The sequence below is a fragment of the Paracoccus shandongensis genome (assembly GCF_017315735.1).
GTDB classification, from domain to species: domain Bacteria; phylum Pseudomonadota; class Alphaproteobacteria; order Rhodobacterales; family Rhodobacteraceae; genus Paracoccus; species Paracoccus shandongensis.
Window position 1 is genome coordinate 452,028 of sequence record NZ_JAFLRK010000001.1, and the last position, 48,605, is coordinate 500,632.

A 48,605-nucleotide genomic window follows, 5' to 3' on the forward strand; every position below is an offset into this window, starting at 1 on the left:
ACATGCCGTTGCGGGTCGCCAGAACCTTGTCGCCGGGCGACAGGGTGTTGGTGATGGCGGTCTCCCACCCGCCGGTCCCGGTCGAGGGGAACACGAAAACCTGGCCCTGCGTGGTCTTCAGCACCTTCCTGACCCCCTCCAGCGCCGGATGCAGGATGCGCCCGAAAACCGGGCTGCGGTGGTCGATCGTGGGCATGTCCACGGCCTTGCGCAGCACCTCGGGGATATTGGTCGGGCCGGGAATGAACACGGGATTCTGGCTGGTCATGGTTCCTCCTCCTCTGATAGTGCCATGATACGTCCCGCGACCAGATGTCACAATTTTTCTGGAAATGTTTTCCATTTTGGCGCTAAAAGCCGAAATAACGCGCGAGGCCATGGGCTTGCCATTTTTCAGGCGCCCCGATGGATTTTCGCGCATTCGGCAATGTATTCTTTAGAAAAGGGCGAAAATGTCTGAACCCACCCGCCGCCGGGGCCGCCCCCGCAGCGCCAAGGACCAGGGCGGAACCGTGCAGGTGCTGGACCGCGCGCTGGACATGCTGGACCTGCTGGCCGCCCATCCGGGGCTGACCCTGTCCGAGGTCGCGGACCGCATCGGCCAGCCGCCCTCGACCGTGCACCGCCTGCTGCATTCGCTGGCCGCGCGCGGCATGGTGGAAAGCGATCCGGCGACCCAGGCCTGGAACATCGGCCCCGCGACCTTTCGCCTTGGGTCCGCTTTCATGCGGCGGTCGGGCATCGTGGAACGCGCCCGGCCCATCCTGCAGGCCTTGATGAAGCACACCGGGGAAACGGCGAACCTGGGGATCCTCAACGGCGATGCGGTGCTGTTCGTCAGCCAGGCCGAGACGCACGAGACGATCCGCGCCTTTTTCCCGCCCGGCACGCGTTCGCCCCTGCACGCGTCCGGGATCGGCAAGGCGCTTCTGGCCTTCAGCCGGGCCGAGGTGCTGCAGGCCTATCTGGACGGCTCCGGCCTGACGCGTTTCACTGACAAGACGCTGGTCACGGCGGAGGCTCTGGCCGAGGACATGGGCCGCATCCGCGCCCGCGGCTTTTCCTTCGACGACGAGGAACGGACGCGGGGGATGCGCTGCATCGCCGCCCCGGTCTTCGACCTGACCGGAGAGCCGATCGCCGGTGTCAGTGTCAGCGGCCCCACCCACCGGATCGGGCACGAGCATGTCAAGACCCTGGGCGCGGTGGTGGCGGCGGCTGCGGCCGAGTTGTCGGCGGCCATGGGCGGCTAGAGGTGCCGGGGGAAATCCATGCGCTGATGCAGGATGCGCAGGATTTCCACGGTTCCGGCAGGGTCGCGGCGGAAGAAGATGACGTGGCGGTTGCAGGGGATCGAGAGAAGGCCGGGCTTCAGGTCGCCGCAATCCCGTCCCAGTGTCGGCGTTTCCGCCAGAATGTGGAAGGTCTGGTCAAGCTGGGTCAGGTATCTCTCGGCCTGACCCATCCCCCAGGTTTCGCGGGTGTAGAAACCGATCTCATCAAAGTCCGCCTAGGCCTGCTTGGAAAGCCGGAACTTCCGGCTCATCCTTCGGCACGCAGTTTCGCCAAGGATTTTTCCAGCGAATACTCCGCGAACTCTCCCCGTTCCGCCTGTTCCCAGCCAATATCGATCGCATCCCGCAACCGCTGCAACCTCGCCTCGTCGCTTTCCTCGGCGGCGATCTTCAGGCGCAGGGCTTCCCGGATCACCTCGGAGGCGTTGTTGTAAAGGCCCGAGGCGACCTTCTGGCGAACGTAGTCTTCCAGCTTTTCCGTCAGCGATACATGCATGATGCAGGCTCCGTGTTCTGACACGAAGCCTACAGTCCTTGTCAATCCTTGTCCATCAATGCCCGCCGAAGAAGGCGAACTTGATCACGAACAGCGCGGCCACGATCCAGGTCGCGGCATGGACCTGGGACGCCTTTCCGGTCAGCAGCTTGATCACCGCATAGCTGATGAAGCCGAAGGCCAGCCCGTTCGCGATGGAATAGGTGAAGGGCATCGCCAGCGCGGTCAGCACGGCGGGGGCGGCCTCGGTCACGTCCTCCCACGCGATCTCGGACAGCTCGCGCACCATCAGGGTCGCCACATACAGAAGCGCGGGCGCGGTGGCGTATGCGGGGACCGACCCGGCCAAGGGGGCGAAGAACATCGCCAGCAGGAACAGCACGGCCACGACCAGCGCGGTCAGACCCGTGCGCCCGCCCGCCTGCACGCCGGACGCGCTTTCCACATAGGCCGTGGTGGATGACGTGCCCAGCATCGACCCCACCGTGATCGCGGTCGAATCCGCCATCAGCGCGCGCGACAGGCCGGGGTTGGTATGGGCCGGGCCTTCCTTCAGCAGGCCCGCGCGCTTGGCGACCCCGATCAGGGTGCCGGTGGCGTCAAAGACCTCGACCAGGACCATGACCAGGATGACGTGGAAGATGCCGTAATGCAGCGCGCCCATGATATCCAGTTGCAGCAGCGTCGGCGCGACCGAGGGCGGCATGGACATGACGCCGCCGAACTGGCTGACGCCCAGCAGGATCGCGGCCACGGTGACGATCAGGATCCCGATCAGGATCGCGCCCGTGACCCGCAGCGCGTCCAGCGCCACGATGATGAAGAAGCCCGTGATCGCCAGCAGGGCGCCGGGCGCGGTCAGGTCGCCCAGGGCGACCAGTGTGGCCTCGTTGCCCACCACGATGCCGGATGATTTCAGCGCGATGATGCCCAGGAACATGCCGATCCCGGCGGCAACCCCGCTGCGCATCGACAGGGGGATCCCCGCCACCAGCCAGCGCCGGATGCCGGTCGCCGACAGGATCAGGAAGATGATGCCGCTGATGAAGACCGCGCCCAAGGCCTGCTGCCAGGTAAAGCCCATGGCGCCTACGACCGTGAAGGCGAAAAAGGCGTTCAGCCCCATGCCCGGCGCCATGCCGATGGGCCAGTTGGCCCAAAGCCCCATCACCGCCGATCCGATGGCGGCGGCCAGGCAGGTGGCGATGAACACCGCGTCGCGGTCCATGCCGGTCGTGGACAGGATGTCGGGGTTGACGAAGATGATATAGGCCATCGTCAGGAAGGTGGTGATGCCTGCGATCACCTCGGTCCTGACGGTGCTGCCGTGCTGCGACAGCTTGAAATAGCGTTCCATGGGTTCCCTCCCGCGGCACAAAGGGCCGCCCTGCGCGCAGCTTAGGGGGGCCGTGACGGGTGCAACAATCAGCACCAGCCCGCAAGTCTTTCAATGGCCTTTTGAAACCGCCGCCGATCTTTTCCGATTCGTTGATACAGAATTATGCCGCCGCACGCTTGCCCCGCAGGCCCGCACGCGATTTCCTGTGACCACGCTGCCACAGGAAGGATGCCCCATGCGCTATAGCCGCGATCTGCGAGGATATGGAGAAACCACCCCCGACCCGCAATGGCCCGGCGGCGCCCGGATCGCGGTGCAGATCGTCGTGAACTACGAGGAAGGCGGCGAGAACAGCATCGAACACGGCGACGCCGCCAGCGAGGCCTTCCTGTCCGAGATCATCGGCTGCCAGCCCTGGCCGGGGAAGCGGCACTGGAACATGGAGTCCATCTATGATTACGGCGCGCGGTCGGGCTTCTGGCGTCTGCACCGGATGCTGCGCGACATTCCCGTGACCGTCTATGGCGTGGCGACCGCGCTGGAACGCAGCCCCGAACAGGTGGCCGCCATGAAGGCGGCGGGGTGGGAGATCGCGACCCATGGCCTGAAATGGATCGACTATCGCGACATCCCGCGCGAGGTCGAGGCCAACCATATCGCCCAGGCCGTGGCCCTGCACACCCGCGTCACCGGCGAACGCCCGCGCGGCTTCTATCAGGGCCGCTGTTCCATGAACACGGTGGCGCTTGGCTGCGAGGAAGGCGGCTTCGAGTATCTCTCTGACACCATCGCTGACGAGCTGCCCTATTGGCACGTCCACAACGGCAAGCCGCAGCTGATGGTGCCCTATACGATGGACGCCAACGACATGCGGTTTTCCTCGGGCCAAGGGTTCGGGACGGGGACGGATTTCTTCGACTATCTGCGCGACAGCTTCGACGTGCTGTATGCCGAAGGCGCGGCGGGCGCGCCCAAGATGATGAGCATCGGGCTGCATTGCCGCCTTGCCGGGCGTCCGGGCCGGGCCATGGCGATCCAGCGGTTCCTGGACCATGCCCGCGCGCATGAGGGGGTCTGGTTCGCCACGCGGCTGGACATCGCGCGGCATTGGGCAGCGGTGCATCCCTTCCAGCCGCGCCAGCGTCCGTCGCAGATGGACCGCGAGGCTTTCGTGCAAAGGTTCGGCGGCATCTACGAACACTCCCCCTTCATCGCCGAACGTGTCTGGGACGGCGAGATGGGCGCGGTCCACGACAGCCCGGCGGGCCTTGCCGCGCGGATGGCGCAGGTCTTCCGCGCCGCGTCGGACGAGGAACGGCTGGGCGTGCTGCGCGCCCACCCGGATCTGGCGGGCAAGCTGGCGCAGGCGAAACGGCTGACTGCCGACAGCACCGCCGAACAGGCCAGCGCGGGGCTCGACAGCCTGACGGATGACGAACGCGCGACCTTCACCCGGCTGAACGAGGCCTATGTCGCCAAGCACGGCTTTCCCTTCATCATCGCCGTGCGCGACCACGACAAGTCGGGCATCATGCGCGCCATGCAGGCCCGCATCGACAACGACACCCCGACCGAGCGCGCCGAGGCCGAACGCCAGGTGATGCGCATCGGCGAGCTTCGCCTGAAAGAGGCCCTGAAATGACCGATCTGCCGCACACCCCCTATGCCGGACCTGTGGCAGGCCTGCCGCCGCAGACCGGCCTGACCACCGACACGGCGGTCTTCACCGAGGCCTATGCGGTGATCCCCCGCAGCGTGATGCGCGACATCGTGACCAGCTACCTGCCCGGCTGGACGGGGATGCGCATGTGGATGATCGCCCGGCCCCTGTCGGGCTTTGCCGAGACCTTCAGCCAGTACATCGTCGAACTGACCGAGGGCGGCGGGTCCGACAATCCCGACGACGACCCCGAAATCCAGCACGCGCTGTTCGTCACCGGCGGCGAATTGTCCGTGACAATCGGTGGGACCGAACACCTGCTGACGCCCGGCGGCTTTGCCTATGTGCCCCCCGGCACGTCCTGGTCGGTCAGGAACGCCACGCCGGGCAACACCGGGTTCCACTGGTGGCGCAAGCGGTGGCAGCCTTGCAACGGGGTGGACCGCCCCGACCCCATCGTCGCGCAGGAGCAGGACATCGCCCCATCCATGATGCCCGACACGGACGGGGCATGGGGCACCACCCGCTTCATGGACCCCGCCGACCTGCGCCACGACATGCACATCACGGTGGTCACGTTCAAACCCGGCGGATCCATCCCCTTTGCCGAAACCCATGTGATGGAACACGGCCTGTTCGTGCTGGAGGGCAAAGCCGTCTATCGCCTGAACCGCGATTGGGTCGAGGTCGGGCCCGGCGACTACATGTGGCTGCGCGCCTTCTGCCCGCAGGCCTGCTATGCGGGCGGGCCGGGGCCGTTCCGGTATCTGCTGTACAAGGACGTGAACCGCCACGCGCCCTTGTGGCCGAACAGGTCATAACGCCGGCGGGCGGGATCAGAAAACGCACTGCGTTTTCCCCGCCCTTCGCGCGACGTTGCAACCAGAGACGGTTCAGCCCCGCGACCACGAGAGGCCAGCGCCCGGCCCGGTGGGCGTGAAGCGCCCGCCGGGGGCGGGGCGGGCGCTGGCCGGGCCATTTAAGGCCCGGCGGTTCGGGTGACGATGTCGCGACGTGGCGACGGCGATGGCCGTCGCCAGACAGCCGTCAAAGCCCGTAAATCCCGCCGAACTTCGCTTCCAGATAGGCCAGCAGCGGCTCGGGCGACACGCCCCCGCCGGTCGCTTCCTCGATCAGCGCGCGGGGGCGCTTCAACCCGCCGTGGCGCTGCACGTTCTCGCGCAGCCATTCGACGGCGGGCGCGGCGTCCCCCGCCGCCAGCGAGGCGTCCAGATCCGGCACCGCATCGCGCATTGCCCGGTTCAGGCAGCCCGCGAAGACATTGCCCAGGGCATAGGTCGGGAAGTATCCGAACAGCCCCACCGCCCAATGCACGTCCTGCAAGACGCCGTTCGCGGGCCGGTCCACCACCACCCCGAAATCGCGCAGGAAGCGGGCGTTCCACGCCTCGACCAGATCGTCCACGGCCAGGCGCCCGGCGATCAGGTCGCGTTCCAGGTCGAAGCGCATCATGATGTGCAGGTTGTATTGCACCTCGTCCGCCTCGGTGCGGATAAAGCCGGGGGCGACGCGGTTCACGGTGGCATAGAAGGCATCCGGGTCGGCGATGTTCAGCCCGTCGAAGGCGTCCGACATGCGATGGAACAGCCAGCCCGCGAAGGCGCGGCCGCGCCCCATCTGGTTTTCATAGATGCGGCTCTGGCTTTCGTGGACGCCCATCGACACGCCCCGGCCCAGCGGCGTGAAGGCATGGTCAGGGTCGATGCCCAGTTCGTAACTGGAATGGCCGACCTCGTGGATGGTGGAATAGATGCAGTTGAAGGGATCGGTTTCCACCACCCGCGTGGTGATGCGGCTGTCCTGCCAGCGGCCGCTGCTGAAGGGATGGACGGCGATGTCCATCCGCCCGCGCGACCAGTCGTATCCGAAGGCCGTCGCGCAGATCCGGGCCAGGCGGATCTGGGTTTCCTGCGGGAAATGGCCTGCCAGCGGCTGCGGCTGATGGTCGGCGCCCAGCACCGCCTCGCGCAGGGCGACCAGGCGCGGGCGCATGGCGTCGAACAGGGCGGCGATCTCGGCCCCCGTCATGCCCTGCTCGTAATCGTCCAGCAGCGCGTCATATAGGTCGCCGCCATCGGCCAGGGCCGAGGCTTCTTCCCGCTTCAGCATCAGCATCTGGTCCAGCGTCGGCAGGAAATCCTGCGGAGCGTCATTGGCGCGCGCCTCGGCCCAGATGCCTTGCGCCAGGGACGTGGTGCGCGCCAGTTCCTGCGCCAGCCTTGCAGGGATGCGGCTGGTCCGGTTGAAGTCGCGGGCGATCAGTTCGACCGACCGCGCCTCGGCCTCGGTCTGCGGTTCGGCCGCGTCCAGCCATTCGCCGATGCGCGGATCGGTGCGGCGTTCGTGCAGCACGGCTTCGATGGCGGCCATCTCCTCGGCCCGCTGTTCCACCGCGCCGCGCGGCATCACGGTTTCCTGGTCCCAGCCAAGCCGTTCGGCGATGGAGGACAGCGCCTCGGTCTGGCGCTGGAAGGCAAGCAGGTCGTTGATGGCCGTCATCGGATGGTCCCCCTGACCGAAGTTTCATGCGGAAAGCGCGCATGATGCCGCCCCCGGATGATCAGCGAAAACAGCGCGACCGCGCCCAACTGGTGCGCCAGGGCCAGGCCCAGGGGCGAGGCATGGATCACGTTCATGATCCCCAAGGCCACCTGCACCGCGACCGCGACCAGCATGACGGTGAAAGCCCCGCGCGTCACCGGATGGGGCGACCGCCGCGCGCGCAGCCAGACCACCACGGCAAAGACCGCCAGCAGATAGCCCGTCATGCGGTGGACGAACTGCACCAGGGCCGGGTTCTCGAACAGGTTGCGCCAGCCAAGCGCGGGATCCCAGATCAGGGACGGGATCCATTCGCCGCCCATGGTGGGCCAGCCGGTATAGGTGCGGCCCGCGTCGATGCCCGCCACAAGCGCGCCGATCAGGATCTGCACGAAGGCCAGGTGCATCAGCCCGGTAGACATGGAAAAGAGCTTCGGCTCTCCTGCGCGGCGGGCGCGCAGCAGGTCGGCCTCGGTCCGGCCCAGCAGCAGCGCGTACCAGACGATCAGGCCCAGGATCACGAAGGCAATGCCCAGATGCGTCGCCAGGCGATAGGAGGCGACGCGGGTCATCCCCTCGGCCAGGCCGGAACTGACCATCCACCAGCCGATGGCGCCCTGCAGCCCGCCAAGCGCGCCAAGGCCCAGCAGGCGCGGGGTCCAGCCCGTGGGGATGCGTTTCGTCGCCAGGAAGAACAGGAAGCCCGCCGCCCAGACAAGGCCGATCATCCGGCCCAGCAGGCGGTGCGCCCATTCCCACCAGTAGATCTGCTTGAAGCCCGCCAGATCCATGTCGGGGTTGACCTCGACATATTGGGGGATCTGCTTGTAAGCCTCGAATTCCGCTTGCCATTCCGCGTCGGACATGGGCGGGACCGTGCCCGTGACGGGCGCCCATTCGGTGATGGACAGGCCCGATCCGGTCAGGCGCGTAGCCCCGCCAAGCGCGATCATCGCCAGGACCATCACGAACAGTACCATCAGCCAGATGCGGATCGCGCGCCGCGCGCCCCTGGGGGCGGCGTCGATCATGCCGGTTGTCGCAACGGGGCGGCTGGTGGCTGCCGGGTCAAGGACTTCCTCGAAAACGGGGCGCTTGGCCATCGCTTGCTCCTTATCGACGCCTGAACCATGAAATCAGGCGTAAAATGTCTGGCGCTGCGTAGTAACCTATCGCTGCACCGATGAAAACAAACAGCCAAAATCCAGGGATTCCCCCGAATATCCCGCCTACTATACCCGTGCCCGAGCCAACGATAGCACCAACCAAGATACCAAGTAAAAATCCAGAAAGGCGTTCTTTCATAAATACCTCAGTTAGGTAAACGCACTATCATAATTGACGCCGGGTCAACTGCCGCAGCATCCCGTGCAGGATGCGCACGTCGCCGCGGGTCAGCGCCAGGCGCGACCACATGTTGCGCAGGTTCAGCCGCATGGACGCGGCCTTGGTTTCGGGAAAGAAGAAGCCCGCCTCGGTCAGGCGTTCCTCGAAGTGGTCGCCCAGCTTCTCGATCTCCAGACGGTCGGCCAGGGCGATGGCCTCGGGGCGGGCGTGGTGCGGGGACGGCTCGGGCGGCAAGACCTCGCGCCCGTATTCATAGCCCATCAGCAGCACCGCCTGGGCCAGGTTCAGCGACGGGAAATCCGGGTTCACCGGCACCGTCACGATGGCATTGGCGCGGGCCACGTCGTCGTTTTCCAGCCCCGTGCGTTCCGGGCCGAAGATGATCGCGCAGCGGCCTTCATGCGCCCGCGCCATCTCCATCGCCGTCGCCGGGGTATGCACGGGCTTCGACAGTTCGCGCCCCCGGGCGGTGGTGGCGAAGGCGAAGTCGATGCCCTCCATCGCTTGGGCGAGGGTCTGATAGATGCGGGCGCGGTCCAGCACCTGCCCCGCCGCGCCGGATGCCATGGCGATGGCGCGCGGGTTGGGCCAGCCGTCGCGGGGATCGACCAGCCGCATCTCGGTCAGGCCGAAGTTCAGCATGGCGCGGGCGGCGGCGCCGATATTCTCGCCCATCTGCGGGCGGACCAGGATGATGACGGGAAGGCGGGTGCTGTGCATGGGGGGCAGATAGTCCGTCTGGCGGCGGGCGGCAAGCTGCGCTATGGGCGGCATAAAGGAGATCCGCCCATGTCCGACGCACCCGACGCCCCGCAGCTTTACCTGATGACGCCCGCCGGTGCCCAGGCATCCACCCTGGGGCCGCAGCTTTCGGCGGTGATGGACGCCTTTCCGGTCGCCTGCCTGCGCATCCGCGCGGGGGCCGAGGAGGATGAGCTGGGCCGCCTGGCCGATCTGGCGCGCGAAATCGCGCATGCCCGCGACGTGGCGGTGGTGATCGACGACCTGGTGGCGCTGGCGCAGCGGCACGGGCTGGACGGGGTGCATCTGACGGATGGCGCGAAGGCGGTGCGCTATGCCCGCAAGGAACTGGGCGCGGATGCCATCGTGGGCAGCTTCTGCGGATCGTCGCGCCACGACGGCATGAACGCGGGCGAGGCCGGGGCGGATTACGTCAGCTTCGGCCCGGTGGGCGCATCGGCGCTGTATCGGGGCGAGCCGGTGGACCTGGACCTGTTCCAATGGTGGTCCGAAACCATCGAGGTTCCGGTCGTGGCCGAAGGCGCCATTACCCGCACGTTGCTGGAACAACTGTCCCCCGTCAGCGACTTCATCGCCATCGGTCCCGAGATCTGGTCGGCCAGCGATCCGGTGGCGGCGCTGAAGGCGCTGTGGGGCTAAATGTCGAAGCGTTCGCGCTGGCCTGCGGCGAAACGGCGCAGGATCAGCGGGTAAAGCTGGTGTTCCCGTTCCAGAACACGGGCGGCCAGGGTTTCCGGCGTGTCGCCAGGCTGGACCGGAACGCGCGCCTGGCCCAGGATCGGGCCTGAATCCAGATCGCTTGTCACCTCGTGCACGGTGGCCCCGGCTTCAGTGTCCCCCGCTGCAATGGCGCGGGCATGGGTGTGCAGGCCCGGGTATTTGGGCAACAGAGAAGGATGGATGTTGATCATCCGGCCCTCGAAGCGGTCGATGAAGGCGGGGGTCAGGATGCGCATGAAGCCCGCCAGGCAGAGGATGTCGGGGCGCGCGTCCAGCAGCGGTTCCAGCAGGGCGGCCTCGAAGGTGGCGCGGTCGCCGGGGTAGGCGCGGTGATCCACGGCGGCGGTGGGCACGCCCAGGGCTGCGGCCTTGGCAAGGCCCGCCGCCGCCGGGTCGTTCGAGGCGACCAGGACAGGGCGCGCCGGATGGTCGTCCTGCATGTCCTCGACCAGGCGGACCATGTTCGATCCGCCGCCCGAGATCAGGATGGCGACGCGCTTCACGCAAGCGTTCCGCTGTAGCGCACGCCCTGCCCCGCCGTGACGCGGCCCAGGCGGTGGACCGTTTCGCCCTGCGCGGACAGCAGTTCGGTCAAGGCGTCGGCCCGGTCTGCCGCGACCGACAGGATCATGCCGATGCCGCTGTTGAAGGTCTTGAGCATCTCGGCCCCGTCAATGCCGCCCGCCTCGGCCAGCCAGCGGAAGACCGGCGGCAGGGTCCAGGCGGTCAGGTCGATGTCCGCGCCAAGGTCTTTCGGCAGGACGCGCGGCAGGTTCTCGGTGATGCCGCCGCCGGTGATGTGGGCCAGGGCATGAACGCCGCCCGCGCGGATCGCGGCCAGGGCGGGTTTCACATACAGCCGCGTGGGGGTCAGCAGGGCCGCGCCCAGGGGGCCGTCGCTGAACGGCGAGGCCGCGTCCCAGCCAAGCCCCGCGCGTTCCGCGACCTTGCGGACCAGGGAATAGCCGTTGGAATGCACGCCGTCCGAGGCAAGGCCCAGCAGCACGTCGCCTTCCACCACGCCCGCAGGCAGCGCCGTGCCGCGCTGCATGGCGCCGACCGCAAAGCCCGCCAGGTCGAAGTCGCCGTCGTGATACATGCCGGGCATCTCGGCCGTCTCGCCGCCGATCAGGGCGCAGCCGGCGGCCTTGCAGCCGCGCGCGATGCCTTCGACGACGCGGGCGCCCTCATCCACCGACAGCTTGCCGGTGGCGAAATAATCCAGGAAGAACAGTGGCTCCGCCCCCTGGCACACCAGGTCGTTCACGCACATGGCGACCAGATCCTGGCCGATGCCGTCCAGGTGGCCGGTGTCGATGGCGATGCGCAGCTTGGTGCCCACCCCGTCGGTCGCCGCGACCAGGACCGGATCGTCGTATCCCGCCGCGCGGGGGTCGAACAGCGCGCCAAAGCCGCCAAGCGCGTCCATCACGCCGGGGCGCGCGGTCGCGGCGGCGGCGGGCTTGATGCGTTCCACAAGCGCGTTGCCCGCGTCGATATCGACGCCCGCGTCGCGATAGCTGATCCCGTTCGTGGTCATGGCGGCCCCCGGCTGAATGATGCGCCCCCGATAGCGGATGGTGCCCCCCGGGGCAACGGTGATCGGCGCTTGACCGGAATGGCCCGCGCGATTAACCCCGGAAGCAAGGTTGGGCCTGTAGCTCAATGGTCAGAGCAGGGCGCTCATAACGCCTTGGTTGGGGGTTCGAGTCCCTCCGGGCCTACCATCCCAACGCGAAATGCCCGCCGGGGTGAACCGACGGGCATTCGGGCTTCACGGAGCGGAAGCCGTCCGGGTGCCTCAGGCGTCCAGTTTTTCCACCTGGGGCGCGGTTTTCGCGATCTCGATCCGGCGGGGCTTCAGGGCCTCGGGGATTTCGCGGACCAGGTCGATATGCAGCATCCCGTCGGTGTGGCTGGCGCCATCGACGCGGACATGGTCGGCCAGGGTGAACTTGCGCTCGAAGGCGCGGGTGGCGATGCCGCGGTGCAGATAGGTGCGGCCGTCGTCTTCCTCGGCCTTGCGGGCGGACACGATCACGGCGCCGTCGCGAACCTCGACATTCAGGTCGTCGGCGGCAAAGCCCGCCACGGCGATCGAGATGCGATAGGCATTCTCGCCCGTCTTTTCGATGTTGTAGGGGGGATAGGTCGGCGCGGACACGTCGGCCGACAAGGCGCGGTCCATCACGTCGGCCAGGCGGTCAAAGCCGACCGAGGCACGATAAAGGGGCGTCAGGTCAAAGTTGCGCATGGGTCACATCCTTCACAAGCGATGCAGTGGTCTGCCCCCCGGTGGCCGGGCGGGCGTCTTGCCGGCGCCAGTCTGGCCGCCGGTATCGTGAATCTAGGATGGGACAGGCGGCCTTCAAGAGGATGCATTCGCATTTTCGACCGCGCCCGCCGCAGGGTTGCGGCGGGCGGATTCTGCAGGTCAGCCGACGGAATGGGTCGACAGCATCCGGGCGATTTCGTCCTTCAGATGCGCGCGCTTGCGGCGCAGATCCCTTTCCGCCGCCTCGCTGGTGGGCTGGATCAGCGATTCGGCCTGATGCACGGCGTCGTTGACCTGGTCGTATTCATCAAGAAGCCGCGCGAAATGCGCGTCCTTCAGTTTCAGGTCGTGAATGCGCGCGGCATCCTGGGGAAATTCCTCGTGAATGGCATGAGGGGCAGCCATGAAGTCCTCCGATCAGCGCGTTCCTTGGTGGCACCCTAGGCGCGCCCGAGGGGGCTTTCAAGACGGATCGGTCCGTCCTAAACCCGGGCCATGGACATCCAGCTTGCGCTTCCCGACCGTGTTCCCCCCGCCGACCTTGCGGCGGTGGTCCTGCTGTTCGCCGTCTGGTTCGGCATCGGTTGGTTCACCGAACGCCCGCCCGCGGGCAAGCCCTCGGTTTCGGTGCTGATGATGCGGTTCCGGCGCGAATGGATGATGAACTTCATCACCCGCGACCCGCGCATCTTCGACGGCAACATCCTGGCCAGCCTGCGCGAAGGCACGTCCTTCTTCGCATCGGCCTGCATGATCGCCACGGGCGGGATCCTGGCGCTGATCGGCAACACCGACCAGTTGCGCGGCCTGGCCGAGGGACTGGCCCTGGAAGGCGACGGCATCCCGTGGGAGCTGAAGCTGCTGGTGCCGATGTTCTTTGTCGTCAACGCCTTCCTGAAATTCGTCTGGTCGCACCGGCTGTTCGGCTATTGCGCGATCATGATGGCCGCCGTTCCGAACGACCCCGATGACCCGATGACGCACGAACGGGCCATGCAGGCGGCGGATCTGAACATCACCGCCGCGCGCAGCTTCAACGCGGGGCTGCGCAGCGTCTATTTCGCGCTTGGATCGCTGGGCTGGCTGGCGGGGCCGTGGGTCTTGATGACGGGCATCGCCGTGGTGCTGTTCGTGACTTGGCGGCGCGAATTCGCCTCGACCTCGCGCCAGGTGATCATGCGCAGTCTGCCGCCGCCCCGCTTGCCCGATCCTGCCAGACCGCAAGCGTCAGCACCAAGGCTCCCGCACCTGTAAGCGCGATGCCCACCAACCCGCTGGAGGCCCAACCCCATCCCGCCGCCAGCGCCAGCCCGGCCAGGAACGGCCCAAGCGCGTTGGCCGCGTTGAAGGCCGCATGGTTCATCGCGGCGGCCATGTTCTGCGCGCGCCCCGCGACATCCATCAGCCGGGTCTGCAAGGGGATCACCAGCCCCGCCCCCGCCGCAAGCAGAAAGGACGACAGCACCATCATCGGCCAGTTGCCGACCGCAAGGGAGGCAAAGCCCTGCGTGGCGGCCATCGCGGCCAGGCTGACATAGGCCGCGCGGATCTGGCCCACGCGTTCGGTCAGCCGCCCCGCCGCCCAGGTGCCCAGCGTGCCGCCCACGCCAAAGACGCCAAGCGCCAGCGGGATCGCATAGGCGGGCGCCTGCGTCGTGGCGATCATCGCCGCCGTCAGGAAGGCATAAACGGCGAAGAACCCGCCGAAACCGATGGCCCCCACGGCCAGCAGCCACAGCACACGCGGGTTGCGCAGGGCCTGGAGTTCATCCCAGGGCCGCGCGTCGGGATTGCCGCCGACGCGGGGCGCGACCTTCAGGATCAGCCAGGCCGACAAAAGCGCGATGAAGCCCGGCAGCGCAAAGCCCCACCGCCAGCCGATGCTTTGCCCCAGCCATCCGGCCAGCGGCACGCCGACGATATTGGCGACGGTCAGGCCCATGATGACCTGCGCCGCGCCCCGCGCCCGGTGTTCGCGCGGCAGGGCGTCGGCGGCATACAGCATCGCAACCCCCAGGAACCCGCCATGCGGCAGGCCCGCCAGGAAGCGCATCCCGGTCAGGGCTGCCAGCCCCGGCAGGATCGCGGCGGCGATGTTCATCACGCCATAGAACGCCATCAGCGCGGCCAGATACCGCCTGCGCGGCAGCCGCGCCCCCAGGATCGAGGTCAGCGGCGCACCGATCACCACACCCAGGGCATAGGCGCTGATCACATGGCCCGCCTGCGGTTCCGTGATGCCCAGATCGCCCGCGAAATAGGGCAGCAGCCCCATGGCCGCGAATTCCGAGGTGCCGATAGCAAAGGCGCCAAGGGCCAATGCCAGGATGGCATGGCGAAGGGTGCGATTCTCGGTCATGGCGCGTTCCTGTGGGATGATTGCCCTAACATCCCCTGCAATCCAGGAATGGCAAGACGCCCGCGCAGTAAACCCGCCTTGCAGCGGATGCAACCGTCAGAGATGGCCGCGCCGCAGCAGGATCCAGACCACCGCTGCCGCAAGAACCAGCAGGCCCAGGGCGACCGAGGCAGCAAAGCCAAGCGCCCTGCCTTGCCAGCGCGACAGTTCCCCTAAGGGTTGCAGATGGGCGGTCAGGGCCTGATGGGCGCGCGACAGGCGGGCCAGGTCCAGCTGGCGCGCGATCTTGGGCTGCGCGGACATCTGGTCGGCCTGCGCCAGGGCGGCGGCCTGCTGGCGCAGGCGGCGCGGCAGGGCCCCGCCCCGGCGGCGCAGCATCACGTGCAGGGGCGGGCGTTCGCCCCGGCGCGCGCCTCCGAAACGGGCGGCGATCAGGCGCGACACCTCGTCTGCCATGTCGCGGATGTCGTCGGGACCGGATGCGTGGCGTGTCATGGGCGGCAGTCTAGCCGCACTGGCAGCGCCGCGCCAGACGCTCTAGGATCGCGGGCATGAAACTGAATCACGCGACTTTTGGCGATGGTGGCGGCCTGCCGGTCCTGCTGGTCCATGGCCTGTTCGGGCAGGGCCGCAACCTGGGCGCGCTGGCGCGCAGGCTGGCCGAGGGGCGGCGCGTCGTCACGGTGGACATGCGCAACCACGGCGACAGCTTCCACGATCCCGACCACGGCTATCCGGCGCTGGCGGGCGATCTGGCGGACGCGATCGCGGATCTGGGGGGCCAGGCCGATCTGGTCGGGCATTCCATGGGCGGCAAGGCGGCGATGGCGCTGGCGCTGACCCGGCCCGGGATGGTGCGCAAGCTGGCGGTCCTGGACATCGCGCCGGTGGCCTATGGCCATTCGCAGACCGCGCTGATCGACGCGATGGAGGGGCTGGACCTGTCCGCCATCGACCGCCGCAGCGTCGCCGATGCCGCCCTTGCGGAACGGATCGAGGATGCCGGGGTGCGCGCCTTTCTGCTGCAATCGCTGGACCTGAAGGCGCAACCCAAGGCCTGGCGGCTGAACCTGGCCGCCCTGCGCGACCAGATGGACCGGCTGGTCGGCTGGCCCGCCGACCTGCCCCGGGCCAGCTTCGACGGCCCGGTGCTGGAGGTCGCGGGGGAGCGGTCGGACTATGTGACCGCCGAAGGCCAGCAGGCGCTGCGGGATCATTTCCCGCAGGCGCGCATCGTCCGCGTCAAGGGCGCCGGACACTGGCTGCACGCCGACGCGCCCGAGGCCGTGGCGCAGATCCTGGTCAGCTTCCTGGGCGAGGGCTGAGCGCCCCCCAACAATCCAGGTCAAAGGTCGCGACGCCGGTATCGCGCGGCACCTTGGCCGTGGCGCTGTAGGGAATGACCGTGCAGCCCGTCGTATGCGCCGCCGCCTGCTCCATCAGCGGGCGGATCGCCGTGACCGAGGGACGGGCCACAAAGGTCAGCCGCACGACCTCGGCCCGGTCGTCCTTGTGGAAGACCGCGAAATCCATGCCTTGCAGGCGGATGTCGTGGCGCACGGCACCTATCATCCGCAGTGATGGCGTGGCGCAGGCGGCAAGCAGAAGAAGAACAATAAGAACACGCATGACCCCTGTCTGCCACAGGCGCCTTAAGGGCGGGTTAACGGCCGCCCTGTTCTTCCAGCCTGTCGGCCAGGGATTCGGCCCGCGCAGCCAGTTCGGCCATGGCTTCCTTCAGGTCGGACGGGATCACCGGAACCTCGACCCGGGTAGGATTGGCCTGCAGGCGGTGCAGGTGACGTTCGGCCTTTTCGGCCCGTTCCTCCAGTGTGGCGACGCGGTCGGCCAGCATCAGCCCGGCCAGCAGCAGCAGGCGCGGTTCCGGCGTGCGACCCGCCTGCGCCAGGATCTGCTGCGCCTCGGCATCCAGCAGGGCGGCTGCGCGTTGCAGCAGCCGTTCCTCTCCGTCCTGGGCGGCGACGCGGTATTCCTTGTGCCCGATGATGAAATCGACCTCGGCCATCTAGCGGTCCCCCCCTTCTGCATCGGTGTCCTCGGGGACGCCCCCGGCATCGCCCGCGATCTCGGGCGTGGCGGCGGCGGCCTCGTTCTCGGCCAGCAGGCGCTCGACCTCGGCCAGCAGGGTGCCCAGTTGCGCGGCCTCGGCGGCGCGGGCGGCGCGCAGGGCCTCGATCTCGGCCTCCAGCGCGACGCTGACAGCCTCGATCCGGTCGCCGTTGCCAGAGGCCGCCTGGATCAGCGCGCGATTCGCCGCCGCCAGTTCGTCATTGGCCGCAGCCAGCCGCGCGGCCTGTTCGGCCAGACCAGGTCCGTCCGCGTTATCCCCGCGCTGCGCCAGCTGCTTCGTCAGCGCCGCGATCTGCGCGTAAGCCTGGTCCAGTTCCGCACGCAGATCCTGGTCAGGGGACGCATGGCCCATGCCGCCGCGATCCAGGAACTGGTCGATGCGGTCCAGGGCGGCACTGAGGCGGCGTTCGCTGACAGAGATATCGCTCATCGGCGGTCCTTTCGTGGCGTCCACATGGTTGTGGCATCGCGACCGCCCCATGACAAGCCTGCCCGCTTGGCGCGCCGCGCGGGGCCGCCTATAAGGCGGGCGACGAAAGGAAGCCCCATGCGCGAAGCCACCATCACCCGCACCACCGCCGAAACGCAGATCGAGGTCGCGCTGAACCTCGACGGCACCGGCGTCTATGACAACCAGACGGGGGTGGGCTTTTTCGACCACATGCTGGACCAGTTGTCGCGCCATTCGCTGATCGACCTGACGATCCGCGCCAAGGGCGACCTGCATGTGGACGACCACCACACGGTCGAGGACACGGGCATCGCCATCGGCCAGGCCCTGACCCGCGCGCTTGGCGACAAGAAGGGCATCCGCCGTTACGGCAGCTTCCTGCTGGCCATGGACGATTCACTGGTCCGCGCGGCTCTGGACCTGTCGGCGCGCCCCTTCCTGGTGTGGAACGTCGATTTCCCGACCGAGAAGATCGGCAGTTTCGACACCCAGCTGGTGCGCGAATTCTTCCAGGCCCTATCCACCCATGGCGGCATCACCCTGCACGTGGACCGCATCCACGGCATCAACAGCCACCACATCGCCGAGGCCGCCTTCAAGGCCGTGGCCCGCGCCCTGCGCGAGGCGGTCGAGCCCGATCCGCGCATGGCGGGCGTGCTGCCCTCGACCAAGGGGGCGCTGTGATGCGGGTCGCGCTGGTCGATTACGAAAGCGGCAACCTGCATTCGGCGGAAAAGGCGTTCCAGCTGATGGGCCGAGAGGCGGGCGCCGAGATCGTCGTGACGGCGGACCCCGCCGTGGCGGCGCGAGCCGACCGGATCGTGCTGCCGGGCGACGGCGCCTTTCCCGCCTGCCGCACCGCCCTGGGCGAGGTCGATGGCATGGCCGAGGCGCTGCGCGAGGCCGTGCTGGCGCGCGGCGTGCCCTTCATGGGCATCTGCGTGGGGATGCAGATGCTGGCGACCACGGGGCATGAATACCGCGAAACGGCGGGCCTGGACTGGATCGGTGGAGAGGTTGTGGCCATCGCGGCACCGGGCCTCAAGGTGCCGCACATGGGCTGGAACGACCTGGTGATCGACAAGCCCCATCCGGTGCTGGAGGGGATCGCCACTGGCGACCACGCCTATTTCGTCCACAGCTGGCAGTTCCGGGTGGCGGATCCGTCGCATCTGCTGGCCCATGTCGATTACGGCGGGCCGGTCACGGCGGTGGTGGGGCGCGACAATATCGTGGGCACGCAGTTCCACCCGGAAAAGTCCCAGGCCGTCGGTCTGCGCCTGATCGCCAACTTCCTGCGCTGGAATCCCTGACGGAAAATCCTGCGTCATTCACACCCTGTAAACCGACATTAACCCTTTGTTAACCGTTTGCCGGTATCCCCGGGCAGACGGCTGTTTCCGGCCATTCATGACGGGACGACGGGTGTAATGGCTTACGAGTCTTATCAGTTGACGATGCTGACCTTTGGTCAGCCTGTTACCACCCTGGGCGAACCCGAGGAGGCGACGGGACAAGCCCCCTGGTCGAATGTCAGGGGCACCATCGACATGACGGGCGCGAGGGTCTCGGCCATCACGATCAGCGATGACGACGCCCTTTTTCATAACGGCCGCTATGGGTCCGACACGACCGGCCAGACCCTGACAACGCCCGTCACCTTCGGCAACGATGAGGCGCCGACCCCGGCGGGAACGGCGCTCGCGTTCTACAACTCTTCGGTCATACGGACCCCGAACGCCGATGGCGGCTTTGACGAATTCATGGTGCTGTTTCCCCGACAGCTGGAACCGGACAAGTTCGGCTCGGAACTGGGTGGACGGTATTCGGTCCTGGTGATGCCGATTGCCCGTCCGGACGGAACCCATCCCATCTTCAGCCTGGCAAAGGCCCATACCTTCAAGGCGATCCATATCATTGGGCGCAACAACGATTCGGTCGTCTATGCGCCGCTTGCCACGGGTGCCGTGCCCTGCTTTGCCATGGACACCCTGATCGACACCGTGACCGGCCCCCGCCCGGTCGAGGCGCTGCAACCCGGCGACCTGATCCTGACGCGGGACCACGGGCCGCAGGTGCTTCGCTGGCAGGGCGGCACGCAGGTCACGCGCGAAGGGCTGGAGACGCGGCCGAACCTGCGCCCGATCCTGATCCGCCAGGGCGCGCTTGGCGCGGGCAGCCCCCGTCGCGACCTGGTGGTCTCGCCCCAGCACCGGATCCTGGTCCGATCCCGCATCGCGCACCGGCTGTTCCAGGATGCCGAGATCCTGGTGGCGGCCAAGCACCTGGTGGGACTGCCCGGGATCGAGGTGATCGTCCCGGCCCAGGGCGTGCGCTATTTCCACCTGCTGTTCGACCGGCACGAGATCGTCATGTCGGAGGGCGCCTGGTCGGAAAGCCTTTACACCGGCCCCGAGGCCCTGAAATCCGTCAGCGACGCGGCGCGCCGGGAAATCCTGGCCTTGTTCCCCGAACTGGTCCGGGGCACCGCCCCGGCGCCCGCCCGCCGGTTGCTGACCGGGCGCGAGGCCAGGCAACTGTCGGAACGCCAGTCGCGAAACATCGGCAAGCGATCCCTGGTCGAGCCCCTGTAGGGCGGATGTCCCCGAAAGCGCCGGGGACAGTGCCTGTCACTTGATGGTGATGCGGCCGTCCAGGGCGGGCTTGTAGGGCCCTTCCTGCGCGCCCAGATAGGCCGCGACCACCTCGGCCAGATCGGGACCGAAGTCATAGGCGTTCTGGGCCTTCGTCTCGAAGACCTCATAGCCGTCGCCGCCTGCCCGCATGTAGTTGTTCGACACCACGCCATAGGTCGCGGCGAGGTCGATGGGCTTCCATTCGCCATCCGCCCGCACCATCACGTCGCTGATCCGCTTGCCCGCCTCGGCCGCGGGATCGACGGCGTATTTCAGCCCGGCAACCTGCGCGAAACGGCCCGCGCCTTCCTCGTACTGGCTGGCGCCGTTCTCCAGCGCCGCCACGACATCGGCACCCTTCAGCTGAAAGGTCGCCAGCGTGTTCTGGAACGGCAGGACGGTGTAAACCTCGCCCATCGATACCGGCCCCTGGTCGATCGAGGCGCGCAGCCCCCCGCCATTGGCGATGGCGATGGTCATGCCCTGGTCCTTGACGCGGTCCAGCATCGCCTCGGCCACCAGGTTGCCCATCTCGCATTCGCGGGCGCGGCAACTGGTGCGGTCGCCGTCGATGGGGGCGGCGGTTTCCGCGACGATCTTCTGGCGAAGCTCCTCGATGGGCGCGGCCATGTCCTTCACGCGGGCGGCGATGGCTTCGTCCTCGGGAACGGACTTGTCCAGCAGGATTGGCTCGCCCTCGGCCTTGGTCAGCTTGCCCTTGTCGTCAAAGGTCAGCGTCAGGTGGCCCAGGTATTTGGAATAGGCATAGGCGGTGGCAACCGGAACCTCGGTCCCGTCCGGCCCGGCGACCATCGTGGGATAGGGCCCCTCGGCATCCTCCATGTCGCCCAGCAGCGTGTGGGAATGGCCGCCGATGATCGCGTCGATCCCCGGCACCTCTTTCGCAAACTCCTGGTCGCGCCCATAGCCGACGTGCGTCAGCGCGATGATCTTGTCGACGCCTTGGTCGGTCAGTTCCTGCACATCGGCCTTGAGGCTTTCGATGTCGTCCTGGAAGATCACGCTCGGGCCCGGGGAGGCCGTTTCCGGCGTGTCCATCGCCAGGGCCGAGACGATGCCGATCTTCTCGCCGCCCACGTCAAGGGTAATCGCACCATCCACCTTGCCCTTCAGCACGTTCGACTGCGACAGGTCCAGGTTGCCGGACACGACCGGGAACTGCACCCCGTCGGCCAAGACGGCCAGCCCTTCGGGGCCGTCGTCGAATTCGTGGTTGCCGACCGCCATGGCGTCATAGCCGATGGCGGTCATGAACTCGACCACATCCTTGCCCTTGTAGGTCGTGTAGAACAGCGATCCCTGGTACTGGTCGCCCGCGTCCAGCACGATCACGTTGCCGCCCTCGGCCCGGATCCGGTCACGCAACTCCTTGACCTTGGAAGCCACGCGCGCCACGCCGCCGAAGCATTCGCCCGCATCCTTCGCTTCCTGGTCGCAGGTGCTGTCGTATTCGTTGATCGCCTCAATCCGGCTGTGCAGGTCGTTGGTGTGGAGGATATGCAGCACCGTTTCGGCCTGCGCCGATCCTGCGAAAAGCGCCGCGACGGATACGGCGGTCAAAAGGCGGAATGCCATTGGTGATTCCTTTCTTGTCCCTGGGGCTGAAAGGAAGATTGGCGCAGCCCGGCCCGGGGGTCAAATGACGGAATCTTGGCAATCCCCTCCCTTGACCCGCTGCATGGCGCCGGGGCAAATGCCGCCATGATGATCTTCAAGGTTTTCCGCCCGGCGGAATGGGAACAGCTTCGGGCCGATGGCTCGACATTGGGCGCGCCGGTCGATCTGGCCGACGGCTTCGTGCATTTCTCGACCGCCGCGCAGCTTGGCGCGACGCTGTCCCGGCATTTCGCCGCCGAGGGCGATCTGGTGCTGCTGGCCTGCGATCCTGCCCGCTTCGGCGACGATCTTCGGTGGGAACCGTCGCGCGGCGGCGACCTGTTTCCGCATCTTTACCGCGCGCTGCGGCTGGACGACATCGCCTGGTCGCGCGGCATCCTGCCTGGCGCGAATGGCCACGACACGGGACCGCTGGAATGACGCTTGTGGAAAAGATCGGCCTGGCCGCCCTGCACCGGCTGGACCCGGAACGCGCGCACGACCTGTCGATCCGCGCCCTTGCCTCGGGGCTGGTGCCGCTGCCCGGGGCGCCGGTCACGTCCGACAGGCTTCGCACCCGGCTTGCGGGGCTGGACCTGCCGAACCCGGTCGGGCTTGCGGCGGGCTATGACAAGAACGCGAAAGCCGTGGCCCCCCTGATGCGGGCGGGCTTCGGTTTCATCGAGCTGGGCGCGGCCACGCCCCGCCCGCAGCCCGGCAATCCGCAGCCCCGCCTGTTCCGCCTGACCGGCGACCGGGCGATCATCAACCGCTTCGGCTTCAACAACGAAGGCGCGCGGGCGATTGCCGCGCGCCTGGAGGCCCGGCCCAAGGGGATCCCGGTCGGGCTGAACATCGGCGCGAACAAGGACAGCACGGACCGCGCCGCCGACTTCGCAGCCGTGGTGGAGATCGCCGGAGCCTCGGCCGATTTCCTGACCGTCAACGTGTCCTCTCCCAACACTGAACGCCTGCGGGACCTGCAGGGCGCGGATGCCCTGGCGGCGCTGTTGCAGGGTGTCCTGCAGGCGCGCGACCGGCTGCCGCAGCGCCGCCCGGTCTTCCTGAAGATCGCCCCCGACTTGGACGACCCCGAGATCGCGGACATCGCCGCCGTCGCCCGCGCGTGCGGGATCGACGGCATCATCGCGACGAACACGACCCTGTCGCGCGACGGCCTGTCCAGCCCGCACGCATCCCAGACCGGCGGGTTGTCAGGCCAGCCGCTTTTCCAGCGATCCACGGTCGTCCTGGCAAAGCTTTATCGCGCCACGGACGGCGCGATCCCCCTGATCGGCGTCGGCGGCATCGCCTCGGCGGGGGATGCGTGGGAAAAGATCCGTGCGGGGGCCAGCGCGGTGCAGATCTATTCGGCGCTCATCTACCAAGGCTTTTCGCTGGTCACGCAGATCGCGAAGGGCCTGGACGAACGCCTGCGCGCCGAGAGCATAACCCTCGACGAGTTACGCGGCAGCGGCGTCGACGACTGGCTTCAAAGATAGTCGTCAAGGCCCAGCAGCTGGTTCATGCTGTGCGACGGTTCGGAACACCCGGCGTCGCCAATGACCCGCGCGGGCACGCCCGCGACGGTCTTGCAGGACGGCACCTCGTGCAGCACGACCGAACCGGCGGCGATGCGCGAATGGTGGCCCACGCGGATGTTGCCCAGGACCTTGGCCCCTGCCCCGATCATCACCCCGTCGCCGATCTTGGGATGGCGGTCACCGTCTTCCTTGCCGGTGCCGCCCAGCGTGACGGAATGCAGCATCGACACGTCGTTGCCGACGGTCGCCGTTTCGCCGATGACGATGGAATGGGCATGGTCGATCATCACGCCCGTGCCGATGGTCGCCGCCGGATGGATGTCCACCCCAAAGCATTCCGAACAGCGCATCTGCACGAAATAGGCCATGTCGCACCGTTCCTGCTGCCACAGCCAATGCGCCATGCGATAGGCCTGCAACGCCTGGAAGCCCTTGAAGAACAGGATCGGCTGCAACAGCCGGTGCGTCGCCGGATCGCGGTCATAGACCGCCATCAGGTCGGCGCGCGCCGCATCCCCCAGTTCGGGCGCGCTGCGATAGGCCTGGTCCGCGATCTCGCGCAGGATCTGCTCGCTCATCTCGCCGCTGGCCAGCTTCAGCGAAAAGCGATAAGCCAGCGCGGCCTCCAGGCTGGGATGATGCAGCAGCCCCGCATGGATCAACGCGCCCAGCAGCGGTTCGTCCCGGACCGCCGCCCGCGCCTCGTCGCGCAACTGCGACCAGATCGCGTCGCGATCAAGTCCCAGGGTCTTCTTGGTGCCTTGCATAGTCATGCCGTCGGTCCGCGCCAGTGTTCCGCCCTTCTTAGCGCGAACCGGCGGCAGAGGAAAGGACGACCCGTCAGTCGGGCAGCCGCATTTCCAGCCAATGAACGGCAAGCCTGACCTTGCCGCCCGTGAACGCGCCCCCTTCCCCGGTCATCAGCAGGGTCGCGGCAGAGTAATAGGTCATGGGCGCCCCCAGCATCCCGCGCGCCCAGGATCCCGCGCCCTTGCCCAGGCCTTGCCCGAAGCGGTTGTTTGAATCGGCCGTCCCCAGCCGCCAGGTCTGCAGCGTCCCGGTCAGCGCCTGCGTGACCCGCGCCACCGCGCCGATCACCATGGCGCCCGCCGGGATCGCGATGCCGGTGTTGAAGGTCGCGCCCGCGCCAACGGTCACCTCGCCCTCGGCCATCCCGAAGGCCAGGCCCGACCCCCCGGCGCCAAAGGTGGCCGCGCCGACGAACCAGGACTGGCCGTCAAAGATCGCCTCGGCCCCGCGGTCCGCGACAAAGGCCCGCATCCCGCGCGAGGGGCTGACGAAGATCCACCCCCCGTTCGCACCGACCGCGATCTTCCGCGCCTGCCCCGCCCAGGCACCCGTCGCGCCCACCGGCACCGCCCAGCATTGCCCGTCAATCACGGTCCCGGGCGGCGTCAGGGTCGCCGTGCTTTCCAGGACGGCATTGGCCACGCCGTCCAGCCGCATCAGCGCCTCGTTCACGGTGACGTGCTTCTGTGCCTGCGCGGATTGAAGCAGCGGCAGTTGCAGGCGCATGGTTTCAGTCGACATTGAAGTTCCTCCTGGCATAGGGGCCCGCGCCGAACTGGTCGGACAGTTGCGCAACGGCCACGGTAAAGGCGCCGCCCGCACGGGCCGCAGACCAGACCTGTTCGGGAACGGCATAGGCAGGCGCGCCCACCTCTGCCTGGTGCAGGACGACACCGTTCTGGATCAGGCGGACGCGATAGCGTTCGCGCACCTCGCCCAGCGGGATCTCCTCGCCCTCCCATCCGTCGCCATCCACACGGCTGCGGCGGATCCAGGACAGGCTGCGTCCCTCGGCGCGCACATGGCAGGGCGCATAGGGCCGCAGCCCGATGCCCCGTGCCTCGGTCACCTGCGCGCGGAAGCTCGGATCGTCAAAGGCCCGCCGCGCGGGGCCGATGCGCCAGAAGCGTTCCTGCCCCCGGGCCGAGGGCGGCAGGCTCACCTGCTGGGCCGCCCCGTCCAGGACCACCACCACGCTGCCCTTGGGCCAGACCTCGGGCATGATGCCGTCGGTGCCCGCCTGGCCGCGCAGCCTGCCGCCGATCTCCCACAGGTCCTTCTCGACCGGGACCGCGCTGGAAAACTGGATGACCTCCCAGTTCTCCAGGGAACCGTCGCCGATCGCCAGCACGTTCGCCCCCGCCAGCAGCGCCTTCATGCCGACCGACCGCAGCGATGCGTCCTTCAGCCGGATGCGCAACGGCGCGCCCCGGTCGATGACCCCGGGCCTCGCGCGCAGCAGCGGCGTCTCCGTCCGCCCGATGAACGCCCGCTTCCGCAGCGTCGTGTTCAGCTCGAACCCGCCGTCGCCCTCGATCGAGGAATAGGCGACGACCGTCCCCGGCCAGGGCTTCGCCGTCGCGGCCAGATAGGGCGCGTGCGGCTGTTCATCCCCCTTCAGCAGCGGCAGGTCCAGGAACAGCGCCCAGACCGGCAGCGTCGGGGAATAGGGGCTGATGATCCCGTCATCTTCGTTCGTCGCGGCCTGTCGGTAAACGCCCGGCTCGACCCGCACCGCATCGACCGTGATGGCGCCCGCGCGTTCCACCCGGTCGATCCGCCACCGCTTCGGCTCGGCCCGGCCATCGTCCATGCGGATCACGTCGCCCGGCCCCAGATCGGCGGCCGAGGGCGGCAGCGCAAAGCGTGCCGTGTCGCGCGACACGGCCGACTCCGCCAGCCAGCGTTCGGCAATGGCGCGGCCTTCGGCACGCGTCAGGGACATGGCGAACTCGCTGTCGCTGACCGTGTTGTCCTCCGCATCGGCCAAGCTGACCTCGGCGGTCGCGGTGGCATAGTCCGCCCCCGCCTCGACATGGCTCAGCCGCAGGCGGCCCGACAATTCGGCCTGCGCCTGCCGGACGGTCTGGAAATCGCTGACCTCCTCGCCGATCGCCAGATGCTCGCGTCCCAGCGTCCGCTTGACCAGCCCGTCGCGCGGCACGAAGCGCAGCGATCCGTCGCGTTCGACCACGTCGATGCCATGCGCCAGCAGGATCGGCTGCAAGGCCGCGCGCGCGGTCTCACCGCCGCTGACCTGGAAACCACGCACGACCCCGCTGACGGCGCTGGTGTCGAAATCCGCGACCCCCGCCTCGCGGCAGATGTCGCCGATGACCGAGCCCAGCGTCACCGACCCCGCCCGTCCGTTCAGCCAATGCCCGCGCTGCCAGGCCGGGCCGTCCGACCACAGATCCGGGCGGCCAGGAAAGGCCGGGAAGGGCCGGGCGTCCCAGCACCAGACATGCGCCCGGTCCAGATCGACCATGCGCCGGCCATCCTTCATGGCCGGGTTGTTGGCAGGCTTCGACCAATAGGAGGTGACGGCCCGCACATAGGCCGCCTGGATTGCATCGTCGCGCTGCCCGCTGGAATAATGGGGCAGCGTGCTTTCCGAACTCATGGCGTCCAGGAACTTGTTGGGCTGGTTGGTGGCCTTGTCCAGCGCGGCGCAGCCGTATTCCGTGAACCAGATCGGCTTCGATCCCGGCACCCAACCCGTGGCCTGCCGCGACCGGACGCCGTTGGGGCGGTCGTAATGCAGGTTCTGCCACCAGCTTTTCAGATCCTTGTATTTCCAGACCCAGGCCTCGTCATAGGTGCCATCGGTGATGGGCGTGCGGACCTGCGCATCGCGGTCGGCGTCGCTGGCGTAATACCAGTCAAAGCCTTCGCCCCCGCAGACATTGGCCTCCAGGTAATCCGGGTTGCCGATGCGGCCCCAGCGGGCGTCCAGGTGATCCTCTCCGTCGCGCCAGTCGGACAGCGGCATGTAGTTGTCGATGCCGATGAAGTCGATGTTCGGATCGGCCCACAAGGGGTCCAGATGGAAGAACAGCTCGCCCCCGCCCGGATGATGGCCGAAATATTCGGACCAGTCGGCGGCATAGCCGATCTTGACCGACGGCCCCAGGATCGCGCGGACATCGGCGGCCAGGCGGCGCAGCTGCTGCACGGCGGGATAGCTGTTCCCCGCGCCCCGGATCTGCGTCATCCCGACCATCTCGGACCCGATCAGGAAGGCGTCGATCCCGCCCGCCGCCGCGCAAAGATGGGCGTAATGCAGGATGAACCGGCGATAGGACCATTCGTCCGGTCCCTGATAACGCACCTTGTCGCCATCGCGCACGAAGTCACCCACGGCGGCGGTCCCGAAGAATGCCTCGACCTCGGCCGCAGCCGCTGCCGTGCCATCGACCGACCCCGCCCGCCCTGCTGCCACCGAGGTCGTGATCCGCCCGCGCCAGGGCATGACCGGCTGTTCCCCGGCCCCGTAAGGGTCGGGCAGCCCGTTGCCCGCCAACTGCTCCATCAGGATGAACGGATAGAACACCGCCTTCCGCCCCGACGCCGCGATGGCCCGCAGCCCCTCGACGACCGCCCCATCCGCAGGCGTGCCGCCATAGATCGGACGGTCGTTCACACGCGCCACCTGGGCCGCAGCCCCCCGGCCGATGCCCGCCACCGACCAGGGCATCTCGGACCCGTCGACTTCCTTCTGCTCGACCTTGGGCTGGACGGTGCAGCGGTTGATGCGCAAATCGCTGCCGAACCAGGACACGACCACCGAGACCGAACCGACATTCGGCAACTCTCGCCCCAGGATCCCCATCGAGGCCGTGAAGTCCGTCCCGCCCATCGGCGTGTTCACGTTGGTGGACCGCAACTCGCCCAGGCCCAGATCCTGGTTCACGGGCGTGGTCGCCAGCGAATATTCGCCCGTGCCGGGGATCAGCGCGACCGCCCGCACGTCGCGGCACAGGCCGCTGCCGTCCTGCGCGGGGGCCGTGACCTCGAAGGACAGCTGCGGCATCCGGTTGCCCCAGGTCTCCAAATTCAGATCCTCCAGCACGACATAGGCCAGCCCGCGATAGGCCGGCGCCCCATTGCCCTCGTGCGCGGCAATGGCGGGGTCGGGGCGCTGATCCTCGTCGCCGTTATAGACGCGCATGTTCAGGTCGTCGGCGGCGATCTCCTCGCCATCCGCCCAGACCCGGCCCACGCCCAGGATCCGCCCCTCGCACAGCGCCAGCGCGACCGACAGGCGATAGCTGATCTGCGTGACCGTGGACCGGGGCGTGCCCTTGCCGCCGCCCGCATCCTCGGACCGCGCGATCTCCTCCAGCGGCGAGGCCCAGATGACATGGCCCGGCAGGCGCATCTGCCCCCAGATGCGCGGGATCGGCGCGCCCTCGCCCGCGGTCTGCAGGCGCAGGCGGTCGATGCGGCCGGTTTCCACGGCCCTGGACCCGCTGCCCAGCAGCCGCTGGTCGATGACCCGGCCGACCGTCGCGCCAACCGCGCGGCCGATGACCGCGCCCGACAGGCCCAGGACCGCGCCGCCGAAGCTTCCGCCAATCGACGCCCCTACGGCGGACAGCACGATGGTCGCCATAATGGCCTCCTCCAGTCTGAAATCAGGAAAAGCGGAACCGGGCCGCGATCCGGTTCTGCCAGGGCGTCGTCAACGGGCTGTCGATGACGCCATGCGCGTTATAGGCATGGATGAAGCGCGGCGCCTCGCCCGCCTCGGACAGGATGCCCAGGTGCTTGGCGACCGCCCCCGCGCGCATCCGGAACAGCAGCACATCGCCTGGCAGCCAGTCGGCGTCCCGGTCGACCGGCACCAGATGGCGCAGCGCGGCGGCCATCAGCACCTCCTGCCCCCCACCCTCGCCCCAGTCGGGGGTATAGGGTGGCGGCGCCTCGGGCTCCTGGCCATGGCGTTCGCGCCAGACGCCCCGGATCAGCCCCAGGCAATCGCAGGCTACGCCCTTTGTGCTGGCCTGGTGCCGATAGGGCGTGCCGATCCAGTCGCGCGCGATGGCAACGACATCCTCAGCCATTGCGACCCCCTGCCTGCGGCGCCATGATCCAGTCCTCGGACGGCAGATGGGGGAAGCCGCGGAAGTTCAGGAAATTGCCGAACTTGTCGCGGCAGGTCGCGGCCCGCTTGTCGCAGCCCGCCACCAGCCGGACACGATCACCCGCGACCGGCGCGATCCCCAAGGCTTGCCACAATTCGACCTCGCGCGCACCGCCCGGCAGGGCCGTGTCGTTCTTGACCGTGGCGCGCAGCCCTTCGGCCCTGCCGCCCAGGACCAGCAGGCGGCCCCGCTCGAACCAGCCCGCCTCATAGGCGGGAAAGCCCGCAAACCGCAGGATGCGTCCGTCCTCCACTTCGGCGATGGCGGCTTCGGTCCTGAACGTCTCGCTGGCCAGCGACAGCTTGCACCGGCCATCGCCCAGACGCGCCGAACAGCGCGGATGAAACACCCGCCCCCGCGCGGCGTTCAACGGTTCCGACAGACCCCGAAGCTCGGCGCGGAAGGCGCCCTGCGACCGCGAAATCTCGCCCAGGCTGCCCGCAAAGACCAGCCGCCGGGCGGATACGTCGGTCCAGACCACCTCCCACATCTTCACCTGGGCCCCGTCCCAGCGGCCCGCCAGAACGTCGCGTTCCGTGATGGCATCGTCGGACAGCGCCCCTTCCGCTTCCGAGTTGTCCACCGACAGCCCCGTCGCCTGGACCAGCGCCCGGGCCGACATGCCGTGATCCGGGCGGAAGCGGATGCCATCGAAGGACAGCACCGCGTCATGGTCGGTGAACCCCAGCACCATCCCGTCCGCCCGGCGCACCATCCAGGCGCGCGCAATCGTGGTGGCCGTCATACCCGCACCTCGATCACCGGAATGGCCGGCATCTCGCCCGCCTGGAAGGACGCCACGGACACGGCGATCCGGTCGGTATCGAAGCGCACCGGCACGTCGAACTCGAACCCCGCCGTGATCTCGGCGCCGGGCTGCGGGGCCTCGGCAAAGGTGATCAGCCCCCGGGCGTGATCCACGCTGTAATGCGTGCCGGGAAACACCTCGTTGCCGCCGATGCCCGCCCGGACGCTGTCGCGGACCGGCTTGTCGATGGGCCGCGCATAGCTGCCCGGCCCCGACGAATAGGTCTTTGTCAACCGAAAGACCTTCGTCACCCCATCCCCCAGCGCGATCACCTGGTCGTCAAAGGCGGGCGTGCGCGAGGGCAGGCAGCTTTTGTAATCCGACCAGTCCTTCCAGCGAAAGCCGTGCAACTGGCCCGCCCGCGCCTCGAAGAACGCGACCAAAGCCGACAGGTCGTCCAGCGACCGCAGCCCCATCCCCGCGTCGTAACGGCGGCGGGCGTGCGCCCAGGGGGTATTCCGTTCCTCGAACCCGCTGGCAAGGGCCACGATCTCGGTGCGCCGTTCCGGGCCGCCGACGGAACCGAAAGACAGGTTCGCCGGAAATCTTACCTCGTGAAATGCCATCCTGGCCCTCTCAACTGTTGCGTTCGCCGCGCGCCAGCACGCGGCCAAGCTGGGCCGCGATCTGCGACTGGCTGCGCTGGAAGCCCGCAACATCCGGCGTGGTCACGTTCACCGTCACGTTCATCGGCCGCGGCCCGCCCCCGGCTGCGGCCACGCCCAAGCGGCCATCGGCGCCCCGGCGCAGCGGCATGATCGCCTCGGGGCCCGCCTCGCCCATCAGGCCGGTGGCGCCGCGCATCGGGAAATGCGTGGGCTGGCTGACGACGCCTCCCTTGGCGAAGGGCATCACGCGGCCCTGCACGAAGGCCCCGCCATTGGCAAAGGGCATGGCGCCCGACAGCATCCCCCCCAGGCCCTGCGCCAGCGATCCCGCCAGGGCGTTTTCCACCGGCTTCATGGCCATGGAAAACACCGTATCCGCAATCGAGCGCCCGATGCCCTTCAGCGCATCCGACAGCTTCTCGCCGTCGAAGATCAGCCCGTTGAAGGCGCGCCGCAGCCCGCCCTCGATGCCGCTGCTCAGCGATCCCACCTCGCGGGCGGTCATCGTCACCGATTGCCGCAACCGCTCCATCTCCGCCTCGAAGGCGGCGGTCATGCGGCTGGTGTTGCTGAAACCCTCGTCCAGATCGTCCAGAGCCGAACTGAACCCGTCCTTGTTGGCCATAGCCCTTGCCCCTTATACAGATGTGTCGCGCGGCCCGTCGGGAAAGCGCGCGGCCAGTTCCGCCAGCCGGTCGCGCGTCATGGCGGGCGGGCCCGCCTCGACCCCCAGCATCAGCGCCAGCTCGGCAGGGGTCAGCGCCCAGAACTGGTCCGGGCGCAACCCCAGGCCGCGCATCCCGGCCCGCATCAGGCCGGGCCAGTCCAGGCCCCCGCTCATGCGGCGATCCGGAACGCCCGCGCCAGCAACTCGGCGGCGGCGCGCCCCGCAGCGACCGGCCCCCCGCCGATCTCGACCGTCAGCAGATCGGCAGCCGTGCCGCGCCAGCCGCCGCCGCGCAGCCCCGCGACCAGCACCGCCAGCACGTCGCGGCTGCTGAAGCGGCCCGCCTCGAACCGCGCGGCAATCGCCATCAGGCTGTCAGCGCCCAGGTCATGCTCCAGCTCGGCCAGGGCGCCCAGGGTCAGCCGAGCGACATGGGGGGTGCCGTCCAGCACCACCTCGACCTCTCCGCGCATCGGGTTCGTCATGGCAGCGCCACGAAGGTCAGCGCCCCGGCGGACGCCATCGTCACCTCATAGGTCGCCTCGCCGTTATAGCTGCCCGCGTATTCCAGCGCGGTGATCTGGAACGGCCCCTGCACGGTGCCGAAATCCGGGATCACCACCTGGAAGCGCGGCACCTCTGCGTCGAAAAAGATCTGCCGCGCGCGCCCGTCGGTATTGGCGTCCCGAAACACCCCCGACCCGGAAATCGAGGCGCTGCGCACGCCCGCCCCGCCCAGCAATTCGCGCCAGCCGCCCTCGCTTTCCAGACTGGTCACATCGACCGTCTCGGCGTTGAACGACAGGCGCGAGGCGCGCAGCCCGGCGATCGTCTCGAACGCCCCGTCCCCGGTCATGTCCATCTTGATCAGAAGATCGCGTCCATTCTGTGCCGCCATGGCTTATCTCCTCAGCCCAGATCAATCCGCGCGCGAAAGGTCAGGTCGACCCGCCGCGCCGCGCCGTTTTCCACCCGCCGCGCCCGCGCGCGCAGGAACCACAGGGCGGTCAGCCGCCCCTTGCCCAGCGCCAGTTGCGCCTGGTCCAGCGCCTCGGCCACGGCGGCGGCGGCGGCCTTGACCGCCGCGAAGCCCCCGCCCTGCCCGGCGCCCGACAGGACCGAGACGACGAAATCATGCCGCGATCCCGCCGCCGTCATGTCCCCCGCATCCACCACATCCTCGGGGCCCAGCGAGACATAGACGCCCGCCGGCGCCTCGACCGGCATGGCGTCGAAGATCGCATCGCCCACCAGGCCATGCAGCGCCGGGTCAGTGCGCAGATGCTGGTAAACCGCCCCTTGCAGGGCGACACTTGCCGCAAGGCTCATGCCTGTTCCTCCTCTCGGGCAAAGCAGGTCAGCCACTGGCCGGACGCGTCGCGTTCGGCCACGGCCTCGATGACGAAAAGGCGCTGGCCCATCCGCAGCCGCTGGCCCGCCGCAGGGCGGCGCGGGTCGCCGGCGCGGGCCCCCCGCACGGTGATGCGCCAGGGCACGACGCTCTGGGGTCCGACCTCGGCCCTGCGTTCCTGCCCCGCCTGCGCCTTCATCTCGGCCCAAAGATGGCCGATCCGCCGCCAGACCACGCGATAGCCGCCCATCCCGTCGTCCTGCCGGGCCGATCCCTCAAGCTCCAGCCGGACGTTCAGCCGGGGCACGCTCATCGCCGCGCCTCGCGCGCGCCGCGACCGGCCAGGGTGCGGACCTGCCGCCAGCGTTCGATCAGCGCGCTGACGCCGAACGGCATCGCGCCCCTTGTGGTGTCGTTGCCCCGGTCCTCGTAATAGCGCGCCGCCAGCATCAGGACCGCTTGCGCCAGGTCGGCGGGAACCGCTGCCCATGTGGCGCCAAAGCCCGCGGTGAAGGTCACGCTGACCATCCCCAGGCGCGGCACATGCGGCAGGATCACCCCCGTGGGCAGGATCATGGGCCGCTGCCCATGGGGCAAAAGCCGCCAGTTCTCGGGCGGGATTTCCGTCACCGTGCCCATGCCGTCGTCGATCTCGATCCTCTCGACCGACACCACCGGCGCCAGCGGCAGGGTCTGGCCCAGCCGGTCGCGCCAGTCGTCCAGTTGCATCCGAAAGCGCCGCGTCAGCAGCACCTTGCCCGTGCGCGCCTCGATCGTGGCGATCGCGGCGCGCAGGAAACCCGCCAGGGCCGCATCCTCGGCGCTGTCCTCGGCAATCTCGAAACCCGTGCCAAGCCGCAGATGCTCGCGCAGCGCCGCGACAGGCAGCGCCTCGGCTGCAGGCGCCGTTTCCTCGATCAGCATCATATCGCGAACCTCCCGTCTTGCTGTCCGCTCGTCATCATCGGGACAAGGCCGCCACGCCGGGGCCTTGCCGTCGCATCAGATCGGGGAAGACCGCGCCCACGCGCCGGCCATCAGCACGCGCGGACAGTTGCAAAGCCAGAACGGCCAGCATCCCGTGCGCGGTCTTCCCCTCACCCGATCCCGCGTTCCGGGATCAGGCGAACTGCAGCAGCTTGACGGCGCGGAAATCGGTCACGCCGCCGCCCACGCGCTTGGTCGCATAGAACAGCACATGCGGCTTGGCGCTGAACGGATCGCGCAGCACGCGCAGGTCGGGACGCTCGACGATGGTATAGGCGGCGCGGAAATCGCCGAAGGCCACGGCCTTCGCGTCGGCGGCCATGACGGGCATGTCCTCGCTGATCAGCACCGGATAGCCCAGCAGCTGCGGGGTCTGGCCTGCGGCCAGCGCGTCAGTCCACAGGAACCGCCCGTCGGCATCCTTCATCTTGCGGATGACCGCCGCCGTTTTCGAGTTCATGAGGAAGCTGGCATTGGCCCGGTATGGGGCGCCCAGCGCATAGATCAGGTCGATCAGCGCATCCGCCGGGGCCGCCGCATTGAACGCGCCAGCGGCGCCCGTCTCGACCACGCCGATGGTACCCGCGCCCGCCTTCGCGTCCAGCGCGGTCGGATAGGACAGGATGCCCTTGGGCTTGCCCACGCCGTCGCCGGTGATGAAGGCCGCGGCCTCGGACCGGGCGAACTTGTCGGCGATGCGCTCGGCCAGCCAGGCTTCCACGTCGAAGGCCCCGTCGTCCAGCAGGCGCTGGCTGGCCTTGGGCATGGCCGACAATTCGTGCAGCGGGATCGAGATGCGCTCGATCTGGCTCGGCGTGGTCTCGACCGCGGCCGCTTCGGTCGCCCAGCCCGCGCCCATCTCGTTCTTCTCGACCAGCACTTCATAGCTGGCGGATTCGATGGCCACCACATTGGCCAGCTTGCGCAGCGATGCGCCGGACCGCAGCACGTTGTGCACGGTCTCCGCCACCTGCGGCGCGGCCAGGAAGCCGCCGTCGCTGGCGACCGTCAGGCCCTTTTCCTCGATCACCAGGCCGCGCAGCCCGTCATCGTCGCCGCTGCGCAGATAGGCGTTGAACGCCTTCTGATGGGGCACCTCGACCTCGGCGGTGGCGGACAGGGGGGTGCGGCCACGAAGGGCGGTCTTGCGGTCAAGCATGGTCATGCGTTCATCCTGTGCAGTGAGTTTCTTCTGAATGTCGTCACGAAAGCCCTTGAGTTCGCTGACGAACCCCAACATGGCCCCCTTCAGGTCGGCGGCCGTGCCGCCACCCTCCGCGGCTTTCACCTCGGTCATGGTCCTCTCTCCTCATCGCGATGATCGGGGATGCCGCCTTTTTTGGCCGCCCCATCCTTCGGACCGCCGCAGCGGCCGAAACCCATAGGGTGCGTGCTCGCACGCACCGCTGTTCTCAAACCCATGGGGTGGGGTTCCACCCCGCCACTCACCCCCGCAAGGCTTCCGCCGCCGCCTGGAACAGCGCCGCCACCTCGCGCAGGTCATCCGCCTCCTTGCGGCCCACCTTGGCCTCGGGCAGCATCGGGAAGGTGACCAGCGACACCTCCCACAGCTCGACCTCGGCCAGCACGCGGCGGCCTTGGCTGTCCCGTTCCGCCCGGATCGTGCGATAGCCGATGGACAGCCCGTCGATGGCCCCGGCCTGGATCAGCGCGGCGGCCTCGCGCGCCTGCGCCACCTCGGGCAAAAGGCGGCCCTTGACCCACAAGCCCTTCTCGTCCTCGCGGATCTCGTCCCAGACGCCGATGGGCTTTGCCGGATCGTGCTGCCACAGCATCCGCACCTTGTCGCCCTTGGCCGCCAGCCGCGCCAGCGACGCGGCGAAGGCCCCGGGCGCCACCGCATCGCCCCCCTGGTCGGTCAGGCCGAACAGGCTGGCATAGCCCTCGATCACCTGCCCGTCCGACAGCACAGGCGCCCCGCCCGCGAATTTCACCTCAAGTCCCGGAACCATCCGTCAGCCTCCTTTCGGCGCGAATTCCAAAATGCCCTGCACCGCCTGCGTCAGGATCACCGCGACCACGCCATAGACGGTCATCCACAGCCGCCGCTCCAGCCCCTCGATCAGCGCCTCGATCCGCTCCAGCCGCTTTTCCATGCCGCCGAATTGCAGCGCCATGATGCGTTCCTGAGCCTCGAACCGCTGGTCGTGCCAGCCGAAGCTGTCCTTGACGAAACGCGACCCCTCCATGGGATCACGCCCCGGCCAGCGGCGGCAGGCCCAGCAGCGCCCGCTTTTCCGCATCCGTCAGGAACAGCGCCTCGCCGACGCGCTTCCATTGCTGGTCCCGCTCCTCGGCCAGGGCGGGGATGCGGTCGGGATCGGGGCGCAGTTCGATCTCGGCGCCCAGATGCTCGGACAGCCACCAGGCGACGGATGCCGCGACCCGCGTCGCCAAGGGCAGCACCGTCAGGCGATAGAACGCCCGATGCGCCTCGGCATAGTTCGCATAGGTCGCATCCCCCGGGATCCCCAGCAGCATCGGCGGCACGCCAAAGGCCAGTGCGATCTCGCGCGCCGCCGCCATCTTTGTCTCATGGAACTCCATGTCGCTGGGCGAGAACCCCATCGGCTTCCAGTCGAGCCCCCCCTCCAGCAGCATCGGACGCCCCGCATTGCGCGCGCCCTGGTGGTTCATCTCGATCTCGCCCACCAGCCGGTCATATTGCTCGGGCGACAGAACCCCCTGCCCGTCCACGCCCTTGTAGACGATGGCCCCCGAAGGCCGCGCCGCATTGTCCAGCAGCGCCTTAGACCAGGCCGAGGCGCTGTTGTGGACATCCAGCGCCACCGCCGCCGCCTGCATGGGCGACAACCCGTAATGGTCGTCCTGCGGGTGGAAGGACTTGACGTGGCAGATCGGATCGGGACTGCCCGTCATGTCGAACCGATGCTTGCGCCCGCCCACCGCATAGTCATAGGCCACCGGCCAGCCGTCCGCCCCCGGAACGATGCTCATCCGGTCGGACCGCAGGACGTGCAGCTCCTCGGGCAAGCCCTGCGCGCCCAGGCCCGCCGCCTCGACATAGCCGTTCCCCGACAGCAGCATCTGCCCGAACAGCGCCTCGAACAGTTCCGCCCGCCCCTGCCCCGGATTGGGCCGCCGCAGCAGATCCAGAACCGGATGCACCTCGTAACGCCGGTCGCGATCCTCGCAGACCAGAGGCACCGCCGCCGCCGCCTCGGCGATCAGCTTGACGCAGCGAAAGCCCACCGGGTTGCCCACGAACCCGCCCCGCGTCAGGCTGGCCGTATCCCGAGACGACCAGACCGCGCGCCCCGCGCCGCTGGCCAGCGCCACGACCCGGCCCGTGGCACTGGCCTTCCTTTCCGGCGGGGGGCCCTGCTTCTCCTCCCGCGTAAACAACCGAAACGCCATCTCTCGCCTCCATGCCAACGAAAAAGGGCCGCCAAGCGGCAGCCCTTTCATCTTGGTCCAAATATCCTGGGGGTCCGGGGGTGAAACCCCCGGTTACAACCGCCGCATCTGCGGCCGCCGCCAGCTTGCCCCCGGCTCGATCACCAGCTCGTGGATCGCCCAGACCAGCGCATCCAGCCGGTCGGGCGACCCGCGCCCCTCGAAGCCGCGCACCGTCATCTGGCACATCTGGTCCTCCAGCGCGCCCAGGCCCCGCAGGTGCTTGACCCGCCCCTGCTCATACAGCGCCGCCACGGGTTCCGCCCGCAGCCCCTTGCCCCGGCCCGCCCGCAATGCTCGGAACGGCACCAGAGGGTCCACCTGCCGGATCACGCTTTCGACCAGATCGCCGCCCTGGTTCACCTCGGCCACCAGCCGCTCGGCCCCATGCCGGTCCATCGCGGCAATCGCGGCCCGCGCCCAGTCCAGCGGCCCGCCCTTGATCGTGGCGTCCTCCAGCACATAGGCCCGCCAGTCGCCCGGCTCGCCCTCGGCCACCACACCGGCCACGATGATCCCGCATTCGTCGCTGGCCTTGCCCGCCGTCACCGCCGGATCGACCGCCACGACAACGCGCGACAGCTTCGGCGTCCGGTCCACCCTTGCGCCTTCCAGCATCGCCGTGGTCCACAACGCGCCTTCCACATCGTCCAGCAGCACGCCGTCCAGTTCCTGCCGCCCCAGCCGCGTGCCGCCGTAACGCGACGCCACCTCGGCCAGAAAGCTTTCCGCCAGGTAGGCGCGGTTCGCATCCGTCGGCGCATGGGTCGTGACCGTGGACGCATTCCCCAGGATCCGCTTCAGCACCCCCACATTGCGCGGCGTGGTCGTGACCACCTGCTGCGGATGCTCGCCCAGGCGCAGCGCGAATTGCAGCATGTCCCAGACATCCTCGGATTTCTTCCACTTGGCCAGTTCGTCCGCCCAGGCCGCGTCGAATTGCGGCCCGCGCAGGGCCTCCGGCTCATGCGCGGAATAAACCGTGGCCGTCGCGCCATTGGCCCAGACCAGCCGCCTGCGCCCGGCTTCCCAGACGGGCCGCCGGTCGGGCGGCGAACAGGCCAGGATGCCGCTTTCGCCGAACACCATCACCTCGCGCACCTGGTCGAAGGTTTCGCCCACCAGCGCCACGCGGTGACAGCGCCCGGGTGCGGCGGCGCTCGGCCCCTCGACCATCCGCCGCACCCATTCGGACCCGGCGCGGGTCTTCCCCGCGCCCCGCCCGCCCATGATCACCCAGGTCTTCCAGTCGCCCTCGGGTGGCAACTGATGCGGCAGGGCCCAGAACTCGAACAGCCAAGGCAGCGCCATCAGCGCGTTTTCCGACAGCCCGCCCAGGAATGCGTCAACCTCCTCCGGCGCGGCGGAGGCAAGCCAGGCGGCGCCCGATTTCATCTCGTGCCGCGTCAAGGTCGAGGCTGCCGCCCCCGACCACCCCGGCGATGTCCTTGCGTAACTTGTCAACCCTGTTCCTTTCCGCCATCAGAAGACCGACCGCCTCGCGGACGACCTTCGCGGTTTGCATGGCTTCCTTCAGCTCGGCGGGATCGACGGCCCCGCTCTGCCGGGCCTCCAACGCGGCCTCGTGACGCTTGAGATCCTTGACATAGGACCAGAACAACCCTTCGGCGACCGCGATGGCCTCGCTGGGGTCCATCGCCGCCTCCGCACTCGCAACCGGCTTCACGCCCGCCCGGGCCGGGGTGTCCCCGGCCACGAACGGTCCTTCGGGATCAGTGACCCCGCGCCATTCCATATCGTTCATGCAAACTGTCCCGCCTCGTGTCCTGTCCGCACGAGCCGAAAACTGAAAAAGCGGCCCTGGGGGTCTCCCCTCGGCCGCTTGCCCACTTTTCCCAGCATGGATAGGTTCTACCCCAGGGCGTTCGGTAAGTCAATCGCTAAACCGGGGCGCGCACGGTCCAGGGACTATTATCCTTCAGTAACAAAGACTTACCTTGCGCAACACCCCATGCAACACCCCCGATCACCCGTTGCAGAACCGGCTGCGAAACAGCCCGGCCGCAGGCTAGGGGATTCGCCTCACACGTCCTTCGTGCCCTTGCCCTGACCCTTGGCCTCGGTCGCGGCGGCGATGGCATTGGCGGCCTCGTCCTGCATCTTCTGCGCGAATCCCACCATCTGCGCGGCGTAAGCCTCGGCCCATTCGGGGAAATGCCCCGATTTCATGGCCTGGGCGCGCATCTCCTCGCCCTTCTCGCGCATCTTCTGGAACTGGTCCTCCCAGGCGGTCTGCATGACCTGCCACTGGTTGCGGACGTTTTCGCCCGCTTCCTCGAAATAGCCGCGGATCTGGCGGTTCATCTCGTCCTGGCGCTGCATGGCGGTTTCTTGCCACTTGCGCGCGCTGGCCAGCATCTCGTCGTTGCGGCTGGTCATCTGGTCCTGCCATTCGGTCACGCGCTGCTCGTAAAGGCGGGCGTTGTCGGCAAGGGTCGAAAACATGTCGGACAATTTCATGGCATATCCTCCTGAAAGGCTAAGGCCCGGCGCGGTTCACGCCATGACAAAGCCCGCCCCTTGCCCGTCAGCCTGCGCAAGGGAACGGGCTTTGTCAAACCCCTTGAACGGCTTGGCCGCCTAACCGTCGCCCTGGACGGGGCTGGTCGGATCGCCGCCCTGCTGCCGCTCGATCTCGCGCCAGCGCGCCACGGCGGCATTGTGTTCCTGAAGCGTGCGGGAAAACGCGTGCCCGCCGCTGCCGTCCGCCACGAAGAACAAATAGTCCGTCGTGTCGGGGTTCAGCGCCGCCCGGATCGCCGCGCGCCCCGGATTGGCGATGGGCGTCGGCGGCAGCCCCTCGATCCGATAGGTGTTATAGGGCGTGGGCGCCGCCAGTTCCGACCGGCGCAGCCCGCGCTCCAGAACCCCCTCGCCCTTGGTGATGCCATAGATCACCGTCGGATCCGTTTCCAGCCGCATCCCCTGTTCCAGCCGGTTGACGAAGACGCTGGCGACCTGAGGCCGCTCCTCCGGCACCCCCGTCTCCTTCTCGACGATGGACGCCATGATCAGCGCCTCCTCGGGCGTGTCATAGGGCAGGCCGAACGGCCGCGCTTCCCATTCGGCGGCCAGGATCGCCGCCTGCTTCTGCGCCATCTCGGCCAGCAACGCGGTGCGGCTGCCGCCCTTCTCGACCTCATAGGTGTCGGGGGCCAGGCTGCCTTCGGCCGGGATGTCCTCGACCTCGCCCGTCAGGAAGGATGCCGCCTTCAGCGCCTCGACCACCTGCCAGCTTGTCACGCCCTCGGCCATGGCGATGCGCAGCCGCGCGCCGGGCTTGTCCACGGCCGCCGTGATCGCCTCCGGCACCGTCTCGGTCGCGGGGTTGTATCGCGCCATCTCCTCGAAGGCCCCGGTTTCGGGGTTCATGTCGCGCAGCAGGACGGTGTTTTCCCGCACGCCCACGCGCACCAGAACCTCGGTCCCGCAGGTGGACGGTCCGCCCGCCGTGATCACATCGACGATCTGCGCCATGCTGGCGTGCGGCGGCACCAGATAGCTGCCGAACTTCAGATCGCGGGCCTTGTCCAGGTAATCCGTCCCCGCCCGAAAGACATAGGAATTGCTGATCGCGCCCTGTTCCACCAACTGCTGGCTGACCGCGTTCAGGCTGGCGCCGGGCGCCACCTGCACGCATTGCGCCACCGCGCTCGGCCCCGGTCCGCTGAACTGGTGCCTGCCCCAGGCCACCGCCGCCGCCGCCGCGATCAACATGACGATCAGCAGCGTCAGGAAATTGGACGCGATGTTGCGCCAAATCATTCCCGGACCGCCCCCAGGACCAGGCTGGCATTGGTCCCGCCAAAGCCGAAGCTGTTGGACAGCACCACATCCACCTTGCGCCGCACGGCGGCATTGGCCGCCAGATCCAGCTTGGGTTCAACCGCCGGATTGTCCAGGTTGATCGTCGGCGGGCAGATCTGGTCGCGGATCGCCAGCACGCAGAAGATCGCCTCGACCGCGCCCGCGGCCCCCAGCAGATGCCCGATGCTCGACTTGGTGGACGACATCACCACGTTCGGCGCATGATCGCCCAGCAACCGTTCGACCGCGCCCAGCTCGATGGTGTCGGCCATGGTGCTGGTGCCATGCGCGTTGATATAGTCGATGGCCGAAGGCTCCAGCCCCGCATTCTTCAGCGCATTCCGCATCGCCCGGAACCCGCCATCGCCATCCTCGCTTGGCGCGGTGATGTGATAGGCGTCGCCCGACAGCCCGTATCCCAGCACCTCGGCATAGATCTTCGCGCCCCGCGCCTTGGCGTGCTCGTATTCCTCCAGCACCAGGCAGCCCGCCCCCTCGCCCATGACAAAGCCGTCGCGGTCCACGTCATAAGGGCGGCTGGCCGCCTGCGGATCGTTGTCGCGCTTGGTGGACAGCGCCTTGCAGGCGTTGAAACCCGCGATGCCGATCTCGCTGATGGGGCTTTCCGCGCCCCCCGCGACCATCACGTCTGCATCGCCCAGCATGATCAGCCGCGCCGCATCGCCAATGGCGTGCGCCCCGGTGGAACAGGCCGTGACGACCGCATGGTTCGGCCCCTTGAAGCCAAACCGGATCGAGACCTGCCCCGACACCAGGTTGATCAGCGCACCGGGGATGAAGAACGGAGACACCCGCTTCGGCCCGCGCTCCTTGATCAGCACCGCCGTCTCGGCAATCGAGGTCAGCCCCCCGATCCCCGACCCGATCATCACCCCGGTCCGCTCGCGATCTTCCTCGGTCGCAGGCTCCCAGCCGGAATCCTTCACCGCCTGCTCGGCCGCAGCCATGCCATACAGGATGAAGTCATCGACCTTGCGCCGGTCCTTCGGCTCCATCCAGTCGTCGGGGTTGAAGCTGCCGTCGCTGCCGTCGCCGAACGGGATCTCGCAGGCGTATTTCGTCACCACGTCCTTGGGATCGAAGCGCGTGATCCGCCCCGCGCCCGACTGCCCGGCCAGCAGCCGCTCCCACGTCGCCTCGACGCCGCAGGCCAGCGGCGTGACCATGCCCAACCCGGTGACAACAACCCTGCGCATCCGCGAAGTCCTTCAAGCTGCAAATTCGTTCCGGCCCTGATACACGCGCCAGCAGAACCGCGCAACGCTCCGCCCTTCAACCGGCGACTCTCTGCATTGGACCTTAAATATCCCGGGGGTCCGGGGGCTGGCCCCCGGCCTTCGGGGGACGCAATCAGACCAACCCTTCCGCGCGGAAATCCGCCCGCAAATCCCGCTCGGGCCTCGGCCCCACATGGCCGATCACCTCGGCTGCCGCGATGCAGCCCATCCGCCCCGCCACCGCCAGCGGCAGGCCCAGGGCCAGCCCATAGATCAGCCCCGCCGCAAATTGGTCCCCTGCCCCGGTCGCATCCACCGGCACGATGCGGTGAACCGGCGCCGTCACCCGCTCGCCCTCGCGGATCAGGATCGCGTCCTCGCCCGACCGCGTGCAGATCACCGTCCCGCAATCGGCGCTGGCCAGCCGCAAGGCCTCCTCCAGATCCTCGACCTGATACAGCGACTGCCATTCGTGGACATTGCCAATCACGTAATCCATCGGCCCGGCCACCAGCCGCCGGAAATCCGCGCGGTGGCGGTCCACGCAGAACGGATCGGACAGCGCGATCCCCGCCTGCCCGCCCGCGTCGTGGCAGGACTTCGCGGCCTTCAGGAAAGCCTCCTTCCCCTTGGGCTTGTCGAACAGGTATCCTTCGAGGAACAGCCAGCCAGCCCCCTGGAAAACCGACGGATTCACATCGTCCGGCCCCAGCTCGGCGGAAATCCCCAGATAGGTGTTCATCGACCGCTCGCCATCCGGCGTGACCAGGATGATGCTGCGAGAGGTCGGCAACTGCTCCCCCGCGACCGGAGGGTTCACGAAGACCGTCCCCGCCGCCTCGGTCTGCTCGGCATAGGACAGGCCCAGCGGATCGTCCGCCACCCGCCCGATGAAGGCAGTGCGCAGCCCCAGCATCCCGATCCCGGCCAGGGTGTTGGCCACCGACCCCCCCGGCACCAGCCGCGACCGCGCGCGACCATCCGCCTGCGCGGCCATCAGGTATTCCGACCGTTCCCGCTCGATCAGCTGCATGATGCCCTTCTGCACCCCAAGCGCCGCCAGCCGCTCCTCCTCGACCGGAGAAATCACGTCCATCACCGCATTGCCGATGCCGATCACATAGGGGGTGGTCATGCGGTCTTCTCCTCGAATGGGCACAGGTCGTAGATGGGGCAGACCGCGCAGCGCGGGCGGCGGGCCTGGCAGATGTATCGGCCGTGCAGGATCAGCCAGTGATGGGCGTTGTCCTGGAACCGGGCGGGCACGTTGTCCTCGATGGCGCGCTCGACCTCGTCCACGTCGCGGCCCGGCGCGATGCGGGTGCGGTTGCCGACGCGGAAGATATGCGTATCGACCGCCTGCGCGGGATGGCCAAAGGCCGTGTTCAGCACCACATTGGCCGTCTTGCGCCCCACGCCGGGCAGCGTCATCAGCGCCGCGCGGCTGTCGGGCACCTCGCCGCCGAACTCCTCGACCAGAATGCGCGACAGGGCGATCACATTCTTCGCCTTCTGGCGGAACAGCCCGATGGTCTTGACATGCTCGGTCACGCCCTCAAGCCCCAGGTCCAGCATCTTCCGGGGCGTGTCGGCCACCGCGAACAGGCCCCGGGTGGCCTTGTTCACGCCCACGTCGGTCGCCTGCGCCGACAAGGCGACGGCCACCACCAACGTGAAGGGATTGGTCCATTCCAGTTCCGTCACGGGCGCAGGGTTCGCGCTTGCCAGGCGCGAAAAGATCGCGACCTGCTGGGCAAAGGGCAAGGGCTGCGGCGGGCGTCGGGACTGGACCATGGCCCCGTGCTTTTGACCGCCCGCGCCCGCCATTGCAAGCCCAGGGCGGCTGTCCCATAGTAAGCGCCATGTTTCCACAGAAGGGGGCCTTCGGCCCGGAAAGGACAATCCATGATCCTTCGCATTTCCACCATCCTTGCCGCCACGGGCCTTGTGGCGCTTGGCGCCTGCGCGCCCACCCCGGGCATGGACGGCATGGGCACGGGCACCGGCATGAGCCGCACCCAGCAGGGCGCCCTGGCAGGCGCCGCCGTCGGTGCGGTCCTTGCAGGTACGCGTGACAGCGACAAGAACAACCAGGGCAAGGACGCCGCGCGCGGTGCGATCATCGGCGGCATCGCCGGGGCCGTTGCGGGCAACATCCTGGACCGCCAGGCGCAGGCCCTGCAACAGTCGGTCAGCAGCAACGTCCAGGTGGTCAACCGCGGCGACCATCTCCAGGTGGTCCTGCCCGAAGGCATCCTGTTCGCCACGGGTTCGGCGGCGGTCACCGGCCAGGCGCAAAGCGATCTTTACGCCGTGGCGCGCAACCTCAACCAGTATCCGAACAGCCGCGTGCAGGTCGTGGGCCATACCGACAACACCGGCTCGCAGGCCTTCAACATGGACCTGTCGCAGCGCCGCGCCCAGTCGGTGGCCAGCATCCTGACCGCTGCGGGCGTGGCGCCCGCCCGCCTGGTCGCCACCGGCCAGGGCATGAACCAGCCCGTCGCCTCGAACGACACGGCGCAGGGCCGCGCCCAGAACCGCCGGGTCGAGATCCTGATCTTCCCGACGCGCTGATCGTGCCCATCGCGCAAAGCAAAACCCCCGGTCCTTCGACCGGGGGTTTTTCGTGATCACTGTTTGCGTGATTTCAGTTCAACCGGCGCGCCACGTCTTCGATGGCGTCGTCGATCCCGGCGGACCGCTGACCGGCCCCCACCTGCTGCGCCAGCAGGGCGGACGCCGCAGCCACCGCCGCCTGCACGGCCCGGTCGCGCACTGCGCGCACGGCGTCGCTTTCGGCGCTGGCGATCTGGTCCTCGGCCGCTTTCAGGCGACGCTCGATCGAGGTCTTGAGGTCGGCCTTGGCCTTGGCGGCCTGCGCCTCGGCCTCGCGCCGGGCATTGGCGACGATCTGCTCGGCCTGGCCCGCCACCTCGCGCTGGCGGCGTTCAAAGCTGGCATAGATCTCCTGCGCGTCCTCGCGCAGGCGCTTGGCCTCGTCCAGGTCGCGGCGGATGCCATGGGCGCGCTGGTCCAGAAGCGCGCCGATCCGGGAGGGCACCTTGAAATACATCAGGATGCCCACGAAGACCAGGAAGGCGATCAGGACGATGAAGTTCGTGTTCCGCAACGAGAAGAACGGACCCGTCGCGGCGAATGCCGGGCTGGCGGTCAGGCCTGCGGCAAGAACGGCAAGCTTTTTCATTGCAGGGCTCCCTTCATGCGGCTGTCCACCGCCTGGTCCACCGCGCCCTGATCGACCACGCCGCCAAAGGCGCGGACCAGTTCGGCGGTGACATCGCGGGCAACCTCGCGGGCGTCGTTGTCGGCGGAATCGCGGATTTGCCGGATGCGCCCTTCGGATTCTGCGGTGCGCGCGGCGATCTCGGCATCGGCATGGGCGATGGCGGCGTCCAGTTCCTTCTGGATGTCCGCGCGGTTCGCCGCGACGATCTTGCCCGCTTCAGTGCGCGCGTCGGCCAGCGCCTTGTCATAGGCGGCCTCGGCCTCTTTCGCCTTCAGCTTGAATTCCTCGGCAGCCATCAGGTCGCCGGTGATGGCGCCCTGGCGGTCCGACAGGACGGCGCCGATGCGCGGCAGCGCGACCTTGGCGACGATCCAGTAAAGAACGACCATGGCGACGACCAGCCAGAAGATCTGGTTCCCGAACGAGGTCAGGTCCAGCTGCGGCAGGCCCGTGGCCGTCTCGGTCTCGCCATGCGCGACAGAGCTTGCCACGCTTTCGGTATGTTCGGCCGCGGTCGTGGCGGCCTCTTGCAACAGGCTGATCATGTCCAAACCCCTGGCCTTGAAAGTCACGAAGGGGCGGGGCAAAACCCCACCCCGCCGCAAGGATGGCGCAGGATCAGACCGCGAACATCAGCAGAAGCGCGACCAGGAACGAGAAGATCCCCAGGGCTTCGGCAAAGGCCATGCCGATGAACAGCGTGGCGGTCTGGCCGGCGGCGGCCGACGGGTTGCGGAGCGCGCCCGACAGGAAGTTGCCGGCCACGTTGCCCACACCGATGGCGGCCCCGCCCATGCCGATGGCGGTCAGGCCGACGCCGATGTACTGGCCCAGTTCTCCGATATTGCCTTCCATGATGATGCTCCTTGCGGTTGGAAGTGGCGAATTCAGGGTGAAGGGCGGCGCGGATCGCGCACCGCCGGGGATGCTGCGCGCCGCTTAGTGCGACGGGTGCAGCGCGTCCTTGAGGTAAACGCAGGTCAGGATGGTGAACACATAGGCCTGGATGAAGGCCACAAGGATTTCAAAGGCATACATGCCCACGACCGCGAGGATCGAGACTGGGGTCACCAGCGCGCCCAGGCCGGGATTGATCAGGATCAGCGCCGCAAAGCCCGCGAAGACCTTGATCACGGCGTGACCGGCGATCATGTTGCCCGCAAGTCGGATGGACAGGCTGAGCGGCCGCACGAAATAGCTGATCACCTCGATCACGGCCAGCACCGGGCGGATCGCCAGCGGGGCCGAGCGGACCCAGAACAGGTCCAGGAAATGCGCGCCGTTCTTGACGAAGCCGATGACCGTCACCGTCAGGAACACCGCCAGCGCCAGAAAGCCCGTCACCGCGATATGCGAGGTCACCGTGAAGGCCATGGGCAGCAGGCCCAGGAAGTTCGCGAACAGCACGAACATGAACAGCGTCATGATATAGGGAAAGTATTTCAGCCCGTCCTTGCCCGCGATGTCGCCCACCATCTTGTGGATCATGCCATAGGACATCTCGGCCATGGACTGGCTGCGGCTCGGGACGATGGCGCGGCCGCGCGTGCCCAGCACCAGCAGGGCCAGCGTCGCCAGCACGATGGCGAACAGCCACAGCGTCACGTTGGAGGGCGTGTACCAGTGGACATCGCCGTCGCCGAACAGCGGGCGCACGATGAACTGGTCCATCGGGTGGAAAGACAGGCCGGTTGCCTCGCCATGCGCTTCTGTCGCCACGATCAGTCCCTCTTGTCGGTGCCCGGCGCCTTGCCGGAAGTGCTGCCAAGTTCGGCCGCCGTGCGCATCATCACCTTGATGCCGGCCACGAAGCCGAAAAGTATGAACAGGATCAGCATGACCGGCAGGGTGCCGAACAGCCAATCCAACCCGTATCCGACCCCGGCGCCCAGCATGATGCCCGCGACGATCTCGGTGACCATGCGCCAGGCGACATGCGCCTTGTCATAGCCCGCCATCGGCCCGTCGGCCTCCGGCTTTTCGGAAAGCCTGGACAGCCGGTCCTCCAGTTCGCGCAACCGGGCTGCATCGGCATCCCTGTCGTCGTTCCGGGGCCCTTCGGCCATCTGTCACGCCCCCGTCATCAGTTGCCGGGCTGTCTAGGGTGGAACGCGCCCCGAGTCAAGCAACTGAGGATCTGGTCCAAGCCATTGACGGCTATGGATTTCTTTCGATCCACTCTCCTGTCTGCCCGCTTGCAATTTCCTGTCCGCCCCGACATCATTCAACCGCAAAGTTGACCATCCCGGCCATTTCGCGCCATGAAGCACCGATGAACACCCCCTCGCCCGACCGGCTGGACCTGATCTTCGCGGCCCTGGCCGACCCCACGCGGCGGCGCGTGCTGTCCATGCTGCTGGAGGACGACATGGCCGTCAGCGACGTGGCCGCGCCCTTCGCCATGAGCCTTGCGGCCATTTCCAAGCACCTCGCGGTGCTTGCGGCGGCGGGGCTGATCCGGCAGGAACGCCGGGGCCGGATCACCTGGTGCAAGCTGGACCCCGACGGGATGCGCGCGGCCTCGGTCTGGATGGGGGGCTTCGGGCAGTTCGATCCCGTGGACCTGGACGATTTCGAACGTTTCCTGGAAGCCGAGATGCAAAGCTGGACCCGCGAATGACCGAACGCCCCGACATCCTGTGCATCGGCGCGATGCTGTGGGACGTGATCGGCCGCGCGCCCCGCCGCATGGCCCCGGGCGCCGACGTGCCGGGCCGCATCCGCCACATCCCCGGCGGGGTGGCGCTGAACGTCGCCGTGGCGCTCGCCCGCTGGGGGTTGCGCCCGGCGGTCCTGTCCGCCGTGGGCCGCGACCCGGAAGGCGCGGCCCTGGTGGCCGAGGCCGAACGGATGGGCGTCATCACCGCGCACCTGGCCCGCGACACCGGCCTGCCCACCGACACCTATATGGGCATCGAGGACAGCGAGGGCCTGATCGCCGCCATCGCCGATGTCCACAGCCTTGAGGACGCGGGCACCGCGATCCTGGCGCCCCTGGACGACGCCCTGGCCGACTGGTCCGCCCCCGTGGTGCTGGACGGCAACCTGACCGAAGACCTGCTGGACGCCATCGCCCGCGACCCGCGCCTGGCCCGCGCCGACCTGCGCGTGGTTCCTGCCAGCCCCGGCAAGGCCGAGCGGCTGGAGCCCCTGATCGCCGCCCGCCGCGGCTGCTTCTACCTCAACCGCCTGGAGGCCGAGATCCTCGCGGGCCGGGCCTGTCCCGATGCCGCAACGGCGGCGCAGGCCGTGGTGGCGCGCGGCGCGGCCCGCGTGCTTGTGACCGACGGCCCCCGCCCCGCCGCCGAGGCCATGGCGG

60 protein-coding genes and 1 tRNA gene (1 of these 61 only partly in view) are annotated in these 48,605 nt (G+C 68.2%); 15 read left to right on the forward strand and 46 right to left on the reverse strand.

Going from position 1 to position 48,605, the window contains the following annotated elements:
• Positions 1-268, reverse strand: partial view of an L-aspartate--glyoxylate aminotransferase BhcA gene (gene bhcA, locus JX613_RS02135; RefSeq protein ID WP_207099781.1) — the 5' end (the start) only. 920 nt of this gene lie to the left of the window's left edge; the window shows 268 of its 1,188 coding nt (coding positions 1-268); its start codon is at positions 266-268; its stop codon lies off the left edge, out of view.
• A gap of 184 nt (positions 269-452) precedes the next feature.
• On the opposite strand from bhcA, the gene bhcR reads away from it, so the two are divergent.
• Positions 453-1,253, forward strand: a complete 801-nt coding sequence (gene bhcR, locus JX613_RS02140; RefSeq protein WP_207099782.1) for an HTH-type transcriptional regulator BhcR — start codon at positions 453-455, stop codon at positions 1,251-1,253.
• On the opposite strand, the gene JX613_RS02145 is transcribed toward bhcR, so the two are convergent.
• The 3 genes from JX613_RS02145 to JX613_RS02155 all read right to left on the reverse strand — a co-directional run bounded on the left by JX613_RS02145 (position 1,250) and on the right by JX613_RS02155 (position 3,148).
• Positions 1,250-1,465, reverse strand: coding sequence for a type II toxin-antitoxin system RelE/ParE family toxin (locus tag JX613_RS02145; RefSeq protein ID WP_207099867.1), 216 nt, complete (start codon positions 1,463-1,465; stop codon positions 1,250-1,252). The two genes, bhcR and JX613_RS02145, sit on opposite strands and share 4 nt — an antisense overlap.
• A 77-nt stretch (positions 1,466-1,542) precedes the next feature.
• Positions 1,543-1,791, reverse strand: coding sequence for a type II toxin-antitoxin system ParD family antitoxin (locus tag JX613_RS02150; RefSeq protein WP_207099783.1), 249 nt, complete (start codon positions 1,789-1,791; stop codon positions 1,543-1,545).
• 55 nt (positions 1,792-1,846) lie between these two features.
• Positions 1,847-3,148 (reverse strand): NCS2 family permease, encoded by a 1,302-nt coding sequence (locus tag JX613_RS02155; protein ID WP_207099784.1) that lies wholly within the window; start codon positions 3,146-3,148, stop codon positions 1,847-1,849.
• 217 nt (positions 3,149-3,365) lie between these two features.
• Here JX613_RS02155 and puuE point away from each other — a divergent pair, with 217 nt between their 5' ends.
• Both puuE and JX613_RS02165 read left to right on the forward strand, forming a co-directional pair.
• Positions 3,366-4,772 carry an allantoinase PuuE gene (puuE, locus tag JX613_RS02160; RefSeq protein ID WP_207099785.1) on the forward strand — a complete coding sequence of 469 codons (1,407 nt, stop codon included), beginning with the start codon at positions 3,366-3,368 and terminating at the stop codon, positions 4,770-4,772.
• The gene (locus JX613_RS02165; RefSeq protein WP_207099786.1) at positions 4,769-5,611 is read left to right on the forward strand and encodes a bifunctional allantoicase/(S)-ureidoglycine aminohydrolase; all 843 of its coding nucleotides are present in this window, start codon (positions 4,769-4,771) and stop codon (positions 5,609-5,611) included. Before puuE ends, JX613_RS02165 begins: the two co-directional genes overlap by 4 nt.
• Before the next feature lie 226 nt (positions 5,612-5,837).
• Here JX613_RS02165 and JX613_RS02170 read toward each other — a convergent pair whose 3' ends face one another.
• The 3 genes from JX613_RS02170 to JX613_RS02180 form a co-directional block, all read right to left on the reverse strand.
• Entirely contained in the window at positions 5,838-7,310 is a 1,473-nt protein-coding gene (locus tag JX613_RS02170; RefSeq protein ID WP_207099787.1) for a carboxypeptidase M32, read from the reverse strand.
• Complete coding sequence (ctaA, locus tag JX613_RS02175) at positions 7,307-8,455, reverse strand: heme A synthase (RefSeq protein WP_207099788.1); 1,149 nt, start codon at positions 8,453-8,455, stop codon at positions 7,307-7,309. Before ctaA ends, JX613_RS02170 begins: the two co-directional genes overlap by 4 nt.
• Before the next feature lie 229 nt (positions 8,456-8,684).
• Entirely contained in the window at positions 8,685-9,419 is a 735-nt protein-coding gene (locus JX613_RS02180; RefSeq protein ID WP_207099868.1) for an RNA methyltransferase, read from the reverse strand.
• A 69-nt stretch (positions 9,420-9,488) separates the two neighbouring features.
• On the opposite strand from JX613_RS02180, the gene JX613_RS02185 reads away from it, so the two are divergent.
• On the forward strand, positions 9,489-10,100 hold the full coding sequence (locus JX613_RS02185) for a thiamine phosphate synthase (RefSeq protein ID WP_207099789.1): 612 nt from the start codon (positions 9,489-9,491) through the stop codon (positions 10,098-10,100).
• Here the strand turns inward: JX613_RS02185 and purN are convergent.
• Both purN and purM read right to left on the reverse strand, forming a co-directional pair.
• Positions 10,097-10,684 carry a phosphoribosylglycinamide formyltransferase gene (purN, locus tag JX613_RS02190; protein WP_207099790.1) on the reverse strand — a complete coding sequence of 196 codons (588 nt, stop codon included), beginning with the start codon at positions 10,682-10,684 and terminating at the stop codon, positions 10,097-10,099. The two genes, JX613_RS02185 and purN, sit on opposite strands and share 4 nt — an antisense overlap.
• Positions 10,681-11,721: a phosphoribosylformylglycinamidine cyclo-ligase gene (purM, locus tag JX613_RS02195; protein ID WP_207099791.1), complete on the reverse strand. Its 1,041-nt coding sequence runs from the start codon at positions 11,719-11,721 to the stop codon at positions 10,681-10,683. The genes purN and purM overlap by 4 nt, the downstream gene beginning before the upstream one ends.
• Before the next feature lie 111 nt (positions 11,722-11,832).
• Here purM and JX613_RS02200 point away from each other — a divergent pair.
• Positions 11,833-11,908, forward strand: a tRNA-Ile gene (locus JX613_RS02200).
• A 74-nt stretch (positions 11,909-11,982) separates the two neighbouring features.
• Here the strand turns inward: JX613_RS02200 and JX613_RS02205 are convergent.
• Positions 11,983-12,435, reverse strand: a complete 453-nt coding sequence (locus tag JX613_RS02205; RefSeq protein ID WP_207099792.1) for an Hsp20 family protein — start codon at positions 12,433-12,435, stop codon at positions 11,983-11,985.
• 180 nt (positions 12,436-12,615) lie between these two features.
• Positions 12,616-12,861: an HP1242/YdcH family protein gene (locus JX613_RS02210; RefSeq protein WP_207099793.1), complete on the reverse strand. Its 246-nt coding sequence runs from the start codon at positions 12,859-12,861 to the stop codon at positions 12,616-12,618.
• A gap of 90 nt (positions 12,862-12,951) precedes the next feature.
• On the opposite strand from JX613_RS02210, the gene JX613_RS02215 reads away from it, so the two are divergent.
• Entirely contained in the window at positions 12,952-13,710 is a 759-nt protein-coding gene (locus JX613_RS02215; protein ID WP_207099794.1) for a DUF599 domain-containing protein, read from the forward strand.
• Here the strand turns inward: JX613_RS02215 and JX613_RS02220 are convergent.
• Together JX613_RS02220 and JX613_RS02225 are read right to left on the reverse strand one after the other, a co-directional pair.
• A complete protein-coding gene (locus tag JX613_RS02220; protein WP_207099795.1) occupies positions 13,631-14,815 on the reverse strand; it encodes an MFS transporter in 1,185 nt (394 codons plus the stop codon). The genes JX613_RS02215 and JX613_RS02220 overlap by 80 nt on opposite strands.
• A 96-nt stretch (positions 14,816-14,911) precedes the next feature.
• Positions 14,912-15,310: a hypothetical protein gene (locus JX613_RS02225; RefSeq protein WP_207099796.1), complete on the reverse strand. Its 399-nt coding sequence runs from the start codon at positions 15,308-15,310 to the stop codon at positions 14,912-14,914.
• A gap of 56 nt (positions 15,311-15,366) precedes the next feature.
• Here JX613_RS02225 and JX613_RS02230 point away from each other — a divergent pair, with 56 nt between their 5' ends.
• On the forward strand, positions 15,367-16,140 hold the full coding sequence (locus JX613_RS02230; protein ID WP_207099797.1) for an alpha/beta fold hydrolase: 774 nt from the start codon (positions 15,367-15,369) through the stop codon (positions 16,138-16,140).
• On the opposite strand, the gene JX613_RS02235 is transcribed toward JX613_RS02230, so the two are convergent.
• The 3 genes from JX613_RS02235 to JX613_RS02245 form a co-directional block, all read right to left on the reverse strand.
• The gene (locus tag JX613_RS02235; RefSeq protein ID WP_237168271.1) at positions 16,118-16,387 is read right to left on the reverse strand and encodes a hypothetical protein; all 270 of its coding nucleotides are present in this window, start codon (positions 16,385-16,387) and stop codon (positions 16,118-16,120) included. The genes JX613_RS02230 and JX613_RS02235 overlap by 23 nt on opposite strands.
• A gap of 91 nt (positions 16,388-16,478) precedes the next feature.
• Positions 16,479-16,841, reverse strand: a complete 363-nt coding sequence (gene zapA, locus JX613_RS02240) for a cell division protein ZapA (RefSeq protein WP_207099799.1) — start codon at positions 16,839-16,841, stop codon at positions 16,479-16,481.
• Positions 16,842-17,336, reverse strand: a complete 495-nt coding sequence (locus tag JX613_RS02245) for a hypothetical protein (protein WP_207099800.1) — start codon at positions 17,334-17,336, stop codon at positions 16,842-16,844.
• Between the two features lie 117 nt (positions 17,337-17,453).
• Here JX613_RS02245 and hisB point away from each other — a divergent pair, with 117 nt between their 5' ends.
• From hisB to JX613_RS02260, 3 genes are all read left to right on the forward strand, one after another.
• On the forward strand, positions 17,454-18,041 hold the full coding sequence (hisB, locus tag JX613_RS02250; RefSeq protein WP_207099801.1) for an imidazoleglycerol-phosphate dehydratase HisB: 588 nt from the start codon (positions 17,454-17,456) through the stop codon (positions 18,039-18,041).
• The gene (gene hisH / locus JX613_RS02255; RefSeq protein WP_207099802.1) at positions 18,041-18,670 is read left to right on the forward strand and encodes an imidazole glycerol phosphate synthase subunit HisH; all 630 of its coding nucleotides are present in this window, start codon (positions 18,041-18,043) and stop codon (positions 18,668-18,670) included. Before hisB ends, hisH begins: the two co-directional genes overlap by 1 nt.
• A gap of 117 nt (positions 18,671-18,787) precedes the next feature.
• Entirely contained in the window at positions 18,788-19,951 is a 1,164-nt protein-coding gene (locus tag JX613_RS02260) for a Hint domain-containing protein (protein ID WP_237168272.1), read from the forward strand.
• A gap of 36 nt (positions 19,952-19,987) precedes the next feature.
• Here the strand turns inward: JX613_RS02260 and JX613_RS02265 are convergent, their stop codons facing one another.
• Positions 19,988-21,589, reverse strand: coding sequence for a bifunctional metallophosphatase/5'-nucleotidase (locus JX613_RS02265; protein WP_207099803.1), 1,602 nt, complete (start codon positions 21,587-21,589; stop codon positions 19,988-19,990).
• Between the two features lie 126 nt (positions 21,590-21,715).
• Here JX613_RS02265 and JX613_RS02270 point away from each other — a divergent pair, with 126 nt between their 5' ends.
• Positions 21,716-22,051, forward strand: a complete 336-nt coding sequence (locus JX613_RS02270) for a DUF952 domain-containing protein (RefSeq protein ID WP_207099870.1) — start codon at positions 21,716-21,718, stop codon at positions 22,049-22,051.
• A complete protein-coding gene (locus JX613_RS02275) occupies positions 22,048-23,112 on the forward strand; it encodes a quinone-dependent dihydroorotate dehydrogenase (protein WP_207099804.1) in 1,065 nt (354 codons plus the stop codon). Before JX613_RS02270 ends, JX613_RS02275 begins: the two co-directional genes overlap by 4 nt.
• Here the strand turns inward: JX613_RS02275 and cysE are convergent.
• From cysE to nth, 24 genes are all read right to left on the reverse strand, one after another.
• The gene (gene cysE, locus JX613_RS02280) at positions 23,103-23,921 is read right to left on the reverse strand and encodes a serine O-acetyltransferase (protein WP_207099871.1); all 819 of its coding nucleotides are present in this window, start codon (positions 23,919-23,921) and stop codon (positions 23,103-23,105) included. The genes JX613_RS02275 and cysE overlap by 10 nt on opposite strands.
• 73 nt (positions 23,922-23,994) lie before the next feature.
• Positions 23,995-24,705 (reverse strand): DUF2793 domain-containing protein, encoded by a 711-nt coding sequence (locus JX613_RS02285; protein WP_207099805.1) that lies wholly within the window; start codon positions 24,703-24,705, stop codon positions 23,995-23,997.
• Positions 24,695-28,579, reverse strand: a complete 3,885-nt coding sequence (locus JX613_RS02290; RefSeq protein WP_207099806.1) for a baseplate multidomain protein megatron — start codon at positions 28,577-28,579, stop codon at positions 24,695-24,697. Before JX613_RS02290 ends, JX613_RS02285 begins: the two co-directional genes overlap by 11 nt.
• Positions 28,580-28,601: 22 nt before the next feature.
• Positions 28,602-29,030, reverse strand: a complete 429-nt coding sequence (locus JX613_RS02295; protein ID WP_207099807.1) for a C40 family peptidase — start codon at positions 29,028-29,030, stop codon at positions 28,602-28,604.
• Positions 29,023-29,856 carry a DUF2163 domain-containing protein gene (locus JX613_RS02300; RefSeq protein ID WP_207099808.1) on the reverse strand — a complete coding sequence of 278 codons (834 nt, stop codon included), beginning with the start codon at positions 29,854-29,856 and terminating at the stop codon, positions 29,023-29,025. Before JX613_RS02300 ends, JX613_RS02295 begins: the two co-directional genes overlap by 8 nt.
• Positions 29,853-30,485 (reverse strand): phage distal tail protein, Rcc01695 family, encoded by a 633-nt coding sequence (locus JX613_RS02305; protein ID WP_207099809.1) that lies wholly within the window; start codon positions 30,483-30,485, stop codon positions 29,853-29,855. Before JX613_RS02305 ends, JX613_RS02300 begins: the two co-directional genes overlap by 4 nt.
• Positions 30,486-30,495: 10 nt before the next feature.
• Positions 30,496-31,152 carry a phage tail tape measure protein gene (locus JX613_RS02310; RefSeq protein WP_207099810.1) on the reverse strand — a complete coding sequence of 219 codons (657 nt, stop codon included), beginning with the start codon at positions 31,150-31,152 and terminating at the stop codon, positions 30,496-30,498.
• A gap of 12 nt (positions 31,153-31,164) precedes the next feature.
• Positions 31,165-31,368 (reverse strand): rcc01693 family protein, encoded by a 204-nt coding sequence (locus JX613_RS02315; RefSeq protein WP_207099811.1) that lies wholly within the window; start codon positions 31,366-31,368, stop codon positions 31,165-31,167.
• On the reverse strand, positions 31,365-31,679 hold the full coding sequence (locus tag JX613_RS02320; RefSeq protein WP_207099812.1) for a gene transfer agent family protein: 315 nt from the start codon (positions 31,677-31,679) through the stop codon (positions 31,365-31,367). The genes JX613_RS02315 and JX613_RS02320 overlap by 4 nt, the downstream gene beginning before the upstream one ends.
• The gene (locus JX613_RS02325; RefSeq protein ID WP_207099813.1) at positions 31,676-32,092 is read right to left on the reverse strand and encodes a phage major tail protein, TP901-1 family; all 417 of its coding nucleotides are present in this window, start codon (positions 32,090-32,092) and stop codon (positions 31,676-31,678) included. Before JX613_RS02325 ends, JX613_RS02320 begins: the two co-directional genes overlap by 4 nt.
• An 11-nt stretch (positions 32,093-32,103) precedes the next feature.
• Positions 32,104-32,523 carry a DUF3168 domain-containing protein gene (locus JX613_RS02330; protein ID WP_207099814.1) on the reverse strand — a complete coding sequence of 140 codons (420 nt, stop codon included), beginning with the start codon at positions 32,521-32,523 and terminating at the stop codon, positions 32,104-32,106.
• Positions 32,520-32,858, reverse strand: coding sequence for a head-tail adaptor protein (locus JX613_RS02335; protein WP_207099815.1), 339 nt, complete (start codon positions 32,856-32,858; stop codon positions 32,520-32,522). Before JX613_RS02335 ends, JX613_RS02330 begins: the two co-directional genes overlap by 4 nt.
• The gene (locus JX613_RS02340) at positions 32,855-33,472 is read right to left on the reverse strand and encodes a head-tail connector protein (RefSeq protein ID WP_207099816.1); all 618 of its coding nucleotides are present in this window, start codon (positions 33,470-33,472) and stop codon (positions 32,855-32,857) included. Before JX613_RS02340 ends, JX613_RS02335 begins: the two co-directional genes overlap by 4 nt.
• 193 nt (positions 33,473-33,665) lie before the next feature.
• Positions 33,666-34,829 carry a phage major capsid protein gene (locus JX613_RS02345; protein ID WP_207099817.1) on the reverse strand — a complete coding sequence of 388 codons (1,164 nt, stop codon included), beginning with the start codon at positions 34,827-34,829 and terminating at the stop codon, positions 33,666-33,668.
• A 148-nt stretch (positions 34,830-34,977) separates the two neighbouring features.
• Positions 34,978-35,505 carry an HK97 family phage prohead protease gene (locus JX613_RS02350; RefSeq protein WP_207099818.1) on the reverse strand — a complete coding sequence of 176 codons (528 nt, stop codon included), beginning with the start codon at positions 35,503-35,505 and terminating at the stop codon, positions 34,978-34,980.
• A 3-nt stretch (positions 35,506-35,508) separates the two neighbouring features.
• Positions 35,509-35,742: a GTA head formation protein, RCAP_rcc01685 family gene (locus JX613_RS02355; protein WP_207099819.1), complete on the reverse strand. Its 234-nt coding sequence runs from the start codon at positions 35,740-35,742 to the stop codon at positions 35,509-35,511.
• Positions 35,743-35,746: 4 nt separating this feature from the next.
• On the reverse strand, positions 35,747-36,931 hold the full coding sequence (locus JX613_RS02360) for a phage portal protein (protein ID WP_207099820.1): 1,185 nt from the start codon (positions 36,929-36,931) through the stop codon (positions 35,747-35,749).
• A gap of 93 nt (positions 36,932-37,024) precedes the next feature.
• A complete protein-coding gene (locus JX613_RS02365; RefSeq protein WP_207099821.1) occupies positions 37,025-38,365 on the reverse strand; it encodes a DNA-packaging protein in 1,341 nt (446 codons plus the stop codon).
• The gene (locus tag JX613_RS02370) at positions 38,316-38,735 is read right to left on the reverse strand and encodes a permease (protein WP_237168273.1); all 420 of its coding nucleotides are present in this window, start codon (positions 38,733-38,735) and stop codon (positions 38,316-38,318) included. Before JX613_RS02370 ends, JX613_RS02365 begins: the two co-directional genes overlap by 50 nt.
• Positions 38,736-39,013: 278 nt before the next feature.
• A complete protein-coding gene (locus JX613_RS02375) occupies positions 39,014-39,451 on the reverse strand; it encodes a hypothetical protein (RefSeq protein WP_207099822.1) in 438 nt (145 codons plus the stop codon).
• Positions 39,452-39,571: 120 nt separating this feature from the next.
• Positions 39,572-40,756, reverse strand: coding sequence for an endolytic transglycosylase MltG (gene mltG, locus JX613_RS02380; RefSeq protein WP_207099823.1), 1,185 nt, complete (start codon positions 40,754-40,756; stop codon positions 39,572-39,574).
• Positions 40,753-42,015: a beta-ketoacyl-ACP synthase II gene (gene fabF / locus JX613_RS02385; protein ID WP_207099824.1), complete on the reverse strand. Its 1,263-nt coding sequence runs from the start codon at positions 42,013-42,015 to the stop codon at positions 40,753-40,755. Before fabF ends, mltG begins: the two co-directional genes overlap by 4 nt.
• A gap of 154 nt (positions 42,016-42,169) precedes the next feature.
• Positions 42,170-43,171 (reverse strand): adenosine kinase, encoded by a 1,002-nt coding sequence (locus JX613_RS02390; protein WP_207099825.1) that lies wholly within the window; start codon positions 43,169-43,171, stop codon positions 42,170-42,172.
• Positions 43,168-43,830, reverse strand: a complete 663-nt coding sequence (gene nth, locus JX613_RS02395; protein WP_207099826.1) for an endonuclease III — start codon at positions 43,828-43,830, stop codon at positions 43,168-43,170. Before nth ends, JX613_RS02390 begins: the two co-directional genes overlap by 4 nt.
• A gap of 111 nt (positions 43,831-43,941) precedes the next feature.
• On the opposite strand from nth, the gene JX613_RS02400 reads away from it, so the two are divergent.
• Positions 43,942-44,613 carry a YiaD family glycine zipper/OmpA-like lipoprotein gene (locus tag JX613_RS02400; protein WP_207099827.1) on the forward strand — a complete coding sequence of 224 codons (672 nt, stop codon included), beginning with the start codon at positions 43,942-43,944 and terminating at the stop codon, positions 44,611-44,613.
• Between the two features lie 73 nt (positions 44,614-44,686).
• On the opposite strand, the gene JX613_RS02405 is transcribed toward JX613_RS02400, so the two are convergent.
• The 5 genes from JX613_RS02405 to JX613_RS02425 form a co-directional block, all read right to left on the reverse strand.
• Positions 44,687-45,244: a F0F1 ATP synthase subunit B gene (locus JX613_RS02405; RefSeq protein ID WP_207099828.1), complete on the reverse strand. Its 558-nt coding sequence runs from the start codon at positions 45,242-45,244 to the stop codon at positions 44,687-44,689.
• Positions 45,241-45,831, reverse strand: coding sequence for a F0F1 ATP synthase subunit B' (locus JX613_RS02410; protein WP_207099829.1), 591 nt, complete (start codon positions 45,829-45,831; stop codon positions 45,241-45,243). Before JX613_RS02410 ends, JX613_RS02405 begins: the two co-directional genes overlap by 4 nt.
• 73 nt (positions 45,832-45,904) lie before the next feature.
• Positions 45,905-46,141: a F0F1 ATP synthase subunit C gene (locus JX613_RS02415; RefSeq protein WP_089343169.1), complete on the reverse strand. Its 237-nt coding sequence runs from the start codon at positions 46,139-46,141 to the stop codon at positions 45,905-45,907.
• 84 nt (positions 46,142-46,225) lie between these two features.
• Positions 46,226-47,005: a F0F1 ATP synthase subunit A gene (locus JX613_RS02420; protein ID WP_336512255.1), complete on the reverse strand. Its 780-nt coding sequence runs from the start codon at positions 47,003-47,005 to the stop codon at positions 46,226-46,228.
• Between the two features lie 2 nt (positions 47,006-47,007).
• Complete coding sequence (locus tag JX613_RS02425; protein WP_207099830.1) at positions 47,008-47,352, reverse strand: AtpZ/AtpI family protein; 345 nt, start codon at positions 47,350-47,352, stop codon at positions 47,008-47,010.
• Positions 47,353-47,558: 206 nt separating this feature from the next.
• On the opposite strand from JX613_RS02425, the gene JX613_RS02430 reads away from it, so the two are divergent.
• Positions 47,559-47,906, forward strand: a complete 348-nt coding sequence (locus JX613_RS02430; protein ID WP_207099831.1) for an ArsR/SmtB family transcription factor — start codon at positions 47,559-47,561, stop codon at positions 47,904-47,906.
• Positions 47,903-48,605 (forward strand): PfkB family carbohydrate kinase (locus JX613_RS02435; RefSeq protein ID WP_207099832.1); only part of this gene is annotated, 703 nt, incomplete at its 3' end. The genes JX613_RS02430 and JX613_RS02435, both read left to right, overlap by 4 nt.

Excerpts from the sequence above, each read along its gene's own strand:
- JX613_RS02260 (WP_237168272.1), top strand. The coding sequence starts at position 18,788 with ATGGCTTACGAGTCTTATCAGTTGACGATGCTGACCTTTGGTCAGCCT.
- JX613_RS02220 (WP_207099795.1), bottom strand. The coding sequence starts at position 14,815 with ATGACCGAGAATCGCACCCTTCGCCATGCCATCCTGGCATTGGCCCTT.
- JX613_RS02345 (WP_207099817.1), bottom strand. The coding sequence starts at position 34,829 with ATGACCGAGGTGAAAGCCGCGGAGGGTGGCGGCACGGCCGCCGACCTG.
- cysE (WP_207099871.1), bottom strand. The coding sequence starts at position 23,921 with ATGCAAGGCACCAAGAAGACCCTGGGACTTGATCGCGACGCGATCTGG.
- JX613_RS02210 (WP_207099793.1), bottom strand. The coding sequence starts at position 12,861 with ATGGCTGCCCCTCATGCCATTCACGAGGAATTTCCCCAGGATGCCGCG.
- fabF (WP_207099824.1), bottom strand. The coding sequence starts at position 42,015 with ATGCGCAGGGTTGTTGTCACCGGGTTGGGCATGGTCACGCCGCTGGCC.
- JX613_RS02265 (WP_207099803.1), bottom strand. The coding sequence starts at position 21,589 with ATGGCATTCCGCCTTTTGACCGCCGTATCCGTCGCGGCGCTTTTCGCA.
- JX613_RS02315 (WP_207099811.1), bottom strand. The coding sequence starts at position 31,368 with ATGAGCGGGGGCCTGGACTGGCCCGGCCTGATGCGGGCCGGGATGCGC.
- JX613_RS02325 (WP_207099813.1), bottom strand. The coding sequence starts at position 32,092 with ATGGCGGCACAGAATGGACGCGATCTTCTGATCAAGATGGACATGACC.
- JX613_RS02370 (WP_237168273.1), bottom strand. The coding sequence starts at position 38,735 with ATGAACGATATGGAATGGCGCGGGGTCACTGATCCCGAAGGACCGTTC.
- JX613_RS02355 (WP_207099819.1), bottom strand. The coding sequence starts at position 35,742 with ATGGAGGGGTCGCGTTTCGTCAAGGACAGCTTCGGCTGGCACGACCAG.
- JX613_RS02295 (WP_207099807.1), bottom strand. The coding sequence starts at position 29,030 with ATGGCTGAGGATGTCGTTGCCATCGCGCGCGACTGGATCGGCACGCCC.
- JX613_RS02145 (WP_207099867.1), bottom strand. The coding sequence starts at position 1,465 with ATGGGTCAGGCCGAGAGATACCTGACCCAGCTTGACCAGACCTTCCAC.
- ctaA (WP_207099788.1), bottom strand. The coding sequence starts at position 8,455 with ATGGCCAAGCGCCCCGTTTTCGAGGAAGTCCTTGACCCGGCAGCCACC.
- JX613_RS02305 (WP_207099809.1), bottom strand. The coding sequence starts at position 30,485 with ATGGCATTTCACGAGGTAAGATTTCCGGCGAACCTGTCTTTCGGTTCC.
- JX613_RS02330 (WP_207099814.1), bottom strand. The coding sequence starts at position 32,523 with ATGAGCCTTGCGGCAAGTGTCGCCCTGCAAGGGGCGGTTTACCAGCAT.
- JX613_RS02245 (WP_207099800.1), bottom strand. The coding sequence starts at position 17,336 with ATGAGCGATATCTCTGTCAGCGAACGCCGCCTCAGTGCCGCCCTGGAC.
- purM (WP_207099791.1), bottom strand. The coding sequence starts at position 11,721 with ATGACCACGAACGGGATCAGCTATCGCGACGCGGGCGTCGATATCGAC.
- JX613_RS02180 (WP_207099868.1), bottom strand. The coding sequence starts at position 9,419 with ATGCACAGCACCCGCCTTCCCGTCATCATCCTGGTCCGCCCGCAGATG.
- JX613_RS02290 (WP_207099806.1), bottom strand. The coding sequence starts at position 28,579 with ATGGCGACCATCGTGCTGTCCGCCGTAGGGGCGTCGATTGGCGGAAGC.
- puuE (WP_207099785.1), top strand. The coding sequence starts at position 3,366 with ATGCGCTATAGCCGCGATCTGCGAGGATATGGAGAAACCACCCCCGAC.
- JX613_RS02285 (WP_207099805.1), bottom strand. The coding sequence starts at position 24,705 with ATGTCGACTGAAACCATGCGCCTGCAACTGCCGCTGCTTCAATCCGCG.
- JX613_RS02185 (WP_207099789.1), top strand. The coding sequence starts at position 9,489 with ATGTCCGACGCACCCGACGCCCCGCAGCTTTACCTGATGACGCCCGCC.
- JX613_RS02275 (WP_207099804.1), top strand. The coding sequence starts at position 22,048 with ATGACGCTTGTGGAAAAGATCGGCCTGGCCGCCCTGCACCGGCTGGAC.
- JX613_RS02230 (WP_207099797.1), top strand. The coding sequence starts at position 15,367 with ATGAAACTGAATCACGCGACTTTTGGCGATGGTGGCGGCCTGCCGGTC.
- JX613_RS02300 (WP_207099808.1), bottom strand. The coding sequence starts at position 29,856 with ATGACGGCCACCACGATTGCGCGCGCCTGGATGGTGCGCCGGGCGGAC.
- JX613_RS02225 (WP_207099796.1), bottom strand. The coding sequence starts at position 15,310 with ATGACACGCCACGCATCCGGTCCCGACGACATCCGCGACATGGCAGAC.
- hisH (WP_207099802.1), top strand. The coding sequence starts at position 18,041 with ATGCGGGTCGCGCTGGTCGATTACGAAAGCGGCAACCTGCATTCGGCG.
- JX613_RS02410 (WP_207099829.1), bottom strand. The coding sequence starts at position 45,831 with ATGATCAGCCTGTTGCAAGAGGCCGCCACGACCGCGGCCGAACATACC.
- JX613_RS02365 (WP_207099821.1), bottom strand. The coding sequence starts at position 38,365 with ATGAAATCGGGCGCCGCCTGGCTTGCCTCCGCCGCGCCGGAGGAGGTT.
- JX613_RS02350 (WP_207099818.1), bottom strand. The coding sequence starts at position 35,505 with ATGGTTCCGGGACTTGAGGTGAAATTCGCGGGCGGGGCGCCTGTGCTG.
- JX613_RS02165 (WP_207099786.1), top strand. The coding sequence starts at position 4,769 with ATGACCGATCTGCCGCACACCCCCTATGCCGGACCTGTGGCAGGCCTG.
- zapA (WP_207099799.1), bottom strand. The coding sequence starts at position 16,841 with ATGGCCGAGGTCGATTTCATCATCGGGCACAAGGAATACCGCGTCGCC.
- JX613_RS02430 (WP_207099831.1), top strand. The coding sequence starts at position 47,559 with ATGAACACCCCCTCGCCCGACCGGCTGGACCTGATCTTCGCGGCCCTG.
- JX613_RS02205 (WP_207099792.1), bottom strand. The coding sequence starts at position 12,435 with ATGCGCAACTTTGACCTGACGCCCCTTTATCGTGCCTCGGTCGGCTTT.
- JX613_RS02155 (WP_207099784.1), bottom strand. The coding sequence starts at position 3,148 with ATGGAACGCTATTTCAAGCTGTCGCAGCACGGCAGCACCGTCAGGACC.
- JX613_RS02415 (WP_089343169.1), bottom strand. The coding sequence starts at position 46,141 with ATGGAAGGCAATATCGGAGAACTGGGCCAGTACATCGGCGTCGGCCTG.
- JX613_RS02320 (WP_207099812.1), bottom strand. The coding sequence starts at position 31,679 with ATGACGAACCCGATGCGCGGAGAGGTCGAGGTGGTGCTGGACGGCACC.
- JX613_RS02360 (WP_207099820.1), bottom strand. The coding sequence starts at position 36,931 with ATGGCGTTTCGGTTGTTTACGCGGGAGGAGAAGCAGGGCCCCCCGCCG.
- JX613_RS02270 (WP_207099870.1), top strand. The coding sequence starts at position 21,716 with ATGATGATCTTCAAGGTTTTCCGCCCGGCGGAATGGGAACAGCTTCGG.
- JX613_RS02405 (WP_207099828.1), bottom strand. The coding sequence starts at position 45,244 with ATGAAAAAGCTTGCCGTTCTTGCCGCAGGCCTGACCGCCAGCCCGGCA.
- JX613_RS02390 (WP_207099825.1), bottom strand. The coding sequence starts at position 43,171 with ATGACCACCCCCTATGTGATCGGCATCGGCAATGCGGTGATGGACGTG.
- hisB (WP_207099801.1), top strand. The coding sequence starts at position 17,454 with ATGCGCGAAGCCACCATCACCCGCACCACCGCCGAAACGCAGATCGAG.
- JX613_RS02400 (WP_207099827.1), top strand. The coding sequence starts at position 43,942 with ATGATCCTTCGCATTTCCACCATCCTTGCCGCCACGGGCCTTGTGGCG.
- nth (WP_207099826.1), bottom strand. The coding sequence starts at position 43,830 with ATGGTCCAGTCCCGACGCCCGCCGCAGCCCTTGCCCTTTGCCCAGCAG.
- JX613_RS02235 (WP_237168271.1), bottom strand. The coding sequence starts at position 16,387 with ATGATAGGTGCCGTGCGCCACGACATCCGCCTGCAAGGCATGGATTTC.
- JX613_RS02335 (WP_207099815.1), bottom strand. The coding sequence starts at position 32,858 with ATGAGCGTGCCCCGGCTGAACGTCCGGCTGGAGCTTGAGGGATCGGCC.
- JX613_RS02375 (WP_207099822.1), bottom strand. The coding sequence starts at position 39,451 with ATGAAATTGTCCGACATGTTTTCGACCCTTGCCGACAACGCCCGCCTT.
- JX613_RS02310 (WP_207099810.1), bottom strand. The coding sequence starts at position 31,152 with ATGGCCAACAAGGACGGGTTCAGTTCGGCTCTGGACGATCTGGACGAG.
- bhcR (WP_207099782.1), top strand. The coding sequence starts at position 453 with ATGTCTGAACCCACCCGCCGCCGGGGCCGCCCCCGCAGCGCCAAGGAC.
- JX613_RS02170 (WP_207099787.1), bottom strand. The coding sequence starts at position 7,310 with ATGACGGCCATCAACGACCTGCTTGCCTTCCAGCGCCAGACCGAGGCG.
- JX613_RS02425 (WP_207099830.1), bottom strand. The coding sequence starts at position 47,352 with ATGGCCGAAGGGCCCCGGAACGACGACAGGGATGCCGATGCAGCCCGG.
- JX613_RS02150 (WP_207099783.1), bottom strand. The coding sequence starts at position 1,791 with ATGCATGTATCGCTGACGGAAAAGCTGGAAGACTACGTTCGCCAGAAG.
- JX613_RS02215 (WP_207099794.1), top strand. The coding sequence starts at position 12,952 with ATGGACATCCAGCTTGCGCTTCCCGACCGTGTTCCCCCCGCCGACCTT.
- mltG (WP_207099823.1), bottom strand. The coding sequence starts at position 40,756 with ATGATTTGGCGCAACATCGCGTCCAATTTCCTGACGCTGCTGATCGTC.
- JX613_RS02340 (WP_207099816.1), bottom strand. The coding sequence starts at position 33,472 with ATGATGCTGATCGAGGAAACGGCGCCTGCAGCCGAGGCGCTGCCTGTC.